Source organism: Alicyclobacillus sp. SP_1 (genome assembly GCF_024706985.1).
Classification (GTDB): domain Bacteria; phylum Bacillota; class Bacilli; order Alicyclobacillales; family Alicyclobacillaceae; genus Alicyclobacillus_I.
In genome coordinates this window covers 57,672-115,342 of sequence record NZ_JAMCCX010000028.1, presented here as the reverse complement: position 1 = coordinate 115,342, position 57,671 = coordinate 57,672, and the positions used below count along the sequence as shown (strand labels likewise).

The following is a 57,671-nucleotide window of genomic DNA, read 5'->3' as shown; positions in this document are numbered from 1 at the left end:
GCTCTGCTCCAGAGACTGTCGACAGTGCCCTCTAGCCGCATGCGAAAGTCAAGGTGCGAGAACAATGCGCTGACGTTCCCTAGCAGACTTCAGGCAGGCATCGACCAAACGCATATTGGCGACTGCGTCCGCGGCTGGATATTCGAGAGCTTCTTGTCCAAAAACCGCTCGCGCAAAAGCGTCCGCCTGAAGCGCATAGTGATTGACGCGTGGAAATGTCTCAACATCTGGGAGGGCGTGCGCTTCCCGACCGCGCCAGAGAAGAATAGTTGTATCCCCAGTAAACGCGTTTGGCAACTCCAATCGTCCTTCCGTCCCCACCACCTCGGCGAAGTTTCTTCCCGCAGCCCACATACCACAGTCAAAAGTCAGACTCGCTCCACCGCCAAACTCAACGAGCCCTGATGCCATCATGTCCACGTCATCGTGCTGGTTTGAAAAAAGTGCTTGGACTGTCAAAGCGCTAGGCTCTTCCTCGAACAAGAAGCGACCCATGCTGAGCGGATAACAGCCAACATCATAGATCGATCCGCCGCCCATCTCTCTCCGATACCGCACATTGGCGTAATCTTCGGCGTTGTGAAAAGTAAACCCACTCCGTACCGCGCGAAGCTCGCCAATACTTCCGTCCCTTACGAATTCCCTGAGTCTGTGGATACGCGGCGCATAACGATACATAAAAGCCTCGGCCAGCACCACGTTGGCACTTTTAGCCGCGTCTTCCATCCGCGCAGCTTCCCCCGCGTCAAGCGCCATCGGCTTCTCGCACAAAACGTGTTTCTTCGCACCCACCGCGGCCAATGTCCACTCGCAGTGGAGGTGATTTGGCAAGGGAATATACACAGCGTCGACGTTCTCATCCGCCAGCAACTCGGCATAACTTCCATACCAGCGCGGAATGTTCATGTCTGCAGCGGTGCTTTTCGCCTTTGCGGCGGATCGACTCGCAATGGCTACCACCTCCCCCATGTCAGACTCCGCAATTCCCGGAATGACCGAACGCACTGCAATATCGGCACAGCCAAGAATACCCCACCGAAGCATGGATTTTCGCATTCATTTGACGCTCCCTTCAAATGTCCGTATACTAAAGCATATGCTTACTTTTTTATAGCACGAATTTCGGCGATGCATCCTCCAAAATCACCGTATAAAAAGGAGATACCTTCGAATGAGTTCTCAAGACCCCATCCTTCAACCGTTTGCGTTACGAGACAACTTTGTTGTAAGAAACCGCATGGTTATGGCTCCCATGACAAATTTCTCATCCCACGCGGACGGAACCGTCAGTGAAGAGGAAATCGCATATTACACTGCTCGATCCGGTGGCGTCGGCATGGTCATCACGGCCTGTGCGTACGTCTCGACGAGTGGCGTCGGTTTCGATGGCGAGATTGGTGTGCAAGCCGACCGTCACCTTCCTGGATTGCGGCGACTGGCAGAAACCATCGAGGTGCGAGGCGCCAAGGCCATCTTGCAAATTTTCCATGGCGGACGAACCTGCCGACCAGACCTCGTCGAAAACGGAGATGTCGTCGGTCCGAGCGATGTGCGTCTAGAACGCGCTCCCGCGCAACCCATTCGCCCTCTTCGCGAGGAAGAGATTCTCTCCATCGTGCAAGACTTCGGGGAAGCGACTCGGCGCGCCATAAAAGCCGGGTTCAGCGGCGTTGAAATTCATGGCGCCAATGGATACCTATTGCAGCAATTTTTTTCAGCGCATACGAACCGACGTACCGATGACTGGGGTGGAGATTTGCAGCGGCGCATGCGGTTTCCCCTGGCAGTGCTGGAAGAAGTTCAACGCACGGTGGCGCTGCATGCAGATAGGCCATTCATCGTCGGCTATCGTTTTTCTCCGGAAGAAGCGGACGACGATGGCATCACACTCGAGGACACCTTTGCGTTGACGTCCGAACTCGCCAAGCGAAAACCGGACTATCTGCACGTGTCGCTGAGCGACTTTTGGTCCCGCCCCAGACGCGCCGCAGACATCGAGACGCCGCGCGTACTGCAGTTGCAAAGACACATCGGACATTTGACCCCACTCATGGCAGTCGGCTCAATTCATACGCCGGATGAAGCGCGATTGGCTCTCGCGACCGGAGTGCCTCTCCTCGCACTGGGGAGAGAGATCGTGGTCGAACCGGAGTGGGTAGAGAAAGTGGCGTCAAACCGCACGAACGACATTCGCATATCGCTGACGAAGCAAGACAGAGAAACCCTCGTTGTGCCGGAACCGCTCTGGAATTCCATCGTGAACACACCCGGCTGGTTCCCAGTCAGCGACGAAGTGAAGTGCGTGGAGGCGGACAAATCCACACCGTAAGTCGCGATACACGCAAGATGGTCAGCTGCGTTTCAGCGGATCGACAAGCGGACTGCGACGAATCCACCAGACGGCTAAACCGAGCAAGACGATACCAGCACCAACCTGCCCCCACTCGTAGACGGGTATCCAAACAGGAAAGCGACTGACTGCAGCCACCAGGCCATCGACGATGGTCTGGTAGGCGATGACCAGAATCAATCTCTCGCGCAAATTGCCGATGTAGACCGCACTCACGAGAATCAGACAACTGGCCACGTTGAACAACAAAGCGGCGACGCGTTCCAGAACGCGAACCAACACGGTATGGTGCAACGGGGATGCTGCGGACGAAACGATGGCCAACTCAGACAAGGCAAATCCGCAACCAACGGCTAAGCCGATATCACTGATACGGGCTTTCGACACCAATTTTGTAGCGGCAAAGATGGTTAAAAACTTGGCGCCCAGCTGACAAATGGCATCGATGAACCCAAACATCAAGCCATCTCGTGGATTGCTCGGTGAATACGACCCTAGCAGTCCGGCAACGATGGCGGAAACTACAGACTGAATGGAAAGGGCCACAAACAAGGCGGAAAAGCCGAGAACCACAGGGACGACAAGGGCCATGGTGACCCTTGTCCGAAAAATCCACCCCACTGCGACAAACAGTAGACAATACAGGACCAGCGACACGAGCAAAACAACCATCTTTTCGGAACCACCTCCTGGGGACGTATCGCGCGAACGAAGAACCCGTAGACGCCCCTTACTTAAATCCGAGGACAGGATGTGGCAAGTAATGCTCTTCCAAACGCCCTACCTCTTCCGGAGTCAGTTGAATTGATAAAGACGCCACTGCATCTTCTAAATGGTGCATTTTTGTCGCTCCCACAATTGGAGAGCTCACTGCTTGTACTTGCAATACCCACGCCAGAGCAATCTGTGCCCTGGACACACCACGCCGATTTGCAATCTCCGCCACCACGCCGACAATCCGCCTATCCGCATCCTCCGTCTGAGCATAGAGCGACCGTCCAAATGCATCCGTCTCTGACCGCGCTGTCTTCTCATCCCAATCGCGAGTCAGGCGCCCCCGGGCCAACGGACTCCACGGAATGACTCCAATACCCTCTTCGGAACAAAGCGGCAACATTTCCCGCTCTTCTTCGCGATAGAGTAAATTTACATAATTTTGCATGGACACAAATCGTGTCCAACCGTGTGTGTCTGCTGTATGTAGCGCTTTCAAAAACTGCCATGCATGCATGGAGGAAGCCCCAATATAGCGCGCTTTCCCAGCCTTGACCACATCGTGCAGCGCTTCCATCGTCTCCTCAATTGGAGTTTCATAGTCCCATCGGTGTATTTGATACAAGTCCACGTAGTCGGTGCCAAGACGAAGCAAACTTTGGTCAATCTCGTGAAAAATCGCTTTTCGCGACAAACCTTGCCCGTTCGGTCCGGAGCGCATCCGCCCGTGGACCTTCGTGGCAAGTACAACCTCTTCGCGCTTCGTCAGTTCTTTTAGCGCTCTACCCACAATCTCTTCGCTCGTCCCATCAGAATAGACGTTTGCCGTATCAAAGAAGTTAATTCCTAATTCCAGTGCACGCTTAAAAAATGGGCGACTTTCCGATTCAGGCAAAACCCAAGCGTGATTGCCCCGCTCCGGCACACCATAACTCATGCAGCCGAGACAGATGCGCGACACTTCCAAACCGGTTTTTCCGAGTTTTACGTATTCCATCATTCATCGCCTCTCTCCACCATTGGTGTACTACTCCATTGTACGACACTTTCGGGGAGATAGAGGAACGCAGGCCCGCCATCCTCCTGAAACTCCTGCTCAAAATCGGAGATCAAGACCTGCGGATATTTCTTTTCAAAGTGACGCCAACTGGCACTGGCCATAGATTCCGCACGCTCCAGGTCCGATTGAAAAGCCCGATGACCGAGATGAAGCACCACCGTGGACAAAGACAAAACAAAACGATAACCGCGTCTCTTCATCCTCATAGCTAATTCAAAGTCATCCGCGGCAAGTCTTAAATCTTCATCAAACAGACCAATATGGTTAAACATCTCTCGGTCAAAGAGCATGCAAAATCCAGCCGCAAAATTCAAATACTTGAACTTGTTCTTATTCTGCATCGCTACTCTTTTTGCTATTTCCGCCAGTTCGACGTCGGTCACATGGGTGTCCACTCCTTGAATTTCTTGCCCGTGATAGCAAGCAGTAGAGAGGGGGACAACCACCGTTTCCACAGTCGACAGCGGCAACATAAAGTCCAACCAATTCGGGGACACAATGACGTCATTATTGAGAATGACAATCTTTTGACTCTCCGTCATCCGAATTCCCTGATTGACCGCTGCCGCATACCCAATATTCTCTTCATTGAGAATCACACGATGATGCTCTGCAAAATCCATCAACTGTACAGGCGTTTCATCGGGCGATCGATTATCAATCACAACCAATTCATAGTTACTCGTACAACGTTCAATCGAATGAATACAACGCTCGGTGATTTTCCAGTTGCCGTAGCTGACGACAATGACACTTGTACGATTGCCCTTGTCCCCCATTGAATATCGCCCCCATCAGACTGCGTGACGTTGCCACTGCCGCTTCATGACAAACAAAGAGTATGTGGGGGGGAATCAGATGGAAACTGGCACCTGCCGCTCTATTCAGATATCTTTCGGGAAGTCATTATAGCCCGTCATGAAGATGTTTTCAAAATAATACCGACCAGCCTAGCGGCATGGTCGGCTGGTCGGTCCAAACTACTTGCAAACTCGTCAAAGTCAGTTCACTTATCCATCACATGATCGACTGTGCTTCGTGTTGAATTCTTGGCTCTTGGTAAAGTTGTTAAGACCATCTCCGAAGTCCCATAAGCTTTGTCCGTGTGGTCATAACCAAGCATCAACCCTCGAAACAACTCACTCTGCCGCAATAAGTCGTGGTCCGCGTGATAACTGCTTACATGAACCGCCTCGTCAAACAGAGGAGAGCCGCTGGGTCAGCATAACGACCATGGACTACCTTGCCTGAGTCGAAAACAGGCTAGGTAGTCCATGGTTTAAAAACGACTCACAAAATGACCATTACTCAAAGCAACTTTTCAAGTTCAAGTTCATCGTGAATGGGTATGTCGTAGTACCCCATTTCAGGAATGGTCGATTTCAATTTCCGCGCTTCATCAACCGCATTCGGATAGACCGCAACGATTCGATATCCGCGTCGTTGATAGAATCGCAAAGCATCCAAGTTGTCATTCGACGTAATAAGCCAAATCCTTCTTACCCCGGCTGTCTTGGCCGTTTCTTCCACGGCTGAAATCAAGGCACTCCCCACACCCGCATTTTCTACCATCGCATTGATACTCATCAATTCACATTCATCCATGGTCCGATGATAGGTCGCAGCTCCGACCCTAATCCCGTCAACCCAGGCAATCAGAACATCCAGATCTTCAAGTGTATACGACCTACCTTTGGATATCATGGCGTCTCCGCCCCACTCGTTTACCCACAAGTCCCTGAGCCATAACGAATCTCCCTCGGTATCTGGGAGAGTTACTGTCACTTTGCCTCTAACACCCATCATCATCGCTCCAATCGTTCTATAAGACTATTTCCTCGATTTTTTGTTGGATGTGGCGAATCTATGTGTCAGGTTGCCTTTGCGCGTTGTAACGCTGCCTGAATAAATGGCCCCTTAAGATCCGTGTATGTCTTGCGGTCGCGACTTTCAATTGCCAACTTCTGTTTAAGCTTCTCGTATTCGCGTGCTACAGAAGGATGGCTTCTCAGATAGTCACGGAAGAGAATGATATTCTTCCAGAGGTGCTCCCAACGTGTTCAATCCGTCTTAATCGTTCACCCGGTGCACAAGAAATGAGTTTACGATCCGCTTCGAATTGACTCATCCACAGCGGATCATAGTCCTTCAATACAACGGCGGTCACCCGGTTTCACCCCATCTTTGCACGCGTCAAGCTACTCTACGGTTGAGATTGGTACAGAAAATCGCTATTCACATGGTCTACTGGAGGCAACTTCTTGATCTGCTTACTAAATAGATACAGTATACCTGTCGTTACTAATCCTAGTCCAAAGAAAGTGGTTATCGTTGTAGCTGACACCGATACACCAACAACCCCCCCAACGAGAGCACCCAAGGGCATGGCTACAGTAACGAAACTGCCAATAGCCGTGCTTACCCGACCCATCATTTCTTCACTTGGAAGTGTCTGAAACAGAACTGTAAAAACTACATTTAGAGCGCCAATGAACAGGTCGGATAAGAGTAAGCAGGCATAGACGAACCATTCGTTATGCCTGGCAAAAATAACGGACGCCCATGATAATCCTGACAGTACAAAACAGAGAGCCATGATTTTGCTGACCGTGAATTTATTGCTCAATCTGTTGACCACCGCAGCACCAATCAAATATCCGACTGCTAACGCTGCCAGCATTAGTCCGTAGGATGATGCACCGTGTCCCACTTGAAGCGCTAGGAACGGAAGGTTTACAAGCACAATCGAGAGAAGAAAGTTCAAGAAGATAAGGGGCACCACCAGCCACATCATCAGTGGAAGCCTTAGAAATCGGACGCCCTCCATGAACTCTTGCTTATAACCGTTCCAATCAAATTTCCCAGGTGCCGAGACCCGGAGCGACTCGACTTTGATGAGATATAGGTAGAACAGCGGGATCATAAAAGCGACGAAATCCAGTTGGTACATAACGGATAGCGAAAATGCGGAAATTAAAATCCCTGTTAGCCCCTTTGATAAGAGTTCCGCACCTTTGTGGCTAATTGCCATCCATGAATTAGCCGTAACAAGTTGATTTTCTGATACAATTTTCGGTAGAAGTACATCTTCTAATGGATATGTAAACTCGGATATCAGAGATGAAACAAAGATTGCAGAAAGCACTATCCAAAGGTTAACTAATTTTACCCAAAAAAGAACCGATAATCCTCCAAATACACACAGTTGCAGTAGGTTTGACGTGATTAAGATTCTTTTCGGGTTGGTACTATCAATCACTGGACCCCAAAAAACACTCAGCACTTCTGGCAAAGTAAAGAGAAAGCCTGCAATCCCAACATATATAGCCGATTTCCCGAGAGAAACCGCAGACCACATTGCCGCTATATAAAAAATCCCTTCTGCAAAATTTGTAAATAGTCGATCTGAGAAGAGCACAACGAAGTTTCGGTTACGATAAAGTTTCACCGACGTTCTTCACCTCAACCATCTCATATCTTGCTGGTACATCCCATCTGATTTGTGAATTGTTAAAGCCTCAATGAACAAGATACAAGAATAAAGGAGAAGCCCCATAGAATTGAATGAGCGCATCAAAATATCCGATAGCTGATTCTACAATTTCTCTCTACAATGAAAGAAAGGATAGGAGGAGATTGGATGAATTCGGACATGACAAGTAAGCAACCTGAGCATGAAACCGACGGATCGGAAAAAAGGCTTCTCCCTCACATCTCGCCCCCCGGTATGCGCCCCATCGTGCAACGCCAATTTGGAGACAATGCCGAAAAATATGTCTCGAGCGAGGAGCACTCACATGGGGAAGATTTGCAGCTTGCCGTCAAGTGGTTGCGCCCAACTTCTGAAGACAGTGCGCTCGATGTTGCCACCGGAGGTGGACATATGGCAAAGGCGATCGCACGACATGTGAAGAGTTTGATAGTATCGGATGGCACACCTGACATGTTAGAAGCGGCGAGACATCACCTGCAAGACGCAGGAGTGCAAAATGCACACTATCTTGTAGCCAATGCGGAAGCCCTTCCGCTGTTGGACGAATCGTTCGACATTGTGACCTGCCGAATTGCAGCGCATCACTTTCTCCGTCCGGACAGATTTGTTGCGGAAGTGGCGCGAGTTCTTCGCCCAAACGGACGGTTTCTGCTCGTCGACAATGTCGTTCCTGACGATGAGATCTTAGCAGATTTTATGAATCTTGTGGAAACTGTTCGAGACCCGAGCCATGTCCAGTGTCTCTCCATCGAGCGGTGGAAAAGCCTCTTCGCAGCGAATGAGCTGAAGTTAGCGGCGGATCGACTCGCGAAAAAGATTCATCCCTTTTCATCCTGGCTAGAAAGAATGGCGCCCTCGAATGCGCATCGGTTTGCTACGACGGCCATGCTACTTGAGGCGCCGGAGGAAGTCAAAACACACTTTGAAATTATAGTTCAAAATGGGGGAATTCAAACCTTCGCAACCGACCAGTGGGTGGCGTTGTCTGTCAAAGAGTAGAGACTTCTGTTCGATTCACCGGGCTATCGTTCCTGGCCGGACGACACGTCATGCCTGCAGGGCCGTGTCTGTTTTCGACCCGCTTTCTTCGTGCATCCCGCGGGAAATGGCTTCAAAAGTATAGTGTTTCTTGGTCTGCAGATTCACCAGTTGCCCAGTTCCCTGCTGCCCATCGTCCCAACCCGTTAGGTACTGCTCTCCAGCGCCAGAAAACATCCCGGATGTATGGGTGATGTCCCGAATTTCGGAACTCCCCGGTACCCATGTGTAGCTGTCCCTGTCACCGTTGAAGAGAACCTGATTTCCGTTAACGCCTGTAAGAAATAAGCCACCCCTTGGCAAACGATACACCTTTCCGATCTGCTTTCCCTGCTGGTTCAGTTGAAGGACCACATCGGTATCAAAGTTTCCCCCGGTCAACTCTACAACGGCGCCTTGTTCTGTCAGTTCAAAACTCAACATTTGCAGACTGCCGTTCGCTGGGGGAGCATAGAAGGTGCTCCATTTTTTCGTGATTATGTTATAGCATTGTATACTCCCATGGTTCATTGATGTGCCGGAAGCCAACATGTACAAGGTGTTCCCCCGAAGAAACAGACTGGATCCCAATCCTTTGCTTAGAAACTGTCGCTCACCCTTGGACGAAACTACATACCAAGACTCACCTGTTGCTCTATTGAAAATGCCTACATTCTGCATGACTCCGTTGGGAACAAAGTCAGTCCAAGCTATCCACTGGGATGATAGAACCGCCGCGGTCACTACGCCAAGGCTGGGTCCATCATGGTTAAGCTTGGCGATGGTCTGAACCGCATTGGACTTAGCTGGCACAAAATAGAGGGTCGAGCGATAGCCCGGTGCAGTAACATATTCATCCCCTAGGAAATTCACCGCAACCAGCGTGCCATCCCTATCGACGCTGGCCATGACGGAAGCAACGGTACCGGACGATCCGGAAAATCGGTATGAATGAACCTTCCCCCCTTGAAGCAAGTTGGACAGAGGGCCTCCATTTGCAGTCATGCTGGCAGTATAAACGTGCAAAGTCGGATTCCTCAATGTGGTTGACACTTGTGGAACGGCCAGACCATGAGATGTAGATTTATTAGAAACTTCCGTACTATTATACTGTTTACCGGCACTAGCAGATGCTTTGTCTCCATGGGTGGCCAAAGGAGAGCAACCAACTAACAAGAACGTGAGCGCGGTCATCGATACGACTAAAACAGCATGAATTCTCACCCAGATTCCTCCCTGCGATAAGTATACGACATAAGCAGGAATAACATTCTATTATTCACAATATTAAGTAGCGCATATTTATTACCTGTGCTTGTGCTATTTTCGCACTCAGTTCGTCACCAATGTATCGTTTAGCAGATACTCTCGTCCTCTGTCCAAAAGGACCGGGTCGATCCCGATGGCCACATCGCTCCATCTTTCATATCATGACCCATTTGGGTCACTGCCTCCTTGAGTTAACGGAGATGAAACTCATCCATTCATTTAAGTCCAGTGGGTCACTCGGGATGATGGAGTACGCTGGTCCTGTAGAGGCTAGACATCTGGTCATACGACCATTCAAACCGCTCCATCCATAACCTAATTTGTTCATTTGCATACTGACGTTCGAATCGATTCCATTCATCCCAGAGGTCCAGTTCATACAGCACGTCTTTGAATCGTCTAAATGGTTTATAGCCCTCAAGCGCCTCGAACAGCTTTAATGCGCGATCGGATTCCGTCTGTTTTGCAAATTGGACGCGCACATAATAAGCCTCATCGGACGTAATTTTGGGAACATCCGCATAACGCTCTTCATTGGCTTCGTCTTCCCAATCAATCCCTGGTTCTCCCGTGTATGATTCGTCCCAATCGATGATAACCTGCCCGGTCTCAAGGTCCAGGTAGTAACGATGCTCAAAGCTATTGTCCAAATACGCCTCTGCGAGTTCATCCATGAGTTCCATAATTACACTCCTCACTCCCGTTCACACCAAAACATCATCCGCGCCCCACAGGGCAGCAAAAGACCACGCAACCGCGCGGTTTTCTTTGGTGAGCCATCCGTGACGCGAACGCGGGACACCCTGATTAAAAGGCTACGATGGCAAAAATTCAGATCACCAACCGTAACGGCACTCACATGAATTGGAAAATGACCACGTAAATTTTCGAGTGTCAATGTAGCCCTTTGACGCTCCCACTTATCAGGACATTCGTATCAATTATGACTCCCATAGGTTATCTTCGCTACCGGAAACAAGATTGTCCATCGGATCGAATTCCTCAACTTGACGTGACATCTCTTCCGCATTTTCAGGAGAAAGTCTATTATTTTTTAATAATTTAAAGAAATTATCGACGGAAATGCCTGGACTACGTAACGGAACCGGCCGAATGCTGTCTGACTCTTGTTCCCTCACAATGGACAATAATTCATACGCCTTCTTGATAGCACGTTCATTGGTCGCAATGGAATCCACAAGTTGATACAAATCATCTTTAGTGGCAATCGATGAATTCACCCACATTTGCTTGTACGGGCATTCATCCTTCACCACTTTGGCTATTTCATCCACTTCTAATTCTTAACTGGACAAAAGTCTTTGTTGGTGTTCAAGTTTTTGTACTCTAAGTTTTTTGATGTATGCCTCAAATCCGCCAGAATCCCGTAACAGCCGCTCTCGAATCGCTCGAACTTCTCCTAATAGGGTCATCCCATTTCACGATCCGTACCCTCGCATCCAATGCATGCTTTTTGTCCATCATTATACATCAAAATCGTCCGATCCCGATGGCCACAGAGGTCTCCCTTCCCGTCTACTGTTGACCCATGTCATTCACCATTCACAGTCGACACTCCAGCCTCCATTCGCCGCCCCAGAGACAGGAGGAGCCCGCATGTTTGTGCCGCGCCGCATTGAAAGCGAGATCGTCCTCGCGCTCTATCGTTACAGCTTGCTCACCGTAGCTCAACTCGCCATCCTACTGCACTGCGAACCCAAGACCATTTACAAGGCGTTTCACTCCCTCAAAGACAAGGACTGGGTGCATGCGCGATAGTGGCGAACGATATCCGGTGACCACTGCGAAGGGACAAAAGACAACGCTTCTGCGCCCCGACGGGATTGGCACCTATCAATTTAAAAAGGCAGTGAAATGGTCTTTCATCTCGAATACGACACCGGGAGCGAGCACCCCTGGATCATTCCGCCGTCACCATGTAGCTGCACAGGTACAGCCATGTCATGCGCCACATGCAGTGGAGTGCCACCGACAAGCTGGAGTCGATGCCATTCTGCGCGAGCAGCGAAATATCCCCTGCACGTTGAATCGAGAAAACCCTCCGTGTTTGCGGATGATTATTCACGGTTCCAAAATTCATCTTACTGCGTATTCGCACCCGTATGTGCAACAAGATGGGACGGTGAGCCTTTTACACATCGCTCCATCAACATAAATTTCACTTGAACAACATTGGAAAAGAATACGGAGTGGTTTGGTATTGTTGCGAAGTATCTCTAAAGTCTAAGAGATACTGTGTTTTATTTGGTTGTCCTGAAAGTCCGTTCGGAACATTTAATGTTCCACTCACTGTGCCGTTGTTAGATACTACGAGTTTTTTTGTGACAAGTGTCGGATATTTTGGACCTTGGCGTTTAAGTCCTATCTCAATTGTTGTACCGTACAATTCCCTAAAAAAGACCGTGCCAGATAAAGCGATTTTGCTTCCCGATTGAATCGGTGCGTCAGGATTGAGCGTGTTTAGTGTCATCCAGTTGTCTGGGATTGGCGATGATTTTGTACCTACTGGCACTCGAACTGCGACAATATATTTGTTCTTAGGTGGACCTGCGTCAACAACAACTGTTTTTTCAGGGTTTTTACCAGGAATACGAAAAACCTTTATAGGTCCAGGGTATGTTGCCACTCCCAATTTAGAGCCTATAGTCTTTGTACTGCCTTGGGTTTGATAATAATACCCGTTCCAAGCGATATTCGCTGGAATCCCCCATGCGAGTTGAGTGGTGGCGTTACTCCCAGTATTATTTGATATGGTCTTGTTTGCTTGTTTCCCTAAACTTGTCGTAGTGGGGGCACATCCTACTATCCCTACAATGATTGTTAATGCTAGTCCTGCTGTTGCAAATTGCTTATATAGTTGCATTGTTAATTAGCCTCCTTTACACACTAATAGACGATGTAAATCCGTCTCTAGTTACATTCCATTTTCGGGATATTTGTATACACAAAAGGTAGCTCATCTTGCGTATTACGGCCCGTTAACGTCAGATGTCATGCTGACAGAAACCGCATAAACATCCGACCATGCATCCGGATTATGCACTTATCCGTGAGGACCGGGGGCCAACTTCACTTATCAACGGCTAAATTCTCGTTCGAACGAAGATGCTTTGCGACAAATTATACCACTTGTTTCCCTCGCACGGAGCACCCAAGGCATCACGCTGACTACGAATCTTCCCGCAGCAGCCTACTCAGTCCCGGGCCGCTGTCCTTGCCTCCTCGCGACCACCGACCGTATGCCAATATTTAATAAACACTGGCACTCACATCGAAGCAAGCAACTCCCAACCAAACCAGCAAACTCACGACTACAACTTCCCGTATCCCCCACCCCCAGTTGCACCAAAGTTGCACCAAACCACAATCCCTGCCCCGTCCCCGCCCCTCTACACAGCAAAAAACCGCGCAACAGCGCGGTTTTCTTTGGTGAGCCATCCGCGACTCGAACGCGGGACACCCTGATTAAAAGTCAGGTGCTCTGCCAGCTGAGCTAATGGCTCTCAAGAGGACAACGACAGCTAGAATATCATATTGCGAAAAAAATATCAACCGCCCGCGATAACGCGGCAAACTCGGTACAATCAAGGAAAACATTGGATTTCAGAAGCGATGCGCAAAGTACTACTGTCACGGACAGCATACGACGGTATGGGCATATTCGCTTCACCGGAAGGCGAGGCACCTCCTCGCGGCTCCCTTTTTGGCTCCTGCACTGGATGGTCACGTCGGGATAATGAATATCCATCAGACAGTCGTTGAACAACCGGGGGATTGCTGAAGCGTTCCGAGCAGTTGATTGGCGTCAGAAAACGACGCGGAGTGCGGCAAACGTGGGTGTCCGTATTTGCGGTTGAAGCCTGCGCAATTTTGTCGGGTACGGATGGGATGGATTTCGAGCAATCGGTGAATCGACAGCCACTGTACTGGTTCTCTGCATGAGTTCACAGGGAAGGTGTGGTCTGCGCGCAACACGTGGTAGACGCGAAGCATAGCGAGATGGCAGAGTTTCAACCGAAGAGCAGGTAGGCGGTGAGAAACTGTTGCAGTTCCACCGTGGGCATTGGGAAATTGAAAATCGCCCACACTGGGTCCAAGACGTGACTTTTAACGAAAACCAGCCACAAATTCGGGCCACGGGAGGACCTCGTACAATGGCGACGCTGAGAGACTTGGCAATTGGCCTCTTTCGTCTGCATCGTTATCACACCATGGCACGAACTCGGCGGCAAAACAGCTGGGATGCATCACGAGCTATTAAACTCATGCGAGGATGATCTACTGACGACTTTGACGCAGACCTGCCGATAAGATTTTTAGTGAGTTGACATGCCCGCCATGTCCAGTTTTATGCCCTTCTTGCTTCAAGTTAATGGATTGATGCCGGACAGCGAGAAGGAGCGATGGCCGAGTCCACAACTCAAACAGGGCGTGTCAGTATGTGAATTCAATATTTGCCATTTTTATTGTGCATAATTGGCTTGGTCGTTCATCATTCTATGCCCATGGACATTACTCATCGAATTATTGCTTACTTTGTAGTTCTGTGTAGTATCGGTGGTGAGTATTTTTGCGCTCCGCATTCTGCCATCGGCCCTAGTGGCGGCGACCATGGAGAGTCCGCGGGGGGCACAGCGCAAAGCAAGGCAGTTCGGCTCTCTCAGACGGAATCGGGAATCCGTCGCATGTCCTCTGCCTCTTCCATAGAGCGCACAGTAGAGGCGAAGAAAAGCGCCATTTCAACATCTCAGAACCTTCACTCGGTACAGATGGGAGAGAACAAGAGGAAGTCATGGAAGCCAGCCGGGCAGGCCGACTTCACGTTGACGGCTTATGCCCTCGATGAAAGTTGTACAGGAAAATCCCCTGGTATGCCTGGCTTCGGCATCACGTCATCGGGAGTCAAAGCTACCGTCGGGCGGACCGTTGCCGTCGATCCACGGGTCATTCCTTATGGAACTCTACTATACATTGATGGCCTCGGCTGGCGAGTCGCGGAAGACACTGGCGGTGCCATCCGCGGCCGACATATCGACGTCCTGGTTTCTTCTCGTCAAACAGCCATTCAATTTGGCATTAGGCGACATCGACATGTGCGCTGGTATCCATTTGCTGAACCAAGTACAGTCATCCTCCCCAAAGAGGTACCTACGACCGCCACGGAGATGACTTACACATCCCACATGCCTTCACAACCGAGTGCGAGGTGGACGCATTCTGTTCTACGAGACCCGCCCCAGAAAAACGCGAATCTGGCGCATGAAGGACTCGAAATCCAACCTGTGTTCCTCTACCGCTTCACGGATTTCGGTGGAAGTCACCCGGTCCTGCTGGCGCAGAAGCCGCGAGCGCAGCGGAACTAGTCGAGACAGCCGATGATAACAATCTGTGTCGATCACGTTCTCTTCATGAAGTACCTTTAACATATCCGCATATCCGCCAGCATCTCTCATGACGAGTGCATCGATGATTTCAGAGCAGATATCGGTCGTGGACTCCAACGCCCTCCAAATCGCTCTCTCAGCGGCCAACCGATAGGTCATTTCCTGCTCCCATGCCTCGTCCGTTCGACACAAACGGTCTAACCAGTCGGACATGTCTTGCAGGCTTCGCAAGTGACCTTCTATTTTGTCCCGTACTGCTGGGGTTATGAACATCTTGCACCTCCACCCATTTCACCTAGCCTCGTTCTCAAGTATAATAAATCCAGAACACTCCACCAAATTTCAAGGAGGGTGTAGAATACTCCTGTGCAATAGTCAAAATCTATTGAATGTATGCAAAAGGACGTGAGCGAAACGTGCTGAGTGAACTATCGTGGAAAGTCGGGGGGCAACAGGGCGAAGGCGTAGAAAGTACCGGAGAAACATTTGCAATCGCCCTCAATCGTCAGGGTTATTTCGTCTATTCGTTTAGACACTTCTCATCGCGCATTAAAGGCGGACACTCGAATGATAAAGTCCGAGTGAGTTTGAAACCATATCGGGCAATTGCCAGTCGGACCAACATTCTGTTGGCGTTCGACCAAGAAACCATCGATTTAAACGCGAAAGAATTGTGTGATGGCGGTATCTTGATTGCTGACGAGAAGTTTAAGCCCACAGCGCCAAATCACGTGCAACTGTTCTCCATTCCGTTGACACAGTTGGCCGAAGAAAGCGGATCGGCCATTATGAAAAACATGGTATCCCTTGGCGCATCTTGTTATCTGTTGGGACTGCCGCTTCAAGTCTTCGAGGAAGTCATCGAAGAGCGGTTTCGCCGAAAAGGCGACAAAGTCGTATCTCAAAATATGGAGGCGTTAGCGCGAGGGGCTGCGGCCATGGAACAGGCAGGCGGAGCAGCCGTAAAGCTCAGTCTCGCAAAAGCAGACGGCACGCGACGGCTGTTTATGATGGGCAACGATGCACTCGGATTAGGTGCACTAGCCGCAGGAGCGAGGGTTATGGCGGCCTATCCGATAACTCCTGCATCAGACGTCATGGAATATCTCATTAAGAAAATGCCGACCGTCGGCGGCGTGGTTGTTCAGACGGAAGATGAAATCGCTGCCATGACCATGACCATTGGCGCCAGTTATGGTGGAGCAAGGGCCTTTACCTGTACGTCAGGCCCTGGTCTCTCTCTGATGATGGAAGCAATCGGACTGTCCGGCATGACAGAAACGCCGACCGTCATCATCGACACACAGCGTGGAGGTCCGTCGACAGGGTTGCCAACCAAACAGGAACAGTCCGATTTTTTGGCGGCGTTGTTTGGCACGCATGGGGAAATACCAAAAATCGTGCTGACTCCCGCAACTCCAGAAGAATGCTTCACGGCAATGGCGGATGCCTTTAACTTGGCAGAGACTTACCAGTGCCCAGTCATCGTCATGACCGATTTACAGCTGTCTCTCAGCAAACAGTCGACAGAGCCATTGTCGTTAGACAGCATCCGGATCGATCGCGGTGCTGTCACCGCAAGCTCAGACCTAAAAGAGGTCCCCATCACGACCCAGTTCGACCGCTACAAAGTGACCGACAGCGGTGTATCCCCGCGAGTTTTTCCGGGCACACCGGGTGGACTGCACCACGTGACTGGCGTAGAGCACAGCGAAAACGGCCGTCCGAATGAGGGCACCGCAAATCGTCAGGCCATGATGGAAAAGCGAATGAGAAAACTGGACGGAGTGGAACTGGACGAAAGCATCAGCCGCCACGGCAGTGCGGATGCGAAGGTGGTCATTTTAGGCATCGGATCGAACTACGGAGCGATTGAGGAAGCGCTCGACATCTTGCAAGAGGAGGGAATTGCTGCGAGCCACGTGCATTTGCACAAATTACTCCCCTTCCCCGTCCGAGCGCTCAACGAAGCGTTTCAGAATGCGGAAGAAATTCTCGTTGTCGAGAATAATGCCACGGGACAAATTCGGCATCTGTTGGGCTTCTTTGGTGTAAAGACCGCGGGAACCATCCGGTCTTATCTGAAATATGATGGCAGTCCCATACTGCCTCTCGAAATTGCAAACGACATCAAGGGGAGGATGCACGCATGGCAACATTGAAGGACTTCCGCAACGAAATTCGACCGAATTGGTGCCCAGGTTGCGGGGATTTCTCCGTCCAAGCAGCCATACAGCGCGCTTTGGCAGCGCTCAACAAGGAGCCGCACGAAGTGGCAATTGTTTCGGGAATTGGCTGTTCTGGGAGAATTTCTGGTTATGTCAATACCTACGGCTTCCACGCGGTGCACGGGCGGTCGTTACCTACGGCCCAAGGATTGAAACTGGCAAATCGCCATCTCACGGTCATTGCAGCTGGCGGCGACGGCGATGGTTTCGGCATTGGACTAAACCACTTCATTCACGCCGTAAGGCGCAACATGGACATCACGTACATCGTGATGGATAACCAAATTTACGGACTCACCAAAGGCCAGCATTCGCCTACGTCAGCAACTGGAATGCAGGTCAAAACCACTCCGCATGGAAATATTGAGCAGGCGCTCAAACCAACACAACTCGCTCTCGCAGCTGGAATTTCCTTTCTGGCTCAAGGATTTTCCAGTGATGTCAACCAATTGGTCAGTTTGATTCAAGCGGCCATACAGCATCGCGGATTTTCTCTCATTAACGTCTTTAGTCCATGTGTAACCTACAACAAAATCAACACTTACGAGTGGTATAAAGACAACGTGGTCAACCTCGACAAACTAGAGGGGTACCAGCCCAATGACTATGCAGCCGCGATGAACCAAATTCGAGAACACGACGGTCTGGTGACAGGGTTGATATACCAAGACACCAACCGCGCACCTTACGAGGACTCGATACACAATTATGCAAGTGACAGCTTGTCTCATGTTGATTTACAATTGCCGTCGGACGTTTTTGCAGCCGCATTGAAGGAGTTTGCTTAAAGTTGTAGCTCTGACCTAGATTCTGCTCGATGGCGAGTGGCATAGAGCACGTTGTAAAGAGTCGCATAGACGGAGTCTTTGACAACAAAAGACACATCTTCCCGTCCCTGTACCTCCGTTGGCGTGGGGATGGGAAGGAATCGAGCGACCGCAATCATCTCGCTCGATGGAGGGCGTGCGCCGACATCGTCTACGACGGCTTCATATATCCATTTCCACGCCCAGTCTGCATCGCCTCTGAGATAGCGGTACTCACCGACCCAAGCGAGGTGAGACACGCGGGCTCCAGTCTCTTCAAAGACTTCACGATGCACCGCCATCTCCACCGTTTCTCCTGGCTCAAGTTTACCTCCCGGCAACTCCCAGCCACGAGATGGGTGGCGTACCCACAACCATCCGTCGCCGAGCCAGGCGCAGACCAGTATGGCAGAGGGGCGGCACGCTACTGGTGAATTCGGTCGGACGTGAAGTTCCGTTGCCGGACACCACATGCAGTCATCTCCTCGAAATCAGAGTTCAGGCTTCGCAAAGGACGTGAAACGATGGCATTTCTGGATAAGTCCATTGGCGATTTGCAGCCCATCATTCCTGCAGGAAATCAATTTTACGAAAAACGCAGCTTCGAGTACACCACTCCAAACCAAGTCTACGATATCGAGGTTTTTGCCAATACTGACGGAAGTGGTTATGCCGTAGCTATGCCTCAAAGCGGAAAATTAGTCATATATGGTTCTCCGAATGTGCAGTCCATTCAAGAAGCACTGCACATTGTCTTTCAAAAAATCGAAAGAGAAGAGGCGATGATAGTCCTACATCCACCACTTTCCGAAGACTCCTCCGATGAGCAAACCTAAGACTGCACCAACCAAAACCTCTGACGGTTCATGGCCAAGAATTTCCTTGAGGCGCTCTCCTTCTTCCTCCACATCGCCATTGGAACCGGAAGACTTTTCGGGATTACCGCTTCCTAAGGAAAGCTCCATCGCAATCCGGTTCAACAATACCGCATGTTCACCCGCATGGCGGCGGATGCCCCCCGCATCATACATGACGATGGCGGTAAAAACGACCGCCGTAGCGAATACCGGCGACTTTGCCCCGACCACATACGCTAACGCGGTGGTCAGGGCCATCACTCCAGCAGCATGAGAACTTGGCATTCCACCTGCATCGATGACTTTGTGCAAGTCCCATTTGCGCGTCTGGAAAAAATGAATGGGGACTTTCACGAGTTGCGTCACAACGATGGCACACAAAGCCGCCATCAATGGAGCATTCTCCCACAGACCAATCATGAATTGGATTAGATCGTGATGTCTCAAAACGTCCCCCACCTTATTTCTTCAGCTACACGGTTGCCGCGTAAGCCATTGTTCGCATACGCGGCACGTCACCGTCAGTGCCGAGAAATTGTTTCCACCGTATTGTTATCCAGATGCTTGACTAGTTCTGTCACCAAAGCGACTCCTTCGTCAAAATCGTCTTGGTGATAAATGGACGTATGGCTGTGAATGTACCGAGTCGGCAATCCAATGGCAACAGTCGGAACACCCTCCCCATACAATTGGAAGCGCCCACCATCGGTACCTCCACCAGAGACATACTCTACTTGACATTTCACGCCTGTCGCTTCTGCCGTGTCTAACACAAAATCACGGAACAAGGGATTCGGCACCATCGATGCATCATAGATCAACAGAATTGGGCCCTCGCCGCAGCGGGACAACGCATCCGTCTTCGTCAAGCCGGGAGTATCTCCGGCAATGCCCACATCCAGTGCAATAGCGACATCCGGTCGGATGGTTTGAACCAACGTTTGAGCCCCGCGCAATCCGACCTCTTCTTGCACAGACGCTCCCGCATAGAGCACGTTCGGATGATGCACACTCTGCAACGAAGCCATGACTTCTACGGCAGTGGCACAGCCCAGGCGATTGTCCAACGCTTTCCCACAAAAGAATTTGCCATTCGCCAGTGGAGTAAACGGACTCCATGGGATGATAGCATCCCCAGGTCGAACGCCATACTCAATGGCTTCCTCTTTGTCCTTGACACCGATGTCGATAAACAGTTCCTTCATCTCCACGGCTTTCTTGCGCTCGTCCGCTGACAAAATGTGCGGAGGCTTCGAACCCACGACTCCCAACAAGCTGCCCTTTCGTGTCTCGATGGTCACGCGTTGCGACAACATAACCTGAGACCACCAACCACCGAGTGTTTGAAACTTGAGAAATCCTTCATCAGTTATGTACGTCACCATCATTCCAATTTCATCAAGATGGCCTGCAACGAGAACTTTCGGCCCGTTTTCTTGACCGATTTTTTCTCCCACGACACTACCCATCCTATCACGTATGAGACGACTAGACAGTGGTTCTAAGTAAGACTCCATAAGCCGTCTGACGGCTGACTCAGAACCTGGCACTCCATTGGCTTCCGTCAACTCACGAATGCGTTCCACGCGACTCAATGCCACTTCCATTCCTCCATCTCGTAGCGATGGGCCAACCAGCCTCACGGCCAGCCAAGCCCTACCATGATTGTTTTTACACAAGTGCATGATCCGCACTGTCGCTTCTATGGTACCACATTCAAAATGCGCTTGACCGCAATTTATCACTCCCCAAAGGCGCCCAGGTGAATTGCCGATGTTCAATGCGGACAAAGGCTCACGCATAGTCTGTAGGATAGTGAGAGGAGGCTCATAAATTGATTTCCGTCTATCCCATTTCAGTGGACGATCACGCTTTTATCGCAGTCGAAGTTGCTTTGCCAAAGACCAACCTCTTGGCCATCACAACCTCAAAAGGATACGTCATGTGTGGCGCGCTAGATGTCGAATTGTTGCGTACGCGACTTAAAAGTCGAGAAATTTTGGCCGCACGAGCGGTCGGCGTAAAGACCATCGAAGAACTACTCGAAGCCAATGTGGAAAGTTGCACTCAAGCGGCCGAGGACGCTGGCATTCAACCAGGTACTCCAATCCGGGAAGCTTTGCTCCACATGGTGTGAGCGCCACTCTGCAAAGCAGCAAAGACCTTCGAGACACGTGCACATGGAGTCGGCAATGGAGAGCCATAAAGACCTTCGAGACGCTTTCAAATGGACTGGGCCATGAAGAGTCGTGAAGAGCGACTGAGAGTAAATTGTGAAGAGCTCTCAGTCGCAAAGTTTGCCCAAACTGCCACTTCTGACAAGAGATGTCCTTCTGCAATGAAGGTTGTCACCTGCACCCGTGCTCACCTGCCCCGAAGGTCATCCAGTCGAATGGCTCGTTTGTGCACGGTGTGTCTCCACACTCGATTGTTCTTGGTGAAATAGGCCTGCAGCGTGATTGGACCCCAGGTCCATAGGAACCAAGGTAACAACACCACCCCAAAGTAGGCTCTCCAATTGACCCGTTCCAACAGAAGGGCCAAAGGTACCTGGAGATATAGAAAAAGGTTAATGAACACCCAGAAATTTGTCGGCAGAAAAGACAGGCTCTTCGACCATGGAGTATCTTGCAGAGCGGAAACCTGAAATACCATCATCAACGACGTCAGGAATAAGACAATGAAGCGGGTCGGCTGAAACAGATAGATGGCGGCATCCACTTTCGCAAAATTGCGTTCCCGAATACCAGAGATGAGTAAAGGTAACATGTGTTTTTTTGCACAATCAAAGTGACCCTGCATCCACCGCAGCCGTTGACGCATCGAGGACCGCAAGTCGACTGGCTTCTCATCATAAACCTTAGCGTCGTGGGCCCAGACTGGTAAAATTCCACGGCGGACGCAACGAACTCCGAATTCTAAGTCTTCCGTCAGACCCGTCGCTTCCCAGCCAATCTCCATCAAGACTGAAGTATCAATGCACAACCCAGTACCACCTAAGGAACATGACAAGCCGAGGTTTTGACGAGCATTTTGCCACATGCGATTGCTAAACCAATAGGACACTGCCATGGAGACAGAGACCCAACTGTCGAATGGATTTTTGACATCAAGATAACCTTGAATTACGCGATGTCCCTCGCACAGTTTGCTGTTGATCCTCTCTAAGAAGTCAGGCGCCACGAGATTATCCGCGTCCAAGAGGACGATGGCATCATGGCGGTCAAACGACTGAAAAATTTCCCTAATCGCCCACTCGATAGCAAAACCTTTGCCACAAAGCTCAGTGTTCGTGCGACGATGCACACGCGCTCCGTGTTTCTCGGCAACTTGAACGGTATGATCCGTGCAGTTGTCGGCAATGACATGAATGTCAAACAAGTCCTTTGGATAATTCTGCGTGTGCAGACTGTCAATAAGTAGACCGATGACTCGCTCCTCATTGTGGGCGGGTATCAAAAATAGAAAACGCTTCCTTGGAGAGTGACGTACCGACTCACGCCTATGCCAAAAACCCGCGAGGGACATGACAATCTGATACACGCCGAGAAAGCCTGTTAAAATTTCGAGTGCCATCAAGACAATTTGTAACGATGTTCGCCAGAGCTCCATTGACCACCCTCGACTTTGTCCTACCTATAACCGATATACAACGTCTATTCGCTGTCTCTGCAATTTGTTCGACCTCATTCTGCGGGTGACCGGAATGCCTGTCAACTGTTAGACATACTTTTGCAAAAAAAGATTGGCAAACACCTATGATTCGAGTACTATCTGAAATTGAATGCGAAGACGAATCCTGACGACTCTATATTCGTTTCACCCATGCCGTTCACCCATGCCGTCTTACCGACAGCCCCTTAGGAGGTTACAGATTGACGCTGCACCTGCAATCGTTCGTACAGCACGAAGGATACCTCGCCCTCTTCATACTCATGGTCCTTGAAAGCACGTGCATCCCCATTCCATCGGAAGCCATCGTACCCTATGCAGGATATCTGTCTCATCAAGGACAGTTGAACCTTCTCTCGGTCATCCTCGTCGCCACCGTCGCCAACGTGGTTGGTGGATACATCGCCTATCTTATCGGACATTACGGAGGCAGGGCCTTTGTTTTGAAGTATGGGCGTTTTGTGCTGCTCAACCGCCATCACCTCGAGCGAGCAGAAAATTGGTTTCAGCGCTACGGCGAAATTACCGTATTCGTGGGGCGGTTGGTCCCCGCCGTGCGCACTTTTGTATCCCTTCCAGCCGGGATAGCCAACATGAAACTGAGCAAGTTTTTGCTGTATTCCTTCCTCGGCTCACTCCCATGGAATATCGCACTCGCGATTGCTGGAGAAGAATTGGCAGCGCACTGGACCGTCATCGCAAATCACCTAAAACCGATGAGCGTTATTGGTGCGGTTGTGTTAGTCCTTTTGGTTTTTTGGTTTTGGTTTGGACGACGGACTATTGGGGCACGACGGAGACCTTGAGTAATCGCTGAATCCGCTCTCCCATTTCACTTCCCGGTGCGAAAATTTCTCGTGGTAAAAACAGACAGTACTCTTCAGTGGTCGACATCTCGCGAACCAATCGAGACATCCTGCTCAACTCTTCTCGCCTACCAGTCGGCAGCATCATCTGTATCCCTTCTCCCAAATAGACATAGGCAGCGATTCCAGACGTCCGACCCGACAAATAATAATCCGGGTCATACCCACCGGCACGAACACAGGTCCGTACCGCCGCCATAGTTTCCGAGCTTGGCGGAGAACACACGATAGGATAGAGCAGATGTCGGTGCAAGAATCGCTGAGCTAAGTCAGCCAACAGGGCGTCCGGTCCTTTCGACCATTGATGAAATGCATAAAACAGGGTGGCCTCATCTAGGGACAAATAGTCCTTGACCGTCAAACGCTCCACGAACGACCCGAGAACGACAGATAAAGCCTCTGGAATGAGGGATGCCGGTAATGTGTTCTGCCGTACCAATTCCTGGGCTCGTCGGAGAATTTGCGCAACCAAAACGTCACTGCCAATCGTGACTGGATGCAGATATACTTGCGTATACATGAAGTATCTCGCCAGAATATATTGTTCGACGGTATGGAGCGCACTGTGACGTACACTCACTTCGTCCCCATCGAGCACGAGGGAGCGGATGAGGCGGGCTAACTCAAAGCTGCCATAGGATACGCCCGTATGCAGACCGTCGCGCAACAGATAGTCCATCCGGTCCACGTCCAGTTGGCTCGATATCAGTTGTTGAATAATAGGGAACTGGTTAGTCTTATCTAAAATTGAAACCAAATCCTGAGCAAAAGTAGAGTCCTGTTCTCCTAAGACAGACTGCAGTTCATCGTCTTCTAGGATAATGCGACGAGTCCAGTCTTCGTGGTGAAACTCATACACCTTTTCGAAGGTGTGAGAAAAAGGACCGTGTCCAACGTCGTGCAGCAAAGCGACTGACAGTGCCAATCGCCTGTCTCGCAGCTCACGCGGCCAACCGAAATGATGGTCCAAGTGATATAGAACCCTGCGCATGGTCTCATAAACCCCAAGTGAGTGGCTAAAGCGACTGTGCTCAGCTCCGTGAAACGTCAAATAAGAGGTCCCCAGTTGCCGAATTCTGCGCAACCGTTGCATCGCGGCCGTGTTGATAAGTCGCCAAACCCACGGGTCTTCTACAACCACCTCGTCATGCACCGGGTCTTTCAAAATACGTTCGAACACGGCCATCTCTTCAGCATCCCTTCTTCACACAGTTTCGCACCGACCAACCATAGGCTAGGCACGGACATGAATTTTCCTCACAGAAAAGAAGCCCGCGGAGACCGCGAACTTCTTGTGTAGAAGATACTCGTACTATGTTTTCCGCACTCGCTGTAGACTCCAAGAGGATGCTCCAAGAGGATTCCATTCTCCAGTTCTTCTCCGCATGCCTTCCGGGTTAGGACTCTCTAGTCACAGGACCCCGGTTGCCCTGCTTTGGTCGCTGTCCGAAAACTCGACCCGCACCCACACATGGACGTCGCATTCGGATTATTGATTTTGAAGCCCTGCCCCGTCAAGTCGTCGACAAAATCGATTTCGGAGCCATCTAACAGCTCCATACTCTCCTCGTCCACCACAATGGAGACACCTTTCAATTCATAGACGCTGTCCCCGTCTTTCTTACTGTCCAAAGACATTCCGTAAGAAAATCCGGTACAACCGCCCGGCTTCACAAAAAGTCGCAGAGAATCTTCCCCATATCCATCCCGTTCTTGAAGCAGCGCGCGCACTTTATCGGCTGCATTGTCTGTGAGTGTCAACATATCGCATCACCTCACATTCAGTCTACACACCCGCTATTCTCTTGACAACATCCAAGACCGCTTCCGCATGTCCGTCCACTTTTACCTTGTGAAAAATCTCTGCAATTTTGCCGGACTGATCAATCACATACGTTGTGCGTTCAATGCCAACAGACACTTTCCCGTACATGTTTTTCTCTTTAAGTACACCGTACGTGTCGCAGACGGTACCATCGGGATCGGACAAGAGAGGCATGTTCAAGTGATACTTCGATGCAAACTTCTGGTGCGACTGGACCGTGTCTCTAGAAATGCCGTACACGACGGCATGTGCCTGGGCAAATTCCGCGCTGAGATCTCGGAACGCACAGGCTTCCTTAGTTCAACCAGGTGTGTCGTCTTTGGGATAGAAGAAAAGAACGACAACTTGTCCACGATGCATGGACAGCGTCACATGGTCTCCGTTTTGAGTCGGTAACGTGAAAGAAGGAGCTTCTACACCTACAGTCAATTCAGCCACAATATCCCTCCCGAACAACTTTTAGAAATCGAATTTCCGCGTCATCTGGTCCTTGCACAGGCAACCCCGCTCGGAGATTGGTCTCAATGTAGTCAATACTCTCCGCCGTAATTTTCTCGCCCGGCATTAAAATTGGAATGCCGGGTGGATAAACCATAATCATCTCAGCGATGATGCGTCCCACCGACTCCGCAATGGGAACCACTTCGGTGCGTGCGTAGAATGCGTCCCGAGGTGCCATGAGCAACTCTGTCTTCGGCGGCAATTGCACATTTTTTTCGTCCGTATGATGCGAGACAACCACGCACGACTTCGCCACTTCCGACAGGGCGTGTACGAGCTTCTCGAGTTGCCACCACTCGTCGCCCCATGAAACAATACACAGAATATTGTACAGGTCGCTCAACTCAACTTCAATATTGTGTTCTTCGCGCAGCATCCGCTCTACGTCGTATCCCGTCAGCCCCAAGGATTTTACAGATACCGTCAACTTCGTCGGATCGAACGCGAACGTCGCAGTGCTGTGCAAATGCTCTGGTCCCAAACAACTCAGCCCGGGGATGCAGTTTATTTCTTGCCTGGCCCGATTAGCCAAAGTGATAGCTTTTTCCAGATGTTCATGTCCTGATAGCGCCAGTTCGCGTCTCGCAACATCAAGAGATGCAAGCAATAAGTAGGAGGTTGACGTGGTGGTCAACATGCTTAGGACGACCTGCGCATGGCGCGCGTCAACGATACCTCCTTGAATGTTTAAGATGCTCGATCCGGTCATGCTCCCACCCAATTTGTGAACGCTCGTGGCCGCCATGTCTGCGCCCGCCTGCATTGCGGACAGCGGCAGTGCCTCATGAAATGCAGTGTGAACCCCATGTGCTTCGTCCACCAACACGGCCACCCCATGGTTATGAGCCAGTTCGACGATTCCAGCGAGATCGGCCGAGACCCCAAAGTATGTCGGATTGATGACCACGAGTGCCTTGGCCTCAGGATGTTGAGAAAGAGCGGACGAGACGGTTTCCAGAGAAAGCCCATGCGCGATGCCAAAGGCGGAATCAAGCTCAGGATTTAAGAAAACTGGCCTAGCCCCCGCGAGGATAATCGCAGTCATCACCGACTTGTGAACATTTCGCGGGACAAGAATGACGTCGTCTGGACCGACGGTCGCGAGAACCATCGTCATGATGGCTGTACTTGTGCCTTGAACGGAAAACAGGGTCACATCTGCTCCAAACGCGTGCGCAGCCAATTCCTCCGCATGCTTAATGGCTCCTGTTGGGTGATGCAGATCATCAAGCGGCGCGATGTTGACAAGGTCCAAACTGAGAGCATTGTCACCAATAAACGTGCGAAATCTCGTGTCCATCCCGCGACCGCGTTTGTGCGCTGGGATGTGGAATTGTATTGGTTCACGGTCGGCATGCCGCAACAGCATATCGAACAGCGGAGTGGCGTCTTGGTTCAATCTAGCTATCTCCCTCCTTGATGGCTGCATCCGGTGCAAAAGCCGTTCGAAAATCGGGCGCAGCGTTATCCCACAAATCTGAGCGCACCCCGCGCAAGTAGTCGAGAATCTTTTGCTTCTGTTCTGGTGAAAGTGCCGAGACCTCGACCTGACCGCGAACCGCTTTATCCATTCCGTTCACCTGTACGGCTAGATTTTTGTATCCAAGACCGGCTTTGTCATCAATCACCAATTCAAACGGCATCGCTCCGTACAGTCCTTGACCCTCCGGAAAACGATGAAGCGTCAGCCACAATCCGAGGATAGTCCGACCATTAGGAACGTCCGACTTGTCTTTTACAAATTTAATCCCTGTTTCCAATCGACTTTTACCGTGAATGGCTCCATTATCGATGAACACGTCATCCCCATCGACGAACAAGACCGACAACCCTCGGAGTTGTTCATCCGTCGAATGTTTGGACTGCCCAGTCAATGACAACTTCTGCATCGACTCCACCTCGCTCCCTATTTGCTCGGGTTTATTTTACATGGTCGACCGTTTACTGTCACACGCAGATGCAGTGCGATGACAGGCATATCCCTCTTCATTTGGGGCAATGTATGAAAAACGTCCACAACAAAGGATGGTTGAGAAGATGAAGCGATATCACTGGGTCCCTGGGGTGGCCGCGGTCATGGCGATGGCCTTTGTCTCTCTAACACAGACAAAAACGGTTCAGGCAGCAGCAACCCTAGACAATACAGCCCCACCAACAATCGTCCGCGTTGCCATTCGCGAAAACAATCCGTCCGGAGAACCGGACCCCCGCGGAAGAATTGTCTGGGTCCAGACGGTGCCCTTCGACGAATATTGTAAAGATGTTCTGCCAAACGAATGGATTCCGTCCTGGAAGCCTGACGCACTCAAGGCTGGCGCGATGGCCGTGAAGATGTTTGCTTGGTATCATCACCTCCATCCGATCACGATGGACGGCTTTACGTACGATGTCGACAACACGGTCAACTTTCAGACGTTTCGCTACTTGTCGAATCAACCGGAATGTGACGCTGCCTACAACGCAGTAAAAAATTTGGCATACGTAGACAACAACGGTGCCATTATTGAATTGAATTACCGAGCAGGCACTCCGAATGACCCAAATTGGCAGTATCGAAATGCTCAAAAAATGGCCCAATGGGGTTCCGAATACTGGGCAGAAAAAGGGCGCACATACGAACAAATTTTGCAGTTTTACTATTTGAATCGACTGTTGAGAGGCTATTAAAGGGGCGTGGTATCGTGTCTACAAAAATTCACTGGACCCTCCGCACAGGACTGACACTGGCTTCTATACTCATCACCAGCATGGCGCTCTCCGTTCCAAGTGCGAGGGCGGACAGCGTTGGCTGGTTTAGCCACCCAGACAAGAAATCTCCGACGATTGCAGATGGAGCCATTCCGGTAGCTGCTCCCGTCTCGATTCCTCCTCAAGAGACGCCGTCCGCCCCGCCAAAAGAACAAGCGGCAAAACGTATCCCGCTCCGCGTCAAAGTCATCGATGGTCGCACTCAGAAACCGCTGGCGGGGGCGGAAGTCGTTCTCATCGAAACAGGGCAACGACTCACTACAGACAGTCAAGGATTGACAGGAGAGTTTAACGCACCCGTCATCCGCAATCCAAAGTACTTCCCTCTCGTTGCAGAACTGCACGGACAGCTGGGTCTGATTGCATACAAAAACGGATATCGAGACTCCGTACATTTAGGCGTGCGCATCAACGACGGAGTTCCTGCCAACACGACGATCTGGATGTATAAGATTGGGCCTCTTGACCGCCGAATTGAGCCTGTGCTATATCAGGTCCCCTACCACCGTCTGTGGCTCATCGAGCTCACTCAACGATTCCGAAGTAAAACACAACCTGGTGAAGGGCCACAGCGACCGTAAACGGTCGCCAAGACCTTGTCTTTCTTAGATACCCACAACACATGGCATGGGCTGAGTGGTAATCCTAAAAACCAGTCGCCGTATAGACTTTCGCTATACGCCATGCGGCTTCTCTCAATCTCTCTTCATTCGTCAAGAGGCCAATTCGCACATAACCCTCGCCCGAGAGACCAAAGCCGATTCCCGCAGCAACTGCGACGTTGGCACGCTCGAGCAGCAAATCTGCAAATTGTGTGGATGTTTGCCCTTTGGGTATCGGCATCCATCCGAAAAAGGTTCCTTGGGGACGCGATGCGACGATGCCTTCCTTCTCGAACAGCTCATAAAATGCGTCTCGCCGCCGTTCATAAGTCTCTCGCAAGGTTGTCACGGCATCCATGGGACCTCGCAAGGCTGCCTCCGCGGCGCGCTGCACGGCCGGAAAAAGCGACACATAGCAGTGGTCATGATAAAGTTGCAGGGCGGAGATGGCTCGCGCGTTGCCGACTGCGAACGCAACTCGCCATCCCGCCATATTGAAGGTTTTACTGAGTGTATACAGTTCAATCCCGCAGTCCTTGGCTCCAGGAGTCTGCAAAAAAGACTTCGCCCGATAGCCGTCGAATCCTATGGCAGCATACGCAAAGTCATGAACGACCAGAGTCCCGGTCTCTGCCGCCTTGTCCACAACTTGCGCAAAAAACTCAGAAGACGCGCCTGCCCCTGTGGGATTAGAAGGGTAATTCAAATACATCACCTTGGGTTGAACGGACTGCATCAGATTCAAGTCAGGCAGGTACCCATTCTCTGACAACAAAGGCATGCGAACCAAGTTTGCACCAACGAGGCGAATGCCGCTTTCATAGTCCGGGTACCCAGGGTCCGGTACCAAGACCGGATCGCCCTCATTTAAAAACACCTGTGGTATTTCTGCCAATCCGGCTTTGCCACCAAACAAGAGCGCAACTTCGGTATCTGGATTTAAGGAGACGTCGTAGTACTTCTGGTAAAATTCCGCCACCGCATGACGCAACGAATCCAATCCGCGAAAAGGACCATAACGATGTGTACTGGGATCTAACACCGCTTCGCGCAACGCCTCGACGATATGCGAAGGTGTGGGTAAGTCTGGATTACCCTGTCCCAAGTTGATAACATCCTCCCCGAGCGCCACACGCATATTCACTTTGCCCGCCAGTCCGGTGAAGAACTGCTCCGGAAGTTGCTTCATCCGCCTTGCCGTCCACTCAGTCATCCAGTGTATCTCCCATCGAACCGCAATTTGTAAGGCATCTCCACATCAATTAAAACGTAATTTCTTGCGCCGCAAGGCGACGGACAGTGTCAGTCCGATGGCAATGTAGTCGACCACCAAGGAGCTTCCTCCGTAAGAGATAAACGGCAGGGTAATCCCCGTCGACGGACTCAGATACATATCCATTCCAATATTCTCGAAGACTTGAAAAGACAACATGCCGATGACGCCTGCGATGATATAGGTGCCAAACGTGTCTTGGGAGGTGGCTGCAACGCGTACAAGGCGGTAAATGAGCACCAAAAACAAAAGAATCAGCATGCTCGAACCAACGAATCCAAATTCTTCTCCAATAGCCGTAAAAATATAGTCAGTCCATTGATTTGGAATCCAATTGCCTTTGGTCGCTATGCCGCTGAACAGTCCTTCGCCAAAGACTTGACCTGAACCTACGGCGATTTGGGACAGACGAATGTTGTAGCCATAGGACAACGGATACGCGCCAGGATTGAGCCACGTAATGATTCGATACGCCTGATACGATTTGAGAATGTGATGTTTAATCAACACACTTTGGATAAAATCGGTCGATTCCTTTGGAAATAGCACGGCAACGGCAGACAAGCCGATGACGACGCCGAGTGTCAGCATGATGATGAACAGGAAGTGACTGCGTTTACCAAACAATGTGAACATCGTGAGAGCCAATGCGACCATCACCAGAGCTTGCCCCAGTGCTGGCTCCTTCAATGTCAATAAAAACGGAACGAGGAAAATGACGAAAACCGGCCAGACGCGACGCATGCTATAGTCGGGAAGTTCCGACTCGTCGACGTTCGCCATGAATGCCGCCATACCTACGATGATGGCCAATTTCGCCACCTCGGAGGGCTCAAATGATAATTGTCCTAAGGGTATCCAACTGTGTGCACCATGTTCGCGAGGCATCACGTAAACCACTAAGAGTAAGAAGATGGCTCCGGCGACCACCCACCAATACACCTTGCGCAAGCTGCGGTAATCGTACAACATGACAACCGTCATGACGACCCAACCGACGATTTCGAACAGCCCCTGCCGAAACATGACACCAGCTGGCGCACCGTCGGTGGTCTTACCATGCGTCGCGGCCAGGATGGCAACAAAGCTGTACACAGCGAGAAGGAACAACACACCTAGGATAGTGAAGTCCATATCGCGAATATTACGGCGCAACGTTTCCACGAAAATCCTCCCGAATATGCCTGTCTAAAAATTCTTTGCGAACTCTGGAAGCAAGTAAGGGTCGATTCGTTACCAAGCCACGGACACCGAGTTGATACAGTGCACGCATGCTCTCTTCGTCATCGACCGTCCAGACATCGACGGGCAGCCCCTGTTGCCGCGCGCGTTCCACGAGTCGCGCCGATACAATCCGAATTTTCCCTGTTCGCACCGGAACCTGCAAAACCTGAAATGGCCACTGACGTGGTCGAATGTTCGCATAATACGCGACCAAGAATCGAGCAACTTCGTTGGTTGACGCACTCGTGACAATGGCTGGATGAGCCAATCGCACACGATGTAGATTCGACTGATGAAAGGAGGCGACCACGACCCGTGACCAAGCGTCACACGCATCGAGAATACTAAGGAATTTGCGAACACTCACACCACTGCGGGGTTTCAAATCGACATTGATGATGGTCTGCGGGTACAAAGTCAATAGTTCGGTGAGGGTCAAAATCTCCACTCGTTTTCCTCGAAACGGATAAGAGACACCCTCGTCGGGTGTGAAACGGTAACCAAAATCAAGGCGCTTCAATTCGGACAAGGAGCACTGAGCGATGGCACCCATTCCGTCACTGACTGCATCGACGACCGGGTCGTGACAAACAACCATCTCACCATCACGCGTCACATGGACATCGGTCTCCAGCACATCCGCTCCCTGTTGCAGTGCCAAGTCAAAGGCTGGTCTTGTATTGGCAGGAGCTTCCTGAGAGGCACCTCGATGTGCCAAGACCCACAATTCCGGAGCAGGCTTTTTCATCGCAAGACTCACCCGACTCACCTCGATTGCCATACCACCGCGCGGACGAACTGTGCATTCGCCGCTACACTGTGGATAGATGCCCCATAAGCTATGCCGAAAAGGAGGCATCCACCCATGTTGATTCACCACCGTGAACTGCGAAAGTTCCTTGGCCAGCCCGTACAATGCCACACTCACTTCGGAACCTTCCACGGGGTCATTGTACACTGTACGCGCCATCATGTCATTCTTCTCGGACGTCCTCACGCAACATTTCAACCTTCTGTTACAAATGCATCGACAGGTATGATGCGCCCATTCGGTCATCCGATTTCGTCGGCCGCTCACGGGACAAACAACCCGCGACCCGCGAACGGTTGGCACATTGCCATTCCCATCATTGCCATTTTAGGAGTCACCGCATTGGGTATTCACGAGTGGTAAGCCGTATGTAAAGGCAAAAGAAGCGTCAGTTCGGGAAGGGAAACGCTCCTCTCTGTCGAATTCCTGAAGCGGCGGTCCTGGACCAGGCGACTTTGGGAAGGTGGCGCGTGTGCAAAAGCAGTACCATCAACCGGATTTTGTACTCTATTTCACGGTGCTCGCATTGACAGCCATCGGCATCATCACTGTCTATTCGGCGAGCACGGTCATTTCTCTCGAGAACGGAATGTCGGCCACACACTTTGCCTCGCGGCAACTTTTTGCAGGCGGTCTCGGTGTGATTGCCATGACAGCTTTAATGTTTGTTCCGTACCAGTTCTTTTATAAACATGCAGCAAAAATCATAGTCGTCGCCATATTCCTGCTGTTTATCGTCCTTATTCCCGGCATCGGGAGCAAGGCGTCCGGGTCGCGGCGCTGGATTGGCGCTTCAGGGCTACACTTACAGCCCTCGGAGTTTGCCATTGTCGCACTCATTCTCTATTTGGCGTTCTTTTTCACAAAAAAAGTGACGCTTCTTCAATCGTTTAAACAGGGCCTTCGACCAGCACTCATGGTCATCACCATCTGCGGCGGACTGGTCTTATTAGAGCCAGATTTGGGTACGGCATTTACGATGATTGCAACCGGCTTCGTTCTCGTCTTCGCGTCAGGTATTCGCCTCAAACCCATTCTCATCAGTTTGGGCATTGCTACGCCTTTACTGTACATCTTTGTGCATATGGCCAAATACCGCTCCAACCGACTCATGGTCTATTTTCACCCGTTTCGGCATCCGCAGCATGCCTACCAGCTCATCAACGGACTGACTGGCATCTCGGCCGGAGGTTGGTTTGGACGCGGATTTGACATGAGCGTGGAAAAGGCGGGTTACCTGCCCATTCCACAGGCTGACTTTATCTTCGCCGTATTCACGGAAGAGTGGGGTTTTGTGGGCGCTGCCGCCTTATTGGCCATCTTTGGAGTCTTGATATGGCGCGGATTTCGCATTTCGCGGTACTCCCGAGACCGTTTTGGGGCCCTACTATCGGTCGGTATCACCGGGCTCATCGTCATCGAAACGTTTGTCAATCTGGGAGCGGTCACTTGGCTCCTGCCGGTAACAGGCATACCCCTTCCCTTTATTTCGTACGGGGGAACATCTCTCTTGGTCTTACTGATTGCATCGGGACTTCTCCTCAGCGTCTCCCGACAGACGCTCGATGAAGCGCCTGAAGCGGATGAACTGGCCGACGTTGTCTACGTCGAGGATGTTCTGCAGCAACGCGTCCAGCGACCAGAGCCGCGCCGCGCCAAGACATCCAACCGAACGAGTGGAGCGCCACGGAAAAGTCCCACGGCCAAAGCAGGAAAGGTCGAACCTATTCGGAGAGAGCAGCCCAGTCGCTGGGGGACAAAGACGACGGACACAGCCAATCATCGAGAGCGCTCGAAAAATTCATCGGCTCGCCCCAGCGCTACCGTGCAAACCACGTGGCGACAGCGCAACCAAGCGTATTCGTCCAAATCAACAGCCCCGAAACCAACTCCGAATCCAAAGAAGCGCCCGCGCTGACTCATAGCAGTCCAGCGCGGTATACTGTATAGGTATTCTTTCAGCCGCAGTCCAGAGCGCGAACGCAGCAAGAAACCGGAACACGAATCGACAGTTCATCCCGTTCCCACAACGAATGGAGATACCCGTTCACTGCGAACGGAACAGAGAGGTGCTTCGCTATGGAAACTTCCAGTCAGGCCACGCCAGAATCTTTCGGGCATGACGTCTATGCGATTGATTTGTTGGAACAAGGCCAACCTTATCGAACCGCTGCATACGTGATTTTAGACGACCACCCCACGCTGATAGAGACCGGCTCAGCCGCCTCACACGAGACTCTCCTTCAAGGACTGAAATCCTTGGGCCTTGAACCGAAAGATTTGGCGTATGTCATTGTCACCCATGTTCATCTCGATCACGCTGGCGGCGCCGGACAAATGATGGCGAAAGCGAGCGCAGCCAAACTTGTCGTCCATCCCCGCGGAGCGCGCCACATGGCCGACCCAAGCAAACTTTGGGCAGGAGCCGCATCGGTTTACGGCGACCGAGTCACGTCTCTATTTGGGTCTGTCCAGGCGGTACCCGAAGACAAAATATTGATTCGTGACCATTTGGATACCCTAGATATTGGGCAGCGGTCTCTGACGTTCTTTGACTCTCCAGGACATGCAAAACACCACTTTACTATTCTGGACGAATCGTCGGACGCGCTGTTCGCCGGAGACGCTCTGGGCATCCGCTATCGAACGGGATTGACCGGATGGAACTTTGAATTCATTCTCCCATCCAGTTCCCCCGTTGATTTCGACCCGGATGCGGTACACAGCACGATGGAGATGCTTCGGAAGTATCCCTTCCAATCGGTGTATCATGCACACTTTGGCAAGTCGCCACGCGAGGAAGCCATGTACCACACCGAACGAGCTGCGAGAGCATTTGAACATCTAATTTTGTCGACTTACCACGATAATTTAACGCCGGAAGCAGTTGCCCAATCGCTGCGCGACTGGATACGAGATGACTTAAAGGCACAGGGTTACACTCCTGGAGACATGGCTGTACTCGACATTGATGTCCTAGTGGATGCTCTTGGCCTACTCCACTTTGCGAAGAAACACCGAGCAAACCCTATCTAAGTGCCGTCTAGGCAAGTGCTTCTGGTATATCTGCTGTGAGGCACTGTTCTGCAATTTTTGCACAGTACTCGAGTCCGAGCAGGTCTGAGTTGTCAAAGCGACTTTTGAGCGGGCTGTCAATGTCCAAAACACCGACGACCACGCCACGTTGCATCAAGGGAATCACGACCTCACTCTGTGAGGCGGAATCGCACGCGATGTGACCCGGAAACTCGTGGACATCAGCGACAAGCAGTGGACGCTTTTCCGCGACTGCCTTCCCGCAGACGCCGCGACCAAACGGGATGCGAAGACAGGCTGGCAGACCTTGAAACGGCCCCAAGACCAACTCGTCTCGCTTGGGGTCTGTCAAGTAAAAACCCACCCAATTGACGTCGGACAAATGTTGCATCAGCAGCGCAGAAAGATTGCTGAGATTGGCAATATAGTTCGGTTCACCAGCGACTAAGTGCGCCGCTTGCTCCCGCAACTGACGGTAAAAATCATCCTTAGACGTGGCTTGAAGCCGCTCTGTGACAAACATAATCGTCACTCCTCCCTACTCTAGTCCTGCACGTGTAGTATAATCCAAAACAGAATGTTGACCGAAACGGGAGGCAAGCCATGTTCGCTCTTTGGATCGCAAAACTGCTCATTCTTCTCTTGCGCCTACGCGGGAAATCAGCAACGAGCCTCCCCGGCAAGGTCGCGATGCGCCTGTCGCCAAAGTTGTTGGCGCGACTGTGCAACTCGTTAGAACGAGTGGTCATCGTCACAGGAACCAACGGCAAGACAACGACCGTACGTCTGTTGGCCGCGATGATGCGGGAAGAGACGCCGATTATCACCAATGCCGAAGGTGCCAACCTGACGCAGGGCATTCTCTCCGCCTTGCTCGCAGCATCCAACTGGCGGGGGCGATTAGCCTCCAAAACAGCACTCTTCGAAGTAGACGAAGCAACTTTGCCGAACATCGCGTCATGCATGCCCGTCAAACTCCTGGTCGTCACGAATGTATTCCGAGATCAGTTAGACCGATATGGAGAAATTGACAATACCATCGACAAAATTATCGCAGGTGCAGCGTTCGTGCGTGGGACTGTGCTCGTCAATGCGGACGATCCGCTGGCGCGCCACATTGGCTTACGCTTCGCAGGCGCAAGCAAAACCTTCGGCTTCTCTCCGGAAGGTGCGTCCATGACGGGTTTCGATGGAGTGCGCGATGGCGCGTTCTGTCTGCAATGCGGGGCTGCCCTTGAATATGATGGATACTTTTACGGCCAACTCGGCCTCTATCGTTGCCCGCAGTGCGACTTCTCCCGGCCTCATCCTGACTTTGTTGGACATTATAGCCAAGGACTCCTACAATTCCACGAAGTTGGCACTCCAGATACCTCCTACCGCGTCCCTGTGCGTGGACTGTACAATGTCGACAACCTGCTGGCGGCCGTGGCAGCTGCACGCGTTTTCGGAATATCGTCGGAAGCCATTCGCAGCGGGATCGACCACTTCAAATCTCCCATCGGGCGAATGCAGACCTTTTCCACATCGCCACAGAGTATCCTCAATCTCATCAAGAACCCTGCGGGCTGTGACAGCGTCTTGACTGCAATTTGCGCAGACCCAGCAGAGAAAGTCGTCTGCGTGGGCATTAACGACCAAGCGGCGGACGGACGCGATGTCTCGTGGCTCTGGGATGCAAATTTTGAACAACTTGCCGAGTTTGGTCGAGTGCACCGCTTTGTCGTGTCGGGCGATCGCGCCCTAGACATGGCGGTCCGCTTCAAATATGCTGGTGTACCGACTGCATCTGTGGACGTCGTGCCCGACTTGGAAGCTGCTCTGGACGCGGCACTTTCGGCAGCGCAATCTGCCGACGGCTTGTCCGTGTACGTTTTAACGACGTACACCCTCATTCACAAAGCAGCTGCTCTTCTCGCCGAAAGGAGGGTCGCGGATGTCGAAATCGCTTATCATCGCGCATCTGTTTCCTGAACTGTTGAATCTCTATGCGGATAAAGGCAACATCCAGACGCTCACCCAGCGACTGCGGTGGCGTGGATACAGCGTGGAGGTGCGCCCCGTCAAAGCAACGCAGTCTCCCGAACTCGAATCTTATCACTTGGTTTTGCTCGGAGGTGGTTCTGACCGCGAACAGGCCTTAGTTGCGACGGAACTTTACAAACAGCGTTCAGAGTGGCGCGCCGCAGCCTCCTCAGGGCTACCGATATTAGCGGTTTGCGGCGGCTATCAATTGCTTGGGGATTTCTATCAATTGCCGGGCGGAGACAAGGTTCAAGGGCTTTCCATCCTGGACATGACCACCGTTCCTGGAGAAGGGCGCCTGATTGGCAACATCGCGGTGGAAAGTGAGCTTTGTGGAAGCATTGTTGGCTTCGAAAATCACGGTGGCCGAACACATCACAACCATGCGCCACTCGGCTCTGTGGTCAGCGGATATGGCAACAATGGACAAGACCGACAAGAAGGTGTTCACCACTGGAACATCATCGGCACCTATATTCACGGCCCCCTACTGCCTAAAAACCCGCAGTTGGCCGATTTTGTGCTCCGTAGCGCCCTGACCTATGCAGATTTACCCGCAGACCTAGAACCTTTGGACGACCGCATGGAATTGGCAGCCCACCAACATGAATGGGCCCGCCACACTTCCAAAGTACAAAAAACGCTTTAAAATCCGTAGATCGTCATGCCTCCGTCCACATAAAGCGTCTGCCCAGTGACATAGCTCGCTGCATCCGACAGCAGAAACACCGTGGGTCCAACCAACTCTTCGACGTCTCCTACGCGCCGCATCGGCGTGCGCGCCACAATCTGTGCGTGGTACTCTTCATCTGCCAAGAGCTTCTCCGTGAGTGGCGTACGAAAATACCATGGGCCAATCCCGTTGACGCGTACGCCTTGACCAGACCATTCGAGCGCGAGTACTTTGGTCATCTGAATCACACCAGCTTTTGCGGCAGCATACGCAACCCCGGTCCGCAGAGCGACATGGCCACCTACCGACGAGATGTTGACAATACTGCCACGGCCACGCCGCAACATGCGCCGTCCCACTTCTTGAGCCACAAAGAACGCACCCGTCAGGTCGGTTTCCACCACGGTCTGCCAATCTTCCAAACGAACATCCGCAGCAGGAATGCGCAGATTCATACCGGCATTGTTAATGAGTCCGTCGAAACCTCGGGCGTCATCGAGTTCTGCGATAGCCGATTGTGCGCTCTTCACATCTCTCAAGTCGCACAGGCAAAGGTCGACGCTTCCCTGTGGATTTGCCGCCTGAACTATTGCCTGAGTCTCCCGAAGCGCGCGTTCGTCGCGTCCGAGCAGCGCAACATCTGCTCCATAAGACGCGCAACCTCGGGCCAACTCGCGACCTATTCCACGGCTGGCGCCCGTGATTAAGACGCGCCGACCTGTCAATTGAAACAGCGAATCTCCTGCCTTTTCTCTCACGCGCATATCATCTCCTTCGAAAGTCCGCATACCTCTCATCTTGCTTACTGCACCAAAGTCGCGATAGAACGCCGTGGCCTTGCTCGCATTACGCCCTGAGTGCAGGCACTCCCTCCGGTTCATCCGCATGCAGGTAGAGAAGGTGCTTCAAGTCATCGGGGATGCGGATGGCTTTCTTGGTTGCGTAGTCAAAGTGGATAAGCGTGGCTTGCCCACGCGCCGCATAGTCACTGTTTGGCAGTAAAATAGCGTGATCGAGCACAAAACTGCTGTTCCCAATTTTCCCAACCCACGTCCAAACGTCGACGGTCACTCCGTACGGAACTTGTGCTAGAAAGTCGCATTTGGCGCTCGCCACAATGAGACTCCAGTTCGAGAGTTGCAAATCCGGATTGAACCAACGAAAGATTTCACGCCTCGCCTCTTCCATCAGCGTGAAATAAGCAGCATTATTCACATGACCAAGTCCATCGCAATCGTGAAATCGAATGGACTGCTGCTGACGCAACACCGCATTCACATCCTTTTTAGTTCTACAATCGGTTCGCCATTGGGAGCAATTCCGAAGTAGAGAATCTCATCTTGAAACTTCGCTCCATTTCGCATCCATTCCTGCTCCAGCCACTCGCGCGTCACGCCCGCTCGCTCAAGAGCGGCAAAATCGACCTGTCCGTCGAGAATGAGATCGAGCAAAGGTTCACCGCGGCGCACAGATGGCTTAGTTGCCAGAGCCACTTCTGCTGACCCTGTCGCCTCCTGGCGGACCTTTATGCTTTGGGCAGGGGGCGGAGCGAGACGGGCAACGGCTTGTTCTGTCCCGCCTTGCACCCTATCGGTCGAGGTAATGTGTTCTAAGACACTCAAATTTCCAGATGGCTCTAAAATCGCAAATTGCACATCGTGAAGAGAAAAATATCCTTGTTCACGCAGCAACATCAGGACATCATCCAAGTTCAAACGAGCTTTCTGCAGATGGCTATGCAAAATGTGTCCATGATGAATTAAAACGAGCGGCTGGCCTCCCGCCGTTTTTCGAAAAGCCCTGCTTTTCATGGCCAGCCAAGCCGCCGCGACAGAGCAGATGGTGAACAAAATGAGTGTAAACCCGCTGACCGTCCACTCTGCAGGCGTGGTCGCCACAATCATGTTGGCTGCAATATTGCCCATGCTCGCTCCTGCTACCCAATTAAAAAACGTGACCTGCGTTAACTGCGTACTGCCTATCCAGCGAGCCAACAACAGGAGCAAGGCATACGTCACTGGCGTGCTCAGGGTCAGGAAGAACCAAGGAATGTGCATCCGGCCATTGACCCCCCTGTACAGCAAATCCGCACTATACCTTTGGTATAGACCGAATTTCTGTGCAACAGACAGGGCACAACCACCCGTACTAGGAGCGTTTTTTAATAATTCCTACCGTACACCTCGAAATGCAGACCAGCTTGTTGCTTTCATCGACGATTCGAATATCCCAAACCATCGTGGTGTGTCCTCGATGCACAGGCGATGCCGTCGCCACCACAAAGCCGGATGTCACAGATTTTATATGATTCGCGTTGATTTCAATACCCACTGCTTGTTGCGTAGCTGAATCGACATTCAATTGCGTACCTAGAGAAGCCGCCGATTCCGCCAGCGCTACGGACGCCCCCCCGTGCAGTAAGCCAGCTGGTTGATGCGTACGCCCATCGACAGGCATGCGCATAACGACCGAATCTCTGGTCGCTTCTAAAATTTCCATTCCTAAATGCTCCATCAATGTGTCTGAAAAATCCACAGAATGAACCACCTTCCTTCAGCCAGCGCGCTGCGCCAACTGAAACGCATGTTGAATCAAGAATTCGACCGCTCTCCCAAAGTCACGAAAACGCGTGTCAGACGTCATGCCCAACCGATAGCGGCGATAAATCTGTTGGAGAATGACGGCCAGCTTGAAATATGCAAACACCTGATAGTATGGCAAATTCGATACATCGCGTCCACTTCGCAAAGCGTATTCCGCCACGAGTCGATCCCTATTCCAAAAGTACCCACTTGACGTCACTGAGGGCAACCATTGATGAAACGGTTCCGCATCTCCCGGCTCGACCCAGTACACTAAAGCCACTGCCAAATCAAGCAGCGGATCCCCCAGCGTAGCCATCTCCCAGTCCACTACTCCAGCCACGGAGATGCGGTGGCCTGGACGAAACAAAAGATTATTCAACTTGTAATCATTGTGAATCAAGGTCACGTACCGCTCTCCAGGAAGCGACTCGTTCAACCACTCGAGCAGCGGGGCAACCTCGGGAATCTCTTCCGTCTTCGCCTGCTCATAGCGATTCGCCCACGCACTGACTTGTCTTTGTAAAAAACCGCTTGGATGTCCAAACTCCTCAAGGGAAGATGCCTTGATGTCGACGGAGTGGAGACTGACCAACGTCTGCACGAACAGATTGGAGATTTGCGCGCCAGCATCCTTTGCAACGCCACTGGAGGCAGAGAGAACAGTGGGCAATTTTGCATCCAGTGTCAAGCCAGAAATGTACTCCATCACGTAGAACGGTGCTCCGAGAACCTCCACATCTTCCACCAAGAAATACGGTTTGGGAGCAAACTCGAAATGCGGATGAAGGCGTTCCAGCAAACGACATTCGCGACCCATATCGTGCGCCTTGGCCGGTAGCGGCCCAAAGGGCGGGCGGCGCAAAACCGCCCGGAACTCTCCGGAACAGACAAGATACGTCAAATTGGAGGCACCCGCAGGAAACTGGTAGACTGACACCTGCCCTCCAGGAAATGTAGGGCAACGCTCCTTCAAGATGGCGCTGATACGAGCGACATCCAGTTCTTCTCCTGGGCGCACAGGCATCGTGCCAGATGGCGCAACAAACCCTTGCTGAGCCACACGCATTCCTCCTCAAGAATTTGTGCCGAGACCGTCTTCAAGGCGTGGTGAGTTGGCCCGCTTCGTACTGTTCGCGCAACGTCTTTTTCGAAAACTTTCCAACACTCGTCTTCGGAATTTCGTCCACAAAGACCAACTGGTCCGGCAGCCACCATTTCGCCACACGCTGGCTGAGGAATTCCAACAGTTCTTCCGCCTTGATGGAAGCTCCTTTGGCCACAACAACGCAAGCCAGTGGACGCTCTTGCCATTTCTCATGGGGAATGGCAATGACCGCCGCCTCCGCTACCGCAGGATGACTCATTAACGCATTTTCCAAATCCACAGAAGAAATCCATTCGCCTCCCGACTTAATCAGGTCCCGCGTTCGGTCTACCACCTGCAAATATCCGCGCTCATCCAAGGTGACAATGTCCCCGGTGCGAAACCATCCGTCGACGAACGCCTCTGCAGACTTTTGTTCATCTTTGTAGTACCGACCGAGCACCCACGGTCCGCGCAACAGCAATTCACCCATCTGCTTTCCGTCGTGCGCCACCGGATTGCCCAATTCGTCGACAATACGCATCTCCAATCCAGGTAAAATCAATCCTGTTTTAGCACGATAACGGTATTTATCGGGAGCCGGCAAGTTTCTCTCCGCCGTTTTTGGATATCCAGAAAACGTCACAGGGGTCGTCTCTGTCTGCCCGTATCCTTGGTAGACGGTGATGCCAAACTCTTCGTCAAATGCTCGGGTTAATGACTCAGGCAGGGCCGATCCGCCCGATATCAGATACCGCACGCAACTGAGGTCATACTTTCCTGGATTGGCTCGCAAAATACTCAAAATACCCATCCACACGGTAGGTACTCCGGCACTCGTCGTCACGCGCTCTTCATGCATGAGCGAGACCAAGTCTTGCGGAGTGGGACGGCTACCCGGATAGACTTGCTTTGCTCCCGCCCACGTGTCGATGTAGGGCCGACCCCACGCATTCACGTGGAACATGGGGACGATGGGCATGGTCACATCCGATTCATCGGTACCAATATATCCGGAAAGCCCCGTCAAACAATGCAAGTACAGTCCACGATGCGAATACTCCACGCCTTTTGGCATCCCAGTCGTTGCCGAAGTATAGCCGAGGATCGCGGTATTATTCTCATCAAATTCCGGAAATTCATAGTCGGTTGCTTCACTGCGAATCAAATCTTCATAGTGCATCGCGTTCTTTAGAGTCGTTTCTGGCAAAACCTCTGCATCCGTCATGACAATGAACGCCCGCACAGTATGCAACTCTGCTTGAATATCTTCCATCACAGGAATTAAATCTTCGTCAACAAAAATGTACTCATCTTCTGCATGATTGATAACGTGAATTAACTGCTCCCGGAACAAACGGATGTTAATCGTATGCAAAATCCGATTGGAGCATGGGACTGCGTAGTACAATTCCAGATGTCGATGATGGTTCCATGCGAAGCTGCCCACTTTGGCCTCGGCCACAACTCCCAGCGTGTCCAGAGCGTTGGCCAATTGACAAACTCGTTCGTGCAAATCTCGATATGTGTACCGAAATATGCCTTTCGCCCCGCGCGAAACAACCTCCTTTTCCGGAAAAATTTCATTGGCACGATAGAGCACTGACTTCAGTAACAGCGGATAATCCATCATCAGCTATCGCTCCCTTTACTGGATTTTGCTTGCAACCGCTCACTGGCTTCGACTAAAACGCTTTCATGACGCACTCCAAAACGACCCGATTCTTCACTTTCCTGAACATCCTCAACCTGCCGGAAGAACGATGCCTAGAATAATGACATTGTATCATCCCCATCGGGAAAGGACAGAAATTTTCAGAGGAAAGAAAGCTGTCCGGACCTCTAGGAACACTGTTCCGCGACTCGCACAGACCCAATATGCGGACGAAAGACGTGGGTGGTGCAGGAAACACCCAGTTCGCGCCATCGAACACTCATTTCATCCGCTACTTGCAATGCAATTTTCCTGGAGTCGCACCACGCCAACAGAGACGGTCCAGCTCCGCTCAGAGACGTGACCAAAGCACCACGCTCCAAAGCAGCCGAGCGAACTTCCGCAGAACCCGGAATCAGCGCCATACGGTAAGGCTCGTGCAGTCGGTCCTCCAGTCCATTCACCAACGTCCGCAAATCTCCTGTACAGAGCGCAGCTGCGAGACGTGCTGTTTGGGCTATATTCGAGACCGCATCGACCATACTCACAAACTCCGGCACCACGGCCCGAGAATCCTTGGTCAGCAGAGGAAAATACGGGGTAGCCACCACGAGCACCAGCGCTGACGGCAAAGGAAGCGACAGATGCGACCAGCGAGAACCATCGCGCCAACAAATGCATGCCCCTCCCGCCAGAGCGGGGGCGACATTGTCCGGATGACCCTCAATGTCTGCCGCCAATTGGAACAATTCCGTCAGCGACAGCGCTCTCTTTGGAAAGTGCTTCCGCACAAGTTCATTGGCGAGCAACAGCCCTCCGACCACTGCCGACGCACTACTACCGAGTCCAGACGCAACCGGAATGTGATTGTGCAGAACAAGGCGAAAATTCCACCAGTCCAAGTCGTAACCTGTCGCTAAAAAAAGACGATGCATGGCTTGAACAACCGCATTTTCCGGACCATTTGGCAAGATGTCGGCAGATTCACCGAAAATTTCAACAGAGAACGGTTCGTCTTGGTACAGACACATATCGTTATACAGTTCCAGCGCCATCCCCATGCAGTCGAACCCAGGGCCAAGGTTTGCGGAAGTAGCAGGAATACGCACGCACCAACCAGAAGACATCACAGACTCCCGCCAATCGCATCAAGAACCGCTTGTTGAGAGTTGTCCACGACCCGGGCGGGTGACGGTTGAATGGACATGGCCGTGTCAGGATCTTTCAAACCATTCCCTGTCAAGACACACACAACCGTCGAACCCTTGTCCACCGCTCCACTGCGGACTCTTTGCAGAAATCCGGCGACCGAAGCCGCACTCCCTGGCTCAGCAAAAATGCCCTCCCGGGCAATCGTTCGATACGCTTCGCGAATGTCGTCGTCCGTGACTGCCCAAATACCCCCATGGGATTCGCGCGCCGCTTCCAGCGCTAGCGTACCTGATGCTGGTTTCCCGATGCGGATGGCAGTAGCAAAGGTCTCTGGATGCGATACAGGCTGTCCATGTACCAAAGCGGCCGCACCTGCCGCTTGAAAACCGCACATTTGCGGAACTGACGAAATTCGTCCCGCTTTCAGGTACGCTCGGAAACCCTTCCAGTATGCCGAAATGTTTCCCGCATTCCCGACTGGAATGTACAGTTGGTCTGGGGCGGACCCGAGCGCGTCGCAAATCTCGAAGGCGGCCGACTGCTGACCATCGAGCCGGTATGGATTGATGGAATTGACAATCGTCATTCCGGCCGGCTCGGCAATATCTCGCACTCTCTGTAATGCGTCATCAAAATTGCCGCGAATGGCGATGATATCCGCTCCATAGACCATGGCTTGTGCTAATTTACCGAGAGCCACATATCCGTCCGGAATGAGCACCACCGCTCGCATCCCAGCTCGCGCAGCATAGGCCGCAGCCGACGCAGACGTATTGCCCGTAGAGGCACACACCACAACCCGCGCTCCGAGTTCCTTCGCTTTGGCGACAGCGAGAACCATGCCGCGGTCTTTGAACGATCCGGTCGGATTTGCCCCCTCATACTTCAAATAAACGGTCGCATTCGCTAAATGACTCAGGTATTCCGATAAGATAAGTGGTGTGTTGCCTTCCGCCAATGTCAGTGAAGGCGTGTTTTCTGTGACAGGCAAGAACTCTTTGTACATCTCTATGATTCCGGGCCATCGTTGTCCAGTCCGCACTTCTCCGTACACGAGCCACACCTCCTCCAAGTGCACTAAACTTATGTCGCATTGTCGCTGTTTTTTGAAGTCTCGTCAATGGCATAACGAAACGTTGCCCCTGATGTTGCGAATTTGTAGAAACTCTAAACACTACGAGCGCTCTGAGGCAAACGCAAATTCCTCGCCAATCTGGCGTATGACAATTCTCCGTCTTTCCGAGCCAGCTGCTTGCTCAAGTCGGTGCAACGGTTCATCGATGGGCTCCTGAGACAACACGAAGGTTCCCCAATGGATGGGTACAAGAAATTTGGCACCCGTTTGTAAGAACATGTCCCATGCCTGTTCTGGCGTACAGTGAGCACCTTGGAAAGTTTCTGGAGCATACGCTCCGATAGGTATGCAAGCGACATCGATGGTACCGTGTTGGCGCAGGTCTGCAAAGTGAGTCACATGGGCGGTATCCCCTGCAAAGAAAATTCTCGCGCCATCTTTCTCTACCAAGTAGCCACAGTAACCATAAGACCGATTCCAAGGAAAACGATTTCCCCAATGGCGCACTGGTACGGACTCGACCGTCATTCCATTCTCAAGGCGAACAGACTCTCCAACCGATAATTCGCAAATTTTTCCTGAATGAACTCGACGAACCAGACGCCCCGTTCCTTTTGGAGTCACGACAATCGCCTCTGGATGCAGAACCTTCCGCAGACTAGGAATATCAAAATGGTCTAAATGTGCATGCGACATCAATACGACATCTGGTGTGGGAATATCGGAAAGTGCGAGGCCCGGTTCCGAATACCGTCTAGGGCCGATGATGAGCGGGCCTAAACGAACACCGACTTTCGGAGAAAAGACCGGATCGGTCATAAACAAAACATTCCCAAGCGAACACAGCAAAGTAGAGTGACCGAGCCACGATATATGGCATTCACTTGTCCCCCACTCTCTCGGGGACGGTCTTTGCTTCGCCGGTCGAAATTCCGGACGCGGAAACGATTTGGTCATCCGCTTGTACTGCCAATACACCCACAATGCCAGAGCCATGACGACCAGCACAATGAGCAACAGTGCCTTCCAAATCACAATTCCCACTCCCACTCAATGAGCCGCGCGAATCACACAATTTCCCGCAGACTGCAACTTTAACGTGGCAAATGTCATCCACTCCATTCCCTAATGTATCACAATTCATGATTCGCTTTCTCGCATCGCTTGAAAGGAACACCGTGACGTCAAAAAACAGTTGCAGAAATTCACGAATTGTTATATAACAGTATCAACACACGAAGATTATTATAAAACAGCAAAAGGAGCGAAACGACATGTGGATGGATGCAGAGCGTATGCGGCTGGAATGGACGACTGACCGAAGATGGCGGGGTATTGAGAGACCGTATCGAGTGGAGGACGTCATCCGGCTGCGCGGGTCACTTCCTATCGAATATTCTCTCGCGCGACACGGTGCAGAAGTTCTTTGGGATATGCTCGAGCGAGAGCATTATGTCAAAGCTCTGGGGGCTTTGACGGGGAATCAGGCGGTTCAGCAGGTCAGGGCTGGGCTACGAGCCATCTACCTCAGCGGATGGCAGGTTGCCGCAGATGCGAATCTCGCTGGGCAGATGTACCCGGACCAGAGTCTCTACCCTTCCAACAGTGTTCCGAACGTGGTGAAGAGAATTAATCAAGCCTTGACCAGGGCGGATGAAATCCAAGTGTCTGAAGGACGGGGCGATATCGACTGGTTTGTTCCCATCGTTGCAGATGCGGAGGCAGGATTCGGCGGACCTCTGAACGTTTTCGAGTTAATGAAAAGTATGATTGAGGCTGGTGCCGCTGCCGTTCATTTTGAAGACCAACTGTCCTCGGAGAAAAAATGTGGTCACATGGGCGGGAAAGTTTTGCTCCCGACCGCACACGCCATTCGAAACCTTGTTGCTGCAAGGCTAGCAGCGGATGTCCTCGGGGTGCCCACACTCTTGGTGGCGCGAACCGATGCAAACGGCGCCAATCTCATCACCAGTGACGTCGACGAGCGTGATTTCCCCTTTCTGACTGGAGAACGTACAGCTGAAGGATTTTACCGCATACGAGGTGGTTTGGATGCGGCAATAGCAAGAGGCTTGGCTTACGCCCCTTATGCAGACTTGATTTGGTGTGAGACCTCAGAACCGAATCTTGAAGAAGCAGAGAGATTCGCGCAAGCCATTCACGAACAGTATCCGCGGAAGTGGCTCGCTTACAATTGCTCACCATCGTTCAATTGGAAATCGAAATTATCGGAAACAGACATTGCCAACTTCCAAGACCGCCTCGGTGACTTAGGATACAAATTTCAATTTGTAACCTTAGCTGGTTTTCACGCTTTGAATCATAGCATGTTTGAATTGGCACACCGTTACAAAGACAGTGGTATGGCCGCATACTCTCAGCTACAACAGTTGGAATTCGCGAGTGAAGGAAAGGGTTATACCGCCCACCGCCATCAAAGAGAAGTCGGAACAGGATATTTTGATGAAGTGGCACAGGCGATTTCCGGAGGACTGTCGTCTACGACCGCACTCAGCGGATCGACCGAGGCAGAGCAATTCGCCTAACCGACAGAGACAACAACGGGAGCCCACCTAAGCTGGTCGGCTCCCGTTTTCTTTTTTCCTGCCATCCACCAAACAGCATCTGCCGCGAAAAAACTTTAAGCACACAGTTGCCTACTCGAGCAAGAGCGGTGCATTCCCCTCACGACTGGATGGCAACTGACTCTTCTTTTTCTCCAGATTTCCGAGGCGAATTTCCCGTTCTTTGCGGCTACCGAAGAAGAAAATAAGCACGAACGAGACGACGAGCAGAAGTGTGGAGACGAAGAACGTATCGTTCAAGCCTCCCACAAAGGCTTGATTTTGCAATAGTCCGTCCATCATCGCAATGGCAGCCTGCTTCGCCGCCAATAGGGACATCCCATGAGCCTGAAACATCTGCTGCATCTGTGTCAACATCCCCCCAGCCGCGGAGGTGTTGGTGACGCGAGAAGCCATATTGTACAGATGAATTTTATCTTGCTTCGTCATGTACGAGGTGAGCACTGCAATTCCAAGGGAGGAACTCACTTGACGAACTGTGTTGCTCATCGCCGAAGCTTGCGATACCAACTGCACTGGCACGGTATTCATTCCTGCCGTCATGACAGGCATCATCGTCAATGCCATTCCAAAAGAGCGGGCAATGTACAGCCATTGAATCGTGGACTGCGTGGACACTGTCGTCAATCCGCTAAAGCCAAATGTCGCCAGCGTTACGGCAGCTAAACCCACAATGCCAAGTGGCCTTGCGCCGATTTTGTCCATAAGTCGACCGCTAATCGGCATGAACACCGCAGAGACCAAAGCAGCCGGAGTCATGAATAGACCCGTTTTCAGGGCAGAAAATCCCATGACGTTTTGAAGGTATAAAGGCAACAAGAAGATACCTGAGAACAGAGCAATACCCACGATGGATGTGATGACGAGGCTCATACTGAACATATAGCTCTTGAGCACCGCCAGATTGATGACTGGATTTTCGACATTCAACTCCACAAACACTAACGCGATGAGCGAGAGAATTCCAATCGTCAGGCAAAGAACGACAATCATCGAGCCCCAACCGTGATTGGGCACTTCATTGAATCCGTATAGTAGTAGAAAGAATCCGACCGTCGACAAGGAGAATCCGAGCACGTCCAACTTTCCCTTGGTTCCATGCGAAAACTCATGCATGAACGCCAGGCCGAGGAAGAAACCAGCTATCCCAATTGGGACGTTGATGTAAAAAATCCATCTCCAACTGGAATATTCAACTAAATATCCAGACAAGGCTGGCCCAAACGCAGGTGCCGCCATCATTGCAATGCCCAAAATCCCCATAACCATGCCGCGCCGATTCGGAGGAAAGATGCGATACACCATGGCCATCGACACAGGCATCATAAACCCACCACCAATGGCTTGAATGACCCGAAAGAAAATGATGCTATCCAAATTCCAAGCCGCGCCGCTGAGTGCCGAACCGAGCGTAAACATAAAAAGCGCGAAGAGAAATAGACGCTTGGGTCCGAATTTGTCGGTGAGCCATCCGGAAATTGGGATGAGTACACCAAGCACCAGCATGTACCCGGTTAAGACCCATTGAATTTGTGCAGTCGATGCACTGAGTTCAGTTTTCATGGTGGGGATGGCGACATTCACGACACTCGTGTCGAGAATTGCCATAAAGACCCCCAAAATGATGATGGCTAACTGGAGCCAAGGGGCCTTAATACGGTCAAACTCGTACCCTGAATTAGACGTAGCTTCCACTTTAGCGAATTCCCTCCTACTTCTGAGGCTAGGGTAGCCCGATGACGCAGTCATTATGCACAGAGCATACTTCATGCCGCTCAATATTTCAATGTGTAAAGTAAGTGAGGTCTATTCTTTTTTATCATTCACTCCTATTCCTTTGCACAAGGCCGGGTTCCTTTCTATACTGGGTGTACCGTTTTATGAACACACAGGAAGGATGGTGAAGAGATGACGTTGACACAATTTTCACGGACAGAATTGGTTTTTGGTCGAGAAGGGGTCAAAAAGCTACAGTCTTCCTGCGTCGCCGTACTCGGTGCTGGCGGCGTTGGTTCTTTCGCGATGGAGGCATTGGCGCGAGCTGGTATCGGACGCTTAGTTCTCATTGACAAAGACGTCGTAGACGTCACGAATATCAATCGACAAATCCCCGCACTTCACTCGACGATAGGACAACCGAAAGTCGAAGTCATGAAGCAGCGCATCGCCGATATATATCCGGAATGCCAAGTCTTCGCTCATCAGACTTTCTTTCTCGAAAACAGTAAAGACATTCTGTTTCAGCACCCACTGGATTACGTTGTGGATGCAATCGACATCATTTCTGCGAAAATCCTCTTAATCAAAGAGTGTGTCGAGCGCCAAATCCCCATTGTTTCTTCCATGGGCGCGGCGAACAAGATAGACCCCACTCAGTTTCGAGTCGTCGATTTGAGCGAAACACAGACCGACCCGATTGCAAAAGTGCTTCGCCGGGAACTAAAGAAACTGGGCATTCAGAAAGGCATTAAAACCGTGTGTTCCACGGAACAGCCCAGACAACCGCGGGAAGACGTTCGCCGAGACATCGTATCAGTCCACGAAGGCACTCAGTCGACCCGCAAATCCCAACAACCTCCGGCGTCTATCTCCTATGTTCCGTCGGTTGCGGGACTGATTCTGGCAAGCGTGGTCGTCAACGACTTAATGGCTACGCCATGACGGGCTGCGCCTGTTCATGAACAGGAAGAATGTAAGAAGCGGACATGTGCTCCGTACCGAATAGTTCACGAGCTCTGGCGAACGCTTCCTCTACCGTGATCGACTGCAACACGTGCAGTGCATCAAATGGATGGGTGCCCTTCAAAACGTACGCCGTTACGTCGCGGGCCAAGGCACTGAGTCCGTCATAGGAGGCAAGGAGCCTTCCCAACGTTTTCTTTCGGCTACGTTCAAAATCGATGTTGGACACGCCACTCTCTAGAACTCTTTCTGCATGCTGTCGAATCGCCGTGGCTAACGCTTCAGGATGAGCACTGTTGCCACCTAAAATGGCATGTCCATAGGATCTCGTCACTTCATACTCCCAGCCAAATGTACTGTCGGCCAGTCCATCATCCACCATTTTTTCGAACGTCTCACCAGCTCGGCCAAAGACGGAGTCCAACAATACGCCTGTCAGCAGTTCTTGACGCAACAAGTCGGAACCGTTGGTTGGCAGATTCTTCTCCTTGAACCCAACCAAACATCTTGACTGCCGCACAGCCAGGTTATGGCGGACAGACTTTTCCCGCACAGAGACTGGCTCTCGCGGAAAGTCCCGGTCGATGCCTGGAAAGGGTTGAAAACTCTTTTTGGCTTGATTTTCTGCCATGGCTTCGACAACCCGGCTTGAATTGACGGGGCCAGCGACCACCAACACCATGTTGGCGGGATGATAAAATGTTTCATAGCAGCGATACAGCAACTGGGGTGTGATTTTGGCTATCGATTCAACGGTACCCGCAATATCCAATCGAACCGGGTGTGAATGATACATGGCACGCAGCAGTTCGGTATAACAGCGCCAGTCGGCTGTGTCATCGTACATCCGAATCTCTTCACCAATAATTCCTTTCTCCTTCGCGACGTTTTCTTCTGTAAAGTACGGATTTTGAACAAAATCGACCAAGACTTTCATGTTTTCGAAGGCGTGGGTAGTGGAAGAAAACAAGTACGACGTCTGGTCGTATGTGGTAAACGCATTGGCCGATGCACCAAGTTGCGCAAACTGCTGAAAGACATCCCCGTCTGGCTCTTCGAACATCTTGTGCTCAAGAAAATGAGCCACACCATCGGGCACGTCCGTATAATCGTTCATTCCAACGAGGCGGAAGCGCGTATCCATCGATCCATATCTTGTACTGAACATCGCATATATTTGATGAAAGTCTGGCTTTTCCAAGACATGAACTTCGAGACCATTATCAAGACGCTCGGAGCACCAATCAACACCATATTCCGGATATTCTCGCCTGTTCATAATTTTATCCCTCGTTTGTCAGAAGATATGTTGCCGATTCGCGAAGTTTTCCCGCCACTCTCTGCACGTCTTTTACGGAAACCCTTGATATCTGTTCTCGAAACAGTTCCATCCCACTGGGATTCCCGGACAATTGACCACTGTAGTGAAAATCAATGATGGACAGCGGCTGGTCTTCTGCTTGGCGAAACTGGTTCAACAAAGCGTCCTTTGTGAACGTCAGTTCCTCTTCACTGACCCTCCCGCTCTGAACATCCTCGACTTGTTGCGAGATGATGGACTGTGTCTGTTCAAACTTATCAGGCTGTATACCAGCATAAATCACCAAAAGACCGAGCATCCCTTCGAGACGGCTCGATGCGTAATAGGCCAAGGAGTGTTTTTCGCGCACATTGACAAACAATTTAGAATGTGGAAATGCTCCTAAAATGCCATTCATGACGACTGCTACAGGATAATCCTCCGAACCATAAGCGACGTTCGTCTGATAGACACGATTGAGCTTTGCTTGTTGGACCTTTTGTTGCTCCACATGCACGTTCGTGGACGGAGAAATCCGAGTGGTATCCACCGGTAACACCGACGGTTGCCGACACTTGCTGAGAAAGTGTGGCCTCAAGGCTTCAATCATTTGGTCCGAAAACGTCTCGGGTTGCGGGATTCGACCAACGCAGTAGAAATCGACATCTGCGTTCTTAAGCACCTCTTGATGCGCCGAGAACAAATGGCTGCCTGTCAGTCCATCGAGATCGTCCTTATATCCATATTTGGGTAGACCTTGGACAAGGCCTTGACAGGAAGCTAATATGGCTTGTTCATAGGCATAGGTCGTCTTATCATCGTAGAGGCTCTCAATTCGCCGGGAATGAAGGGCAATTGCACGCTTTACATGACTCGATGAAAATTCCGCCCCAGATGACTCCAATGCTGGCTTAGTCAAGAGTGACAACAGCAATTCCTGAACCAGACTCGTCAACGCTTGCGCCCCGTCTATGTATAACTCTTCCGGGCTACTTGCGGAGATGTCCATTACATGCCGACTTCCACGCTTTTGAATCGACGTTCTCAAAACAGTTCCATACAGCTCATCGGTCCTCTGAACTAATTGCCGCGAGGATGGGAACTCTGACGTTCCTTCCATCCACAGATAGGGAAGTACTGCCGCTGAAGTAAGCAACTGTCTTTCAAGAGGTATGGAAATACGCATAGCCCAATGCTTGCTTCGGAATTTACTGGTATTTAAAACGTGCACCGATATCCCAGAATGATTTTGCGTCACCATAGTTTCCAATACTGTCCCTCCAACGCGCGATGCAGACCTAGGTCTGTATCAAATTGTATTTATTATGAACCTGTTCGAGACCGACAATCAACGCGAGGGCCCTAAGTCATCGCTTTTCATTGACTCACCATCACATCATTTTGAACCTTGGCCCGACCACGATGACACCGTGTATTGAAATGACCCCATGGCCTTGGTATGATGGTCTCTGAATACAAGCATCTCGATTTCAAGGAGGAGTACATGTGGCCTTTATCATCACGTCGCCCTGTATCGACGAAAAAGCCGCAGACTGTGTCGAAACCTGCCCCGTGGATTGCATCCACGAAGGCGAAGACCAGTACTATATTGACCCAGATACCTGCATAGACTGTGGCGCGTGCGAAGCCGTATGCCCTGTCTCCGCCATCTATCAAGAAGATTTTGTTCCAGACGAAGAAAAGTCATTCATTGAGAAAAATCGGGCCTTTTTTCAAAAATAGGACATTGGCCTAGCCTCATGCGTTCTCTACCTTTTCGAAACGAATGAACGTGCGGCAGGCGCACTTTACAGGGGGCCGATGAGGTTCCCTGTAATGGTGTGTCCTTCCGTCTCTTAAGTCTTATTGTTTTCTTGTTTTTCCACATGAGAATTTTTCATACTCAGTCATGTTGCAGTTTATGAGCACTCAAATTTTATGTTTGACACGGAATTTCGTCCGCGACTCAATCTCCGATTCACGCCGCCGATCTCGGTACTCTCTCCAGTCCTCGTTGACAGAATGGACGTTTTCCAGTACCCGTGCTTCGTTTCGCCTTTCACTTCGCCAAAACAGAATCCATGTACCCAATTGGACAAATCCTAAGCTGAATGCAAAATAAGCAATGCGAGTCACCGTTAGCCCGCCATTTATCCCCAACACTAAAAACACAGCAATACCAAACACGCGGCCCGCATTCTCGAAAAATTCCCTAACGACGACATGTTCTTCGCTCCATCCCTGATGATTGGCAACCATCGTCTCCATTTGTCGGTAGAGGAGCGATTGCAGGGGAACGAGAAAGAACGGCAATACAACGGAAATGAGCGAGCCATACAGTACCAAACGAACAGCCGTCACCGGCAACAAAAACAGGAATGCACAACTCATCATCCCAACTGCGCCCAATCCAAGAATATAAATACGACGGCGGCCTCTGCTGACCCTCCCTGCCAAAAAGTTGGAGACAAACGCCAGACCACTCTGCAGAAGAAAAAACTCTCCCAATTTTAGTTCGCTGCCCGTTGCGACAAAGAAAAGCAGTCCAATCAGAAACAGGAATACGCCCTCACGAATACCATAGACAAAACATCCCATCATTTTCAGACGCCAGTCCACATTGCTTAATCGAAGCAAGGCTTTGCGCCAGCGAAAATAGTGGTGGACCGGAGCCGAGTGGAGACGAAAACTGAGGACCGTGCCCATTGCAAATAAGATGACCGAAATCCCGAAGACGACATGAAACCCAGTGAGCCCGCCAAAATATCGATCTTCGCGGCCAATCAGATATCCTGCGACAGGCGGCGCCAACATGCCGGCGATGGATGCAAAAACTCCATTGGTTCCGACAAAGGAGCTACGATTCCCATCCGTCGTGTACTGAAGAGACAGTGTGTTAAAAGCAAACCAAAATAGGCCGGTTGCCAACCCCATGAATGCCCCCATAAGCATGGGGTTTCTTGCCAGGGCAAGTCCAAACCACAAAGTACTGAGATAAAATGCTGCGTGCGTCGCAATTCCCAGGCGAAGTGAGATGACCGTGCGCCAACGGTGGGCAATCCACCCTGCGGCGATGAAGGAAAATGGCACAATAACATACATTGACAAATTATACCACGCTGCACTGCTGTAGCTTTTGTCTACTTTCCAAATGAAAATATTCACAAACGTGTTGGACAGCCCTATTGACAAGCTGAACAAGCCGCTGATGACCAAGAGCCACCAAGCAGCTGGACGCAACGTTCCATAGGAAGGTCGCTGCACATTCCCACCCCCAGGCCAAGTACGGATGTCACCGTCCTTGAGCCTAAGGTACCCCAGTTCGTTCAGAACATGAGTTTACATATTTCTCCGATATTGTCCTCCAACTTCGTACAGAGCATGAGTAATCTGACCTAAACTTGCGACCCTGACAACATTCATCAGCTCAGCAAACAAGTTCCCATGAGCATCGGCAACTTGTTTTAAATGCACCAACGCCGCCTTGGCTTCCGCAGCATGAGCTTCATGAAAAGCGCGCAAGTTGGATATTTGTTCTCTCTTCTCCGCTTCCGTCGCTCGAGCTAATTCAATTTCAGGAGGTACATAATCCGACTTCAATGTGGCTGGATTGAGATAAGTGTTTACCCCGATGATGGGTAGTTCTCCAGAATGTTTCAGGTGTTCGTAATGCATGGATTCCTCTTGAATCTTGCTCCGCTGATATTGAGTTTCCATGGCACCCAGCACGCCGCCGCGATCGTTGATGCGCATAAACTCCTCGAGTACCGCCCGCTCAACCAAATCCGTGAGTTCTTCCACAATAAAAGCCCCTTGAAGCGGATTTTCGTTCTTCGTCAGGCCAAATTCTCGTGCGATGATCATCTGAATGGCCATCGCGCGGCGGACCGACTCTTCCGTCGGCGTTGTGATCGCTTCGTCGTACGCATTCGTATGCAGCGAATTACAGTTGTCATAGATGGCCAACAACGCCTGCAACGTGGTGCGAATGTCGTTAAAATCAATTTCCTGAGCATGCAGAGACCGTCCCGAAGTCTGTATGTGATATTTCAGCTTCTGACTTCGTTCGTTCGCATGATATTTTTCTCTCATGACCGTCGCCCAGATACGCCGAGCCACTCGGCCAATGACGGTATACTCCGGATCCATTCCATTGGAAAAGAAGAAAGACAGGTTAGGAGCGAAGTCATCGACGTGCATACCGCGGCTCAAATAGTATTCTACATAGGTGAATGCGTTAGAGAGAGTCAGTGCTAGCTGTGTAATTGGATTAGCCCCGGCCTCTGCAATGTGGTAGCCGCTGATGGATACAGAGTAGTAATTTCGAACCCCTTCCTGAATAAAGTACTCTTGTATATCTCCCATCATCTTCAATGCAAACTCGGTCGAAAAAATACAGGTATTCTGTCCTTGGTCTTCCTTGAGAATATCGGCTTGTACCGTACCTCGAACGGTCTGCAGCGTTCTTTTTTTGATTTCTTCTCTCTCCAATTCTGTCGGAGCCCTTCCTTCGCGCTGCACAAAAAACTCCATCTGCTGGTCGATCGCGGTATTCATGAACATCGCCAAGAGAATGGGCGCCGGACCGTTAATCGTCATCGAGACACTCGTGCTTGGATGACACAGGTCAAAGCCGTCGTACAGTTTCTTCATGTCATCCAACGTACAGACACTCACGCCGCTTTCTCCGATTTTCCCATAAATATCAGGTCGTTCGTCCGGATCTTCCCCGTATAGAGTGACAGAATCAAACGCTGTCGAAAGCCTTTTTGCGGAGTCATTTTTGGATAAGTAGTGAAAACGCCGATTGGTCCGCATAGGAGTTCCTTCTCCAGCAAATTGTCGCTTAGGCTCTTCTTCTTGGCGCTTCAGCGGAAATACACCTGCGGTATATGGGAATTCGCCTGGAACGTTCTCCAACATAGACCAGCGCACAATTTCGCCCCAATCTTCGTATTTCGGCAAGGCGACTTTTGGAATCCGCGTCCCAGACAGAGAATGGGTGTAAAGTGCTTGCCGAATTTCCTTACCCCGCACATGGGTGATGAACTCATCCGCTTGATAGCGAGATTTCTTGTCTTCCCACTGATTGAGGATTT

59 protein-coding genes, 1 tRNA gene and 1 pseudogene (2 of these 61 cut by a window edge) are annotated in these 57,671 nt (G+C 51.2%); 20 read left to right on the top strand and 41 right to left on the bottom strand.

The features are described 5' to 3' along the window. Positions 1–35 carry the end of an MFS transporter gene (locus tag M4I36_RS08795; RefSeq protein WP_258111362.1) on the top strand. 1,204 nt of this gene lie to the left of the window's left edge, so the window shows 35 of its 1,239 coding nt (coding positions 1,205–1,239); its start codon lies off the left edge, out of view; the stop codon is at positions 33–35. 13 nt (positions 36–48) lie between these two features. On the opposite strand, the gene M4I36_RS08790 is transcribed toward M4I36_RS08795, so the two are convergent. Next, entirely contained in the window at positions 49–1,056 is a 1,008-nt protein-coding gene (locus M4I36_RS08790; RefSeq protein WP_258111361.1) for a Gfo/Idh/MocA family protein, read from the bottom strand. A gap of 115 nt (positions 1,057–1,171) precedes the next feature. Here M4I36_RS08790 and M4I36_RS08785 point away from each other — a divergent pair, with 115 nt between their 5' ends. Next, positions 1,172–2,329: an NADH-dependent flavin oxidoreductase gene (locus M4I36_RS08785; protein WP_258111360.1), complete on the top strand. Its 1,158-nt coding sequence runs from the start codon at positions 1,172–1,174 to the stop codon at positions 2,327–2,329. Positions 2,330–2,350: 21 nt separating this feature from the next. Here M4I36_RS08785 and M4I36_RS08780 read toward each other — a convergent pair whose 3' ends face one another. The 7 genes from M4I36_RS08780 to M4I36_RS08760 form a co-directional block, all read right to left on the bottom strand. After that, positions 2,351–3,022 carry a hypothetical protein gene (locus M4I36_RS08780; protein WP_258111359.1) on the bottom strand — a complete coding sequence of 224 codons (672 nt, stop codon included), beginning with the start codon at positions 3,020–3,022 and terminating at the stop codon, positions 2,351–2,353. A 58-nt stretch (positions 3,023–3,080) separates the two neighbouring features. Further along, on the bottom strand, positions 3,081–4,061 hold the full coding sequence (locus M4I36_RS08775; protein ID WP_258111536.1) for an aldo/keto reductase: 981 nt from the start codon (positions 4,059–4,061) through the stop codon (positions 3,081–3,083). Continuing rightward, on the bottom strand, positions 4,061–4,903 hold the full coding sequence (locus M4I36_RS08770; protein ID WP_258111358.1) for a glycosyltransferase family 2 protein: 843 nt from the start codon (positions 4,901–4,903) through the stop codon (positions 4,061–4,063). The genes M4I36_RS08775 and M4I36_RS08770 overlap by 1 nt, the downstream gene beginning before the upstream one ends. 529 nt (positions 4,904–5,432) lie before the next feature. Next, on the bottom strand, positions 5,433–5,927 hold the full coding sequence (locus tag M4I36_RS08765; protein ID WP_374985931.1) for a GNAT family N-acetyltransferase: 495 nt from the start codon (positions 5,925–5,927) through the stop codon (positions 5,433–5,435). A gap of 68 nt (positions 5,928–5,995) precedes the next feature. Then, positions 5,996–6,157, bottom strand: a complete 162-nt coding sequence (locus tag M4I36_RS16865) for a GrpB family protein (protein ID WP_374985929.1) — start codon at positions 6,155–6,157, stop codon at positions 5,996–5,998. Beyond that, positions 6,133–6,291: a GrpB family protein gene (locus M4I36_RS16860; RefSeq protein WP_374985837.1), complete on the bottom strand. Its 159-nt coding sequence runs from the start codon at positions 6,289–6,291 to the stop codon at positions 6,133–6,135. Before M4I36_RS16860 ends, M4I36_RS16865 begins: the two co-directional genes overlap by 25 nt. Before the next feature lie 36 nt (positions 6,292–6,327). Further along, on the bottom strand, positions 6,328–7,572 hold the full coding sequence (locus M4I36_RS08760) for an MFS transporter (RefSeq protein WP_258111356.1): 1,245 nt from the start codon (positions 7,570–7,572) through the stop codon (positions 6,328–6,330). Between the two features lie 192 nt (positions 7,573–7,764). Here M4I36_RS08760 and M4I36_RS08755 point away from each other — a divergent pair, with 192 nt between their 5' ends. Continuing rightward, a complete protein-coding gene (locus M4I36_RS08755) occupies positions 7,765–8,616 on the top strand; it encodes a class I SAM-dependent methyltransferase (RefSeq protein WP_258111355.1) in 852 nt (283 codons plus the stop codon). A 48-nt stretch (positions 8,617–8,664) separates the two neighbouring features. Here M4I36_RS08755 and M4I36_RS08750 read toward each other — a convergent pair whose 3' ends face one another. The 3 genes from M4I36_RS08750 to M4I36_RS08740 all read right to left on the bottom strand — a co-directional run bounded on the left by M4I36_RS08750 (position 8,665) and on the right by M4I36_RS08740 (position 11,198). Further along, positions 8,665–9,858 (bottom strand): hypothetical protein, encoded by a 1,194-nt coding sequence (locus M4I36_RS08750; RefSeq protein WP_258111354.1) that lies wholly within the window; start codon positions 9,856–9,858, stop codon positions 8,665–8,667. Positions 9,859–10,136: 278 nt separating this feature from the next. Next, entirely contained in the window at positions 10,137–10,586 is a 450-nt protein-coding gene (locus M4I36_RS08745) for a UPF0158 family protein (RefSeq protein ID WP_258111353.1), read from the bottom strand. Between the two features lie 258 nt (positions 10,587–10,844). Beyond that, positions 10,845–11,198 carry a hypothetical protein gene (locus tag M4I36_RS08740; protein WP_258111352.1) on the bottom strand — a complete coding sequence of 118 codons (354 nt, stop codon included), beginning with the start codon at positions 11,196–11,198 and terminating at the stop codon, positions 10,845–10,847. 322 nt (positions 11,199–11,520) lie between these two features. Here M4I36_RS08740 and M4I36_RS08735 point away from each other — a divergent pair, with 322 nt between their 5' ends. Next, positions 11,521–11,682, top strand: a complete 162-nt coding sequence (locus M4I36_RS08735; RefSeq protein WP_258111351.1) for a hypothetical protein — start codon at positions 11,521–11,523, stop codon at positions 11,680–11,682. A gap of 400 nt (positions 11,683–12,082) precedes the next feature. On the opposite strand, the gene M4I36_RS08730 is transcribed toward M4I36_RS08735, so the two are convergent. Together M4I36_RS08730 and M4I36_RS08725 are read right to left on the bottom strand one after the other, a co-directional pair. Next, positions 12,083–12,787 carry a hypothetical protein gene (locus tag M4I36_RS08730; protein WP_258111350.1) on the bottom strand — a complete coding sequence of 235 codons (705 nt, stop codon included), beginning with the start codon at positions 12,785–12,787 and terminating at the stop codon, positions 12,083–12,085. Positions 12,788–13,351: 564 nt separating this feature from the next. Further along, positions 13,352–13,427: transfer RNA gene (locus M4I36_RS08725), tRNA-Lys, on the bottom strand. A 271-nt stretch (positions 13,428–13,698) separates the two neighbouring features. Between M4I36_RS08725 and M4I36_RS08720 the strand changes: the two genes are divergently transcribed. Both M4I36_RS08720 and M4I36_RS16705 read left to right on the top strand, forming a co-directional pair. Continuing rightward, entirely contained in the window at positions 13,699–13,866 is a 168-nt protein-coding gene (locus tag M4I36_RS08720) for a hypothetical protein (RefSeq protein ID WP_258111349.1), read from the top strand. Positions 13,867–14,423: 557 nt separating this feature from the next. Continuing rightward, a pseudogene (locus tag M4I36_RS16705) lies at positions 14,424–14,999 on the top strand (3D domain-containing protein); the annotation flags it as partial. Positions 15,000–15,146: 147 nt separating this feature from the next. Here M4I36_RS16705 and M4I36_RS08710 read toward each other — a convergent pair. Beyond that, positions 15,147–15,467: a DUF86 domain-containing protein gene (locus tag M4I36_RS08710; RefSeq protein ID WP_258111535.1), complete on the bottom strand. Its 321-nt coding sequence runs from the start codon at positions 15,465–15,467 to the stop codon at positions 15,147–15,149. A gap of 257 nt (positions 15,468–15,724) precedes the next feature. Between M4I36_RS08710 and M4I36_RS08705 the strand changes: the two genes are divergently transcribed. Both M4I36_RS08705 and M4I36_RS08700 read left to right on the top strand, forming a co-directional pair. Continuing rightward, positions 15,725–17,470, top strand: a complete 1,746-nt coding sequence (locus tag M4I36_RS08705) for a 2-oxoacid:acceptor oxidoreductase subunit alpha (RefSeq protein WP_258111348.1) — start codon at positions 15,725–15,727, stop codon at positions 17,468–17,470. Further along, positions 17,458–18,324, top strand: coding sequence for a 2-oxoacid:ferredoxin oxidoreductase subunit beta (locus M4I36_RS08700; protein ID WP_258111347.1), 867 nt, complete (start codon positions 17,458–17,460; stop codon positions 18,322–18,324). Before M4I36_RS08705 ends, M4I36_RS08700 begins: the two co-directional genes overlap by 13 nt. Here the strand turns inward: M4I36_RS08700 and M4I36_RS08695 are convergent. Further along, entirely contained in the window at positions 18,321–18,815 is a 495-nt protein-coding gene (locus M4I36_RS08695) for an NUDIX domain-containing protein (protein WP_258111346.1), read from the bottom strand. The genes M4I36_RS08700 and M4I36_RS08695 overlap by 4 nt on opposite strands. A gap of 51 nt (positions 18,816–18,866) precedes the next feature. Here M4I36_RS08695 and M4I36_RS08690 point away from each other — a divergent pair, with 51 nt between their 5' ends. Beyond that, a complete protein-coding gene (locus M4I36_RS08690) occupies positions 18,867–19,178 on the top strand; it encodes a hypothetical protein (protein WP_258111345.1) in 312 nt (103 codons plus the stop codon). Here M4I36_RS08690 and M4I36_RS08685 read toward each other — a convergent pair. Continuing rightward, positions 19,134–19,616, bottom strand: coding sequence for a divergent PAP2 family protein (locus tag M4I36_RS08685; RefSeq protein ID WP_308661180.1), 483 nt, complete (start codon positions 19,614–19,616; stop codon positions 19,134–19,136). The two genes, M4I36_RS08690 and M4I36_RS08685, sit on opposite strands and share 45 nt — an antisense overlap. Before the next feature lie 104 nt (positions 19,617–19,720). Then, entirely contained in the window at positions 19,721–20,806 is a 1,086-nt protein-coding gene (locus M4I36_RS08680; RefSeq protein ID WP_258111343.1) for a M42 family metallopeptidase, read from the bottom strand. Positions 20,807–21,033: 227 nt separating this feature from the next. On the opposite strand from M4I36_RS08680, the gene M4I36_RS08675 reads away from it, so the two are divergent. Further along, positions 21,034–21,336, top strand: coding sequence for a YunC family protein (locus M4I36_RS08675; RefSeq protein WP_258111342.1), 303 nt, complete (start codon positions 21,034–21,036; stop codon positions 21,334–21,336). Positions 21,337–21,563: 227 nt separating this feature from the next. On the opposite strand, the gene M4I36_RS08670 is transcribed toward M4I36_RS08675, so the two are convergent. Next, positions 21,564–22,811 carry a glycosyltransferase family 2 protein gene (locus tag M4I36_RS08670; RefSeq protein ID WP_258111341.1) on the bottom strand — a complete coding sequence of 416 codons (1,248 nt, stop codon included), beginning with the start codon at positions 22,809–22,811 and terminating at the stop codon, positions 21,564–21,566. Between the two features lie 263 nt (positions 22,812–23,074). On the opposite strand from M4I36_RS08670, the gene M4I36_RS08665 reads away from it, so the two are divergent. Next, complete coding sequence (locus tag M4I36_RS08665) at positions 23,075–23,677, top strand: DedA family protein (RefSeq protein ID WP_258111340.1); 603 nt, start codon at positions 23,075–23,077, stop codon at positions 23,675–23,677. Here M4I36_RS08665 and M4I36_RS08660 read toward each other — a convergent pair. From M4I36_RS08660 to M4I36_RS08640, 5 genes are all read right to left on the bottom strand, one after another. Next, positions 23,652–24,923 carry an HD domain-containing protein gene (locus tag M4I36_RS08660; protein ID WP_258111339.1) on the bottom strand — a complete coding sequence of 424 codons (1,272 nt, stop codon included), beginning with the start codon at positions 24,921–24,923 and terminating at the stop codon, positions 23,652–23,654. The genes M4I36_RS08665 and M4I36_RS08660 overlap by 26 nt on opposite strands. 221 nt (positions 24,924–25,144) lie before the next feature. Then, complete coding sequence (locus M4I36_RS08655; protein ID WP_258111338.1) at positions 25,145–25,501, bottom strand: HesB/IscA family protein; 357 nt, start codon at positions 25,499–25,501, stop codon at positions 25,145–25,147. A gap of 22 nt (positions 25,502–25,523) precedes the next feature. After that, positions 25,524–26,000 carry a thioredoxin-dependent thiol peroxidase gene (gene bcp / locus M4I36_RS08650; protein WP_374985828.1) on the bottom strand — a complete coding sequence of 159 codons (477 nt, stop codon included), beginning with the start codon at positions 25,998–26,000 and terminating at the stop codon, positions 25,524–25,526. Continuing rightward, complete coding sequence (locus M4I36_RS08645) at positions 25,993–27,462, bottom strand: aminotransferase class I/II-fold pyridoxal phosphate-dependent enzyme (RefSeq protein ID WP_258111337.1); 1,470 nt, start codon at positions 27,460–27,462, stop codon at positions 25,993–25,995. The genes bcp and M4I36_RS08645 overlap by 8 nt, the downstream gene beginning before the upstream one ends. Position 27,463: 1 nt before the next feature. Beyond that, positions 27,464–27,952 carry a YwhD family protein gene (locus tag M4I36_RS08640; RefSeq protein ID WP_258111336.1) on the bottom strand — a complete coding sequence of 163 codons (489 nt, stop codon included), beginning with the start codon at positions 27,950–27,952 and terminating at the stop codon, positions 27,464–27,466. Between the two features lie 148 nt (positions 27,953–28,100). Between M4I36_RS08640 and M4I36_RS08635 the strand changes: the two genes are divergently transcribed. Both M4I36_RS08635 and M4I36_RS08630 read left to right on the top strand, forming a co-directional pair. Beyond that, the gene (locus tag M4I36_RS08635; RefSeq protein ID WP_258111335.1) at positions 28,101–28,730 is read left to right on the top strand and encodes a SpoIID/LytB domain-containing protein; all 630 of its coding nucleotides are present in this window, start codon (positions 28,101–28,103) and stop codon (positions 28,728–28,730) included. Between the two features lie 14 nt (positions 28,731–28,744). Next, positions 28,745–29,392, top strand: a complete 648-nt coding sequence (locus M4I36_RS08630) for a peptidase associated/transthyretin-like domain-containing protein (RefSeq protein ID WP_258111334.1) — start codon at positions 28,745–28,747, stop codon at positions 29,390–29,392. 64 nt (positions 29,393–29,456) lie between these two features. On the opposite strand, the gene M4I36_RS08625 is transcribed toward M4I36_RS08630, so the two are convergent. From M4I36_RS08625 to M4I36_RS08615, 3 genes are read right to left on the bottom strand one after another with little or no spacing between them, the layout of a single operon-like run. Continuing rightward, complete coding sequence (locus tag M4I36_RS08625; protein ID WP_258111333.1) at positions 29,457–30,626, bottom strand: aminotransferase class I/II-fold pyridoxal phosphate-dependent enzyme; 1,170 nt, start codon at positions 30,624–30,626, stop codon at positions 29,457–29,459. A gap of 45 nt (positions 30,627–30,671) precedes the next feature. Then, complete coding sequence (locus tag M4I36_RS08620) at positions 30,672–31,850, bottom strand: FtsW/RodA/SpoVE family cell cycle protein (protein WP_258111332.1); 1,179 nt, start codon at positions 31,848–31,850, stop codon at positions 30,672–30,674. Then, positions 31,831–32,838, bottom strand: a complete 1,008-nt coding sequence (locus M4I36_RS08615; protein ID WP_258111331.1) for a glycerophosphodiester phosphodiesterase family protein — start codon at positions 32,836–32,838, stop codon at positions 31,831–31,833. Before M4I36_RS08615 ends, M4I36_RS08620 begins: the two co-directional genes overlap by 20 nt. Before the next feature lie 355 nt (positions 32,839–33,193). Between M4I36_RS08615 and ftsW the strand changes: the two genes are divergently transcribed. Next, on the top strand, positions 33,194–34,639 hold the full coding sequence (ftsW, locus tag M4I36_RS08610; RefSeq protein WP_258111330.1) for a putative lipid II flippase FtsW: 1,446 nt from the start codon (positions 33,194–33,196) through the stop codon (positions 34,637–34,639). A gap of 161 nt (positions 34,640–34,800) precedes the next feature. After that, positions 34,801–35,757, top strand: coding sequence for an MBL fold metallo-hydrolase (locus M4I36_RS08605; protein ID WP_258111329.1), 957 nt, complete (start codon positions 34,801–34,803; stop codon positions 35,755–35,757). A 7-nt stretch (positions 35,758–35,764) separates the two neighbouring features. On the opposite strand, the gene M4I36_RS08600 is transcribed toward M4I36_RS08605, so the two are convergent. Then, a complete protein-coding gene (locus M4I36_RS08600; protein WP_258111328.1) occupies positions 35,765–36,280 on the bottom strand; it encodes a GAF domain-containing protein in 516 nt (171 codons plus the stop codon). An 80-nt stretch (positions 36,281–36,360) separates the two neighbouring features. Between M4I36_RS08600 and M4I36_RS08595 the strand changes: the two genes are divergently transcribed. Both M4I36_RS08595 and M4I36_RS08590 read left to right on the top strand, forming a co-directional pair. Next, positions 36,361–37,731 carry a MurT ligase domain-containing protein gene (locus M4I36_RS08595; protein ID WP_258111327.1) on the top strand — a complete coding sequence of 457 codons (1,371 nt, stop codon included), beginning with the start codon at positions 36,361–36,363 and terminating at the stop codon, positions 37,729–37,731. After that, positions 37,694–38,431 (top strand): type 1 glutamine amidotransferase, encoded by a 738-nt coding sequence (locus tag M4I36_RS08590; RefSeq protein WP_258111326.1) that lies wholly within the window; start codon positions 37,694–37,696, stop codon positions 38,429–38,431. Before M4I36_RS08595 ends, M4I36_RS08590 begins: the two co-directional genes overlap by 38 nt. On the opposite strand, the gene M4I36_RS08585 is transcribed toward M4I36_RS08590, so the two are convergent. The 9 genes from M4I36_RS08585 to M4I36_RS08545 all read right to left on the bottom strand — a co-directional run bounded on the left by M4I36_RS08585 (position 38,428) and on the right by M4I36_RS08545 (position 47,040). Beyond that, positions 38,428–39,213 carry an SDR family NAD(P)-dependent oxidoreductase gene (locus tag M4I36_RS08585; RefSeq protein ID WP_258111325.1) on the bottom strand — a complete coding sequence of 262 codons (786 nt, stop codon included), beginning with the start codon at positions 39,211–39,213 and terminating at the stop codon, positions 38,428–38,430. The genes M4I36_RS08590 and M4I36_RS08585 overlap by 4 nt on opposite strands. 88 nt (positions 39,214–39,301) lie before the next feature. After that, the gene (locus M4I36_RS08580) at positions 39,302–39,724 is read right to left on the bottom strand and encodes an acyl-CoA thioesterase (protein ID WP_258111324.1); all 423 of its coding nucleotides are present in this window, start codon (positions 39,722–39,724) and stop codon (positions 39,302–39,304) included. 5 nt (positions 39,725–39,729) lie between these two features. Continuing rightward, the gene (locus tag M4I36_RS08575) at positions 39,730–40,512 is read right to left on the bottom strand and encodes a YetF domain-containing protein (RefSeq protein ID WP_258111323.1); all 783 of its coding nucleotides are present in this window, start codon (positions 40,510–40,512) and stop codon (positions 39,730–39,732) included. A gap of 91 nt (positions 40,513–40,603) precedes the next feature. Beyond that, positions 40,604–40,969 carry a hotdog fold thioesterase gene (locus tag M4I36_RS08570; RefSeq protein WP_258111533.1) on the bottom strand — a complete coding sequence of 122 codons (366 nt, stop codon included), beginning with the start codon at positions 40,967–40,969 and terminating at the stop codon, positions 40,604–40,606. Between the two features lie 39 nt (positions 40,970–41,008). Further along, positions 41,009–42,100 carry a phosphotransferase family protein gene (locus tag M4I36_RS08565; protein WP_258111322.1) on the bottom strand — a complete coding sequence of 364 codons (1,092 nt, stop codon included), beginning with the start codon at positions 42,098–42,100 and terminating at the stop codon, positions 41,009–41,011. A 37-nt stretch (positions 42,101–42,137) separates the two neighbouring features. Next, positions 42,138–43,757 (bottom strand): long-chain fatty acid--CoA ligase, encoded by a 1,620-nt coding sequence (locus tag M4I36_RS08560; RefSeq protein WP_258111321.1) that lies wholly within the window; start codon positions 43,755–43,757, stop codon positions 42,138–42,140. 209 nt (positions 43,758–43,966) lie between these two features. Continuing rightward, a complete protein-coding gene (gene thrB, locus M4I36_RS08555) occupies positions 43,967–44,905 on the bottom strand; it encodes a homoserine kinase (RefSeq protein ID WP_258111320.1) in 939 nt (312 codons plus the stop codon). Then, a complete protein-coding gene (gene thrC / locus M4I36_RS08550; RefSeq protein WP_258111532.1) occupies positions 44,905–45,936 on the bottom strand; it encodes a threonine synthase in 1,032 nt (343 codons plus the stop codon). The genes thrB and thrC overlap by 1 nt, the downstream gene beginning before the upstream one ends. A gap of 168 nt (positions 45,937–46,104) precedes the next feature. Next, entirely contained in the window at positions 46,105–47,040 is a 936-nt protein-coding gene (locus tag M4I36_RS08545; RefSeq protein ID WP_258111319.1) for an MBL fold metallo-hydrolase, read from the bottom strand. Positions 47,041–47,279: 239 nt separating this feature from the next. On the opposite strand from M4I36_RS08545, the gene aceA reads away from it, so the two are divergent. Next, positions 47,280–48,551 carry an isocitrate lyase gene (aceA, locus tag M4I36_RS08540; RefSeq protein WP_258111318.1) on the top strand — a complete coding sequence of 424 codons (1,272 nt, stop codon included), beginning with the start codon at positions 47,280–47,282 and terminating at the stop codon, positions 48,549–48,551. A gap of 111 nt (positions 48,552–48,662) precedes the next feature. Here the strand turns inward: aceA and M4I36_RS08535 are convergent, their stop codons facing one another. Then, complete coding sequence (locus M4I36_RS08535; protein ID WP_258111317.1) at positions 48,663–50,285, bottom strand: DHA2 family efflux MFS transporter permease subunit; 1,623 nt, start codon at positions 50,283–50,285, stop codon at positions 48,663–48,665. A gap of 213 nt (positions 50,286–50,498) precedes the next feature. Here M4I36_RS08535 and M4I36_RS08530 point away from each other — a divergent pair, with 213 nt between their 5' ends. Next, entirely contained in the window at positions 50,499–51,251 is a 753-nt protein-coding gene (locus tag M4I36_RS08530; RefSeq protein WP_258111316.1) for a tRNA threonylcarbamoyladenosine dehydratase, read from the top strand. On the opposite strand, the gene yfmH is transcribed toward M4I36_RS08530, so the two are convergent. Both yfmH and yfmF read right to left on the bottom strand, forming a co-directional pair. Then, positions 51,241–52,551 (bottom strand): EF-P 5-aminopentanol modification-associated protein YfmH, encoded by a 1,311-nt coding sequence (gene yfmH / locus M4I36_RS08525; RefSeq protein ID WP_258111315.1) that lies wholly within the window; start codon positions 52,549–52,551, stop codon positions 51,241–51,243. The genes M4I36_RS08530 and yfmH overlap by 11 nt on opposite strands. A gap of 4 nt (positions 52,552–52,555) precedes the next feature. Next, positions 52,556–53,833, bottom strand: coding sequence for an EF-P 5-aminopentanol modification-associated protein YfmF (yfmF, locus tag M4I36_RS08520; RefSeq protein WP_258111531.1), 1,278 nt, complete (start codon positions 53,831–53,833; stop codon positions 52,556–52,558). Positions 53,834–54,078: 245 nt separating this feature from the next. Here yfmF and M4I36_RS08515 point away from each other — a divergent pair, with 245 nt between their 5' ends. Beyond that, positions 54,079–54,315 (top strand): ferredoxin family protein, encoded by a 237-nt coding sequence (locus M4I36_RS08515; protein ID WP_258111314.1) that lies wholly within the window; start codon positions 54,079–54,081, stop codon positions 54,313–54,315. 186 nt (positions 54,316–54,501) lie between these two features. On the opposite strand, the gene M4I36_RS08510 is transcribed toward M4I36_RS08515, so the two are convergent. Both M4I36_RS08510 and icmF read right to left on the bottom strand, forming a co-directional pair. Continuing rightward, positions 54,502–55,836, bottom strand: coding sequence for an MFS transporter (locus M4I36_RS08510; protein WP_258111313.1), 1,335 nt, complete (start codon positions 55,834–55,836; stop codon positions 54,502–54,504). A gap of 75 nt (positions 55,837–55,911) precedes the next feature. After that, a protein-coding gene (gene icmF / locus M4I36_RS08505) for a fused isobutyryl-CoA mutase/GTPase IcmF (RefSeq protein ID WP_258111530.1) crosses the window boundary here: on the bottom strand, positions 55,912–57,671 show its 3' portion. Its footprint extends 1,555 nt past the window's final position; only the last 1,760 of its 3,315 coding nucleotides appear in the window; the start codon falls outside the window, past its right edge; the stop codon is at positions 55,912–55,914.

Excerpts from the sequence above, each read along its gene's own strand:
- M4I36_RS08790 (WP_258111361.1), bottom strand. The coding sequence starts at position 1,056 with ATGCGAAAATCCATGCTTCGGTGGGGTATTCTTGGCTGTGCCGATATT.
- M4I36_RS08785 (WP_258111360.1), top strand. The coding sequence starts at position 1,172 with ATGAGTTCTCAAGACCCCATCCTTCAACCGTTTGCGTTACGAGACAAC.
- M4I36_RS08780 (WP_258111359.1), bottom strand. The coding sequence starts at position 3,022 with ATGGTTGTTTTGCTCGTGTCGCTGGTCCTGTATTGTCTACTGTTTGTC.
- M4I36_RS08775 (WP_258111536.1), bottom strand. The coding sequence starts at position 4,061 with ATGGAATACGTAAAACTCGGAAAAACCGGTTTGGAAGTGTCGCGCATC.
- M4I36_RS08770 (WP_258111358.1), bottom strand. The coding sequence starts at position 4,903 with ATGGGGGACAAGGGCAATCGTACAAGTGTCATTGTCGTCAGCTACGGC.
- M4I36_RS08765 (WP_374985931.1), bottom strand. The coding sequence starts at position 5,927 with ATGGGTGTTAGAGGCAAAGTGACAGTAACTCTCCCAGATACCGAGGGA.
- M4I36_RS08755 (WP_258111355.1), top strand. The coding sequence starts at position 7,765 with ATGAATTCGGACATGACAAGTAAGCAACCTGAGCATGAAACCGACGGA.
- M4I36_RS08745 (WP_258111353.1), bottom strand. The coding sequence starts at position 10,586 with ATGGAACTCATGGATGAACTCGCAGAGGCGTATTTGGACAATAGCTTT.
- M4I36_RS08735 (WP_258111351.1), top strand. The coding sequence starts at position 11,521 with ATGTTTGTGCCGCGCCGCATTGAAAGCGAGATCGTCCTCGCGCTCTAT.
- M4I36_RS08730 (WP_258111350.1), bottom strand. The coding sequence starts at position 12,787 with ATGCAACTATATAAGCAATTTGCAACAGCAGGACTAGCATTAACAATC.
- M4I36_RS08710 (WP_258111535.1), bottom strand. The coding sequence starts at position 15,467 with ATGACCTATCGGTTGGCCGCTGAGAGAGCGATTTGGAGGGCGTTGGAG.
- M4I36_RS08700 (WP_258111347.1), top strand. The coding sequence starts at position 17,458 with ATGGCAACATTGAAGGACTTCCGCAACGAAATTCGACCGAATTGGTGC.
- M4I36_RS08695 (WP_258111346.1), bottom strand. The coding sequence starts at position 18,815 with ATGTGGTGTCCGGCAACGGAACTTCACGTCCGACCGAATTCACCAGTA.
- M4I36_RS08690 (WP_258111345.1), top strand. The coding sequence starts at position 18,867 with ATGGCATTTCTGGATAAGTCCATTGGCGATTTGCAGCCCATCATTCCT.
- M4I36_RS08680 (WP_258111343.1), bottom strand. The coding sequence starts at position 20,806 with ATGGAAGTGGCATTGAGTCGCGTGGAACGCATTCGTGAGTTGACGGAA.
- M4I36_RS08670 (WP_258111341.1), bottom strand. The coding sequence starts at position 22,811 with ATGGAGCTCTGGCGAACATCGTTACAAATTGTCTTGATGGCACTCGAA.
- M4I36_RS08660 (WP_258111339.1), bottom strand. The coding sequence starts at position 24,923 with ATGGCCGTGTTCGAACGTATTTTGAAAGACCCGGTGCATGACGAGGTG.
- M4I36_RS08655 (WP_258111338.1), bottom strand. The coding sequence starts at position 25,501 with ATGTTGACACTCACAGACAATGCAGCCGATAAAGTGCGCGCGCTGCTT.
- M4I36_RS08640 (WP_258111336.1), bottom strand. The coding sequence starts at position 27,952 with ATGCAGAAGTTGTCATTGACTGGGCAGTCCAAACATTCGACGGATGAA.
- M4I36_RS08635 (WP_258111335.1), top strand. The coding sequence starts at position 28,101 with ATGAAGCGATATCACTGGGTCCCTGGGGTGGCCGCGGTCATGGCGATG.
- M4I36_RS08625 (WP_258111333.1), bottom strand. The coding sequence starts at position 30,626 with ATGACTGAGTGGACGGCAAGGCGGATGAAGCAACTTCCGGAGCAGTTC.
- M4I36_RS08605 (WP_258111329.1), top strand. The coding sequence starts at position 34,801 with ATGGAAACTTCCAGTCAGGCCACGCCAGAATCTTTCGGGCATGACGTC.
- M4I36_RS08600 (WP_258111328.1), bottom strand. The coding sequence starts at position 36,280 with ATGTTTGTCACAGAGCGGCTTCAAGCCACGTCTAAGGATGATTTTTAC.
- M4I36_RS08595 (WP_258111327.1), top strand. The coding sequence starts at position 36,361 with ATGTTCGCTCTTTGGATCGCAAAACTGCTCATTCTTCTCTTGCGCCTA.
- M4I36_RS08590 (WP_258111326.1), top strand. The coding sequence starts at position 37,694 with ATGTCGAAATCGCTTATCATCGCGCATCTGTTTCCTGAACTGTTGAAT.
- M4I36_RS08575 (WP_258111323.1), bottom strand. The coding sequence starts at position 40,512 with ATGCACATTCCTTGGTTCTTCCTGACCCTGAGCACGCCAGTGACGTAT.
- M4I36_RS08570 (WP_258111533.1), bottom strand. The coding sequence starts at position 40,969 with ATGGAGCATTTAGGAATGGAAATTTTAGAAGCGACCAGAGATTCGGTC.
- M4I36_RS08560 (WP_258111321.1), bottom strand. The coding sequence starts at position 43,757 with ATGATGGATTATCCGCTGTTACTGAAGTCAGTGCTCTATCGTGCCAAT.
- thrB (WP_258111320.1), bottom strand. The coding sequence starts at position 44,905 with ATGTCTTCTGGTTGGTGCGTGCGTATTCCTGCTACTTCCGCAAACCTT.
- thrC (WP_258111532.1), bottom strand. The coding sequence starts at position 45,936 with ATGTACAAAGAGTTCTTGCCTGTCACAGAAAACACGCCTTCACTGACA.
- aceA (WP_258111318.1), top strand. The coding sequence starts at position 47,280 with ATGTGGATGGATGCAGAGCGTATGCGGCTGGAATGGACGACTGACCGA.
- M4I36_RS08530 (WP_258111316.1), top strand. The coding sequence starts at position 50,499 with ATGACGTTGACACAATTTTCACGGACAGAATTGGTTTTTGGTCGAGAA.
- yfmH (WP_258111315.1), bottom strand. The coding sequence starts at position 52,551 with ATGAACAGGCGAGAATATCCGGAATATGGTGTTGATTGGTGCTCCGAG.
- yfmF (WP_258111531.1), bottom strand. The coding sequence starts at position 53,833 with ATGGTGACGCAAAATCATTCTGGGATATCGGTGCACGTTTTAAATACC.